We start from the raw sequence: 48,936 nt of genomic DNA on the forward strand, positions 1-48,936 counted from the left end.
AATTCTAAAGCCATCTCTTTCTGTAAAACCGAAGCTTTTTGAGCAGCAGCCTGTGCAAAATCATGGTCATGAGAAGCGTAGATAATACCACGAGACGAGTTGACCAATAATCCTACATTATTATTCATTCCATACTTGCAGACATCTTTCAGATTACCACCTTGAGCACCAATTCCTGGAACCAATAAGAAAGCATTGGGAATTATTTTTCTAATTTCAGTAAAATATTCTGCCTTAGTGGCACCAACCACATACATTAGATTTTCGGCATTTTTCCAAGTTTTAGAAATTTCTAAAACCTGCCTATACAAGTCTTTCCCTTCAACTGTTTTGGTTTGAAAATCGAAAGCACCTTTATTAGATGTAAGTGCAAGTAAAATAGTGTGTTTATTTTTGAATTCTAAAAATGGTTCAATCGAATCACTTCCCATGTATGGTGCAACGGTTATACTATCAAATTCTAGGTCTTCAAAAAATGCTTTGGCATACATACGACTTGTATTTCCTATATCGCCTCGTTTAGCATCGGCAATGGTAAAAATTTCTGGATGATTTTCATTAAGATATGAAATGGTCTTTTCAAGTGCTTTCCATCCTTTTAAACCATAAGCTTCGTAAAATGCCGTGTTTGGTTTATAGGCAACACATAAGTGATGTGTTGCATCAATGATGGCTTTGTTGAAAGCAAAAATAGGATCATCTTCTTCTAACAAATGTTTTGGAATTTTATTGAGATCTACATCTAGTCCAATACAAAGAAAAGATTGTTTTTTATGTATTTGTTCTGTAAGTTGCTGTGTTGTCATGTCATAAAAAAGCCTCAGAATTGAGGCCAAAATTTTATATATGTTCGTCGCTTGCTTTTAGTTTTTCTGTATTTTCAGCAAGTTGTAATTCGTCAATGATTTTTTGAATATCTCCATTTACGATGTTTGATAGGTCATATAGTGTTAATCCAATTCTATGATCTGTAACACGACCTTGCGGATAATTATATGTTCTAATTTTTGCACTTCTATCTCCAGAGCTCACCATGCTTCCACGCTTTGCCGCATCTTCTTCTTGTTTTTTAGCCAATTCTAGATCGTAAAGTCTAGAGCGTAATACTTTGAAGGCTTTCTCTTTATTTTTATGCTGTGATTTTTGATCTTGACATTGCGCTACCAATCCTGTTGGTTCATGTGTTAATCGCACTGCAGAATATGTGGTGTTTACCGATTGACCACCTGGACCTGAAGAACAGAAAAAATCAATTCGTACATCTTTAGGATCGATCTCAATATCAAACTCTTCAGCTTCTGGAAATACCATACAAGTAGCTGCACTTGTATGTACACGTCCTTGAGTTTCGGTTTGTGGTACACGCTGTACACGATGCACACCTGCTTCAAATTTTAGTGTTCCATATACATCTTCACCTGAAACTTCAAATTGAATTTCTTTAAATCCACCATTTGTGCCTTCACTGTAATCTACCACGTCAACTCTCCAGCCTTTACTTTCGCAGTATTTTGAATACATTCTGAACAAATCACCAGCAAAGATACTAGCCTCATCTCCTCCAGTTCCAGCTCGCAATTCGACCACTGCATTTTTAGAGTCTTCAGGGTCTTTTGGAATTAGCAAAAATTTAATCTCATCTTCAAGTTTAGGAATACCTGCCTTGGCTTCATCATACTGCATTTTTGCCATTTCAACCATTTCAGCATCACTACCATCAGCAATAATTTCTTCGGCTTCTTTAAGATTATTCGATAATTCAATATACGCTTCGCGCTTATCCATCAACAATCTTAAGTCTTTATATTCTTTATTAAGTTGTACGTAACGTTTTTGATCTGAAATAATGTCTGGCTGAATAATTAAATCACTCACTTCATCAAAACGTTGTTTTATAATCTGTAACTTTTCTAACATGTATGCTTGTAAAATTGAGTTTCAAAAGTACAATATTTTATGGATTTTTAATCGTTGAAAACTTGTTAAGAATTTTGAAAAATAAATTTTTAAGTTTTAGCGTTATCTATCATATGCGTAAGCAATTCACATCCATACTAAACTACTACAAATCTATGTCGCTATGGTCCTTTTTAGTAACATTGACCATAACGGTAATTAATCCTGAATTAATTTTAGCCTTGAGCACTAAACTTTTTTTGGTATTTGTACTTTGGTTTATATTAAGCGACAGAAAAGTAAGACAACGTCTGCGATTTTATAGAATACGTGGTGTTTCAAATCTGAAGTTTTTTAGTGTGATTTTTTTATTTGATAGTTTAATCACATGTGCGTTTCTATTACTTATCAAAGGATTCATTTAAAGTAATTAAAATCATATTTTAACGTATTACTATGAGCTTTTCTCAGAATATTGTATTTATTTACATGCATGAATATTCTTAAGCTGATTTTTATCTTCTACAAACCATTTTGGGTTTGGTCTCAAATTATAAGTATTTTAATTATGCTTTTTAATCCTAATGTATATGCTCTAATCATTACAAAATTATTTTTAATACTTTTTCTATGGTATATTATAAACGGAACGGAAGCCAAGAAGCGGTTGATCTTTTATAAAAATTTAGGAATTTCTACATTAAAATTATACAGTTATGTTTTCTTAATTGACTGCGCGTTCAGTATTCTGATTTATCAATTTCTTATAGATATTATATGACCTTAGAAGTTGACAACATAGAACTTTATTTTTCTAACAAACGTATTTTAAATGGTATTTATTTAAAAGCTGAAACTAAGAAAATAACTACTATTCTTGGTAGTAATGGCTGTGGTAAAAGTAGTTTGCTTAGAATTATATTTGGAGATTTAATGCCAAAATACAAACTCATCAGAATAAACAAAGAACCCATTAAAAAACCTCTGTATAGGACTGGTCGTATTAGCATATTACCACAACATAATTTTATTCCTAGCAGTGTTAAAATAAATTACGCTTTTAATATCTTAGGTGTAAACTGGAGCACTTTTATAGATACTTTTGAAGGGTTTTCAAAGTACAAATACAATTCTATGAATCAACTTTCTGGTGGCGAACGACGCGTTGTAGAAACTTACTTGATATTAAAAAGTGAAAGTGAAATTGTATTATTAGACGAGCCGTTTTCACACATAGCGCCATTATATATTGAAAAAATCAAACAATTAATTACTGACGTAAAAAAAGATAAAGTAATTATTCTAACTGATCATATTTACAAACATGTTATTAATATAGCAGACAAAATATACTTACTCAATGATGGTCATTCAAAACTCATTAGCGATCTTAAGGAGTTAGAATTCTATAACTACATCAATATTGGAAGCTTAGACTCCTAATATTCGAACACTCCAAACTCACTCTTTATTGTAAGTTTCTTTACATCTGAAGTTTCTACGCGTCCAATAATTTGAGCATTGACATTAAAAGATTTTGATAATTCAACAATAGCGTTAGCTATACTTGGCGTAACGTATAATTCCATACGATGGCCGCAATTAAAAACTTGATACATTTCTTTCCAATCGGTTTTTGATTGTTCTTGAATTAATTTAAACAAAGGCGGAATAGGGAACATATTATCCTTTACAATGTGTAAATCATCAACAAAGTGAAGAATCTTAGTTTGAGCGCCACCTGAACAATGTACCATACCATGTATATTGTTACTGTTATATTTTGAAAGTATCGCTTTTATAATCGGCGCATAGGTTCTTGTAGGTGACAACACCAATTTACCTGCATCAATAGGAGCGTTTTCAACAGCATCTGTTAATTTAGTTTGTCCAGAATAAACCAGATCATCTGGTACTGAAGCATCAAAACTTTCAGGATATTTTTCAGCCAAATATTTATGAAACACATCATGACGTGCAGAGGTTAAACCATTACTTCCCATTCCTCCATTGTACTGAGTTTCGTAAGTGGCTTGCCCAAAACTTTCTAAACCAACAATAACATCTCCAGCTTTAATATTAGCATTATCTATAACATCACTACGTTTCATTCTAGCTGTAACTGTAGAATCAACAATGATGGTTCTTACTAAGTCACCAACATCAGCAGTTTCTCCTCCAGTAGAATGAATTGTGACTCCAAATGTTTTCAAGTCTTGAATTAATGCTTCTGTCCCATTGATGATTGCTGAAATGACTTCGCCTGGAATAAGATTCTTATTACGACCTATGGTTGAAGATAACATGATATGATTAGTAGCACCAACACATAATAGATCATCTATATTCATGATAAGGGCATCTTGAGCTATACCTTTCCAAACTGAAAGGTCGCCAGTTTCTTTCCAATACATGTAGGCCAATGATGATTTTGTTCCTGCTCCATCTGCATGCATGATCAAACAATAATCATCATCATTAGTTAAATAATCTGGAACAATTTTACAAAAGGCCTTCGGGAATAGCCCTTTATCTATATGCTTTATTGCATTATGAACGTCTTCCTTTGATGCTGAAACACCACGCTGTGCATAGCGTTTACTTATGTCTTCACCCATAACCTAAAATTAGACTGTAAAAATAAGAATTGTAATCTATTTTTTAGTGTAATTTTCGTCATTTAAAAGGTTAGATTCAATTACGGTAGCTTGACCTTTGAGTCTCTTAGCTTTTGCCTTGGCACCACCAAAATAGAAATTGAGCCCAAGCGCAAGCCTAAAATAAGTGTCATCTGAAGCTCCAGCTTCAAGTCCGTCTAACTCATCACTTAGAACATAGTTATAATCTGTATATATTTTAATTCCAAACTTATCTGAAACGATACACTCTACCCCTCCTCCACCTTGAAACTTATTAGCAGTCGCTTTAAAATGGTTTGAGGCATTAAGTCCAGCACCTGCAAAAACAAAAGGCGAAAACATACTATGAGGCAAGACTGTTAACTCTAAATTTAAATCAAAAGACATAAAGCCTTCATTATATACATCTATGTAGGCAAGGTTAAATTTATGGTATCCAAAATCGATTGCAACATGTGGTGTAATATGGCGCTTGTACCCTACATGGCTATAGATTTCAAACATTGGGTCTACAAAATCACCATTTATGACCGAAGTACCAATTGCTACATCGAAAGCATTGGTTCCTCTTAATTCATAAAAATCTGTTTTAGTTACTTTCTTTATTTCAGAAGGTTCTTCAGTTTTTTCTTGTGCAGTTACTGTAAATGAAAAAAACAAACACCATACAGCCAATGTCTTAATATAAAATGGTTGTGCTATCATCAATTTTAATATTAATTAAACATGTTTAATCAATAACAAAAAGAGAGCTTAGTTCACAATTTGAGGCATAATTGGCTCACAATATAAAAAATTAATTATCAATGGGTTATATTTTCATAAAAAACACTTCATGACATAAAAAAAGACAAACGAAAATATTGATAATTCGTTTGTCTTTTTAGTCAATAAAACATGATCTTATTGACTGACCTTTTGTAACTGTTAATAAAGCGTTTACGATTCTGCCTCAAAAACAGACTCTGTCTTAATTACATCATCTTGTGTTAGATTCTCATTGACCTCTGTTGAGTCATCTTGAGAAAACAGCAGTGTAGCAAACATTAAAGCAGCTACACTTAGTAGTAACTTCTTCATTTTTACAAAAATTGATTAATAGCATTACAAACTTAACAAATTAAGGTTCTGCTATTAGTACAATAGACCGTTTTTCGACTAGTTGTAAAAATTAAGCGTTGAAATACCACTTTTTTCCTACAAAATACGTAGAATTACGTACATAAACTCTTTGTTTTTATAAGAATATTTGTGGTAAACTCACATAAAAAAAGAGCTTAGAGCCCATAGAGTATTCTATTTAGTAAATAGTAATTCTCTGTATTTTGTTAATGGCCAAAGCTCATCATCTACTAATAATTCTAATTTATCGCAATGGTATCTAATCGCTTCAAAAAATGGTTTTACTTCATTACAATAAGCTTCTGCTTTTCTTTCAGAATCCTCAATGGTATTAGAAATTCTTCTTGCCTCTGTCATTTTAGTAACGGTAGAATTGATACTTTCAATATGGCTTGATATTTGCTCGATCAAATTTAGTTGCTCTTTAGCATACTTTTTAAAATCTGAACCATAGATATCTTTCAACCCTTTAACATTAGTAATCAATATATTTTGGTACTTAACAGCCGTAGGTACAATATGATTACGTGCAATGTCCCCTAAAACTCGCCCTTCAATTTGAATACGAAGCACATACTCTTCGATTTCAATTTCGTAGCGCGCTTCAGATTCTATTTTATTCATTACACCTAAATCTTCAAAAAGCTGCAAGGTTTTTTTAGATATTTTGGCTTTAAGCGCTTGTGGTGTTGCTTTATTATTACTCAACCCTCTTTTCTTGGCCTCTTTCTCCCAAGCTTCACTATAACCATTACCTTCAAAAAGAATAGGCTTAGACATTTTAATATATTCGCGCAATACATTAAAAATAGCATCATCTTTTTTCATGTCTTTTTTCTCAATAAGCAAATCAACTTCAGTTTTGAAATCAATCAACTGTTTTGCTACTATGGCATTTAATACCGTCATTGGGTTTGCACAGTTCGCTTTAGAGCCCACTGCTCTAAATTCAAACTTATTACCAGTAAATGCAAAAGGAGAAGTACGATTCCTATCTGTATTATCTAATAATACATCTGGGATTTTACCAACAACATTTAGTTTTAAATCTGTTTTTTCTTGCGGTGACAATTTACCATCTGTAACGTTTTCTAATCCATTTAATGTATGCGTCAGTTGTGCACCAATAAATACCGAAATTATGGCTGGTGGTGCTTCATTGGCTCCTAAACGATGATCATTACTAGCTGAAGCAATTGCTGCTCTTAAGAGTTCTTCATTGTCGTAAACTGCTTTGATAGTATTAATAAAGAACGTTAAGAATTGTAGATTACTCATTGGTGTTTTACCTGGTGATAATAGATTAATACCTGTATCTGTGCTCAAACTCCAATTATTATGTTTACCTGAGCCATTAACTCCAGCAAATGGTTTCTCATGAAATAAAACTTTAAAATTATGACGTTCAGCTACTTTATCCATTACGTCCATTAATAAAGAATTATGGTCTACTGCTAAGTTAGCTTCGTCATAAATTGGTGCTAATTCAAATTGATTTGGAGCTACCTCATTATGCCTTGTTTTTACTGGGATACCAAGTAACATACATTCTGTTTCTAGGTCACGCATGTAAGCCATTGCTCTATTTGGAATTGTCCCGAAGTAATGATCATCTAGCTGCTGTCCCTTTGCAGGTGAATGCCCTAGAAGGGTTCTTCCAGTTAGCATGATATCTGGTCTAGACATAGCCAAACCGCTATCAATCAAAAAATATTCTTGTTCCCAGCCCAATGAAGCATTTACTTTTTTAACATTCTTATCAAAATATTTACAAACAGCAACTGCGGCACTATCAACAGCTTGTAATGCTCTTAGTAAAGGCGTTTTATAATCTAGAGCTTCTCCAGTATAAGCTACAAAAACCGTAGGTATACATAGTGTAGTTCCAAATACGAATGCTGGTGATGTAGGATCCCAAGCTGTGTAACCTCTTGCTTCGAACGTATTTCTAATTCCGCCGTTTGGAAAACTCGATGCATCTGGCTCTTGCTGTACCAATTGACCTCCACCAAACTTTTCAATAGCTCTTCCACTATCAATAGGCTCAAAGAAAGCATCATGTTTTTCAGCTGTAGCTCCAGTTAATGGCTGAAACCAATGCGTGTAATGCGTTGCGCCTTTAGAAATTGCCCACTCTTTCATCCCTGTCGACACATGGTCTGCGACTGTTCTATCTATTTTAGAGCCATTTTTTATGGCATCCATAACACTTTCAAATGCTTCTTTGGTCAAATACTGCCGCATTGTACTTTCATTGAAAACATTTGCACCAAATATTTCCGATCGCCTTTGGTTTTCTTCTACTGTAATAGGCTTATGGTTATATGCTTCTTTTAAAGCATGAAATCTAAGAGTTGACATGATATAAATTTTAGAGCAAAAATAGTAAATTATACACTTTAACGCATATATACCCTATTTTTTTTGGGGTATTAACAATTGTTAACAATATTTTAGTCAAATTAACCCCATTTTTTTTGCTTAAATAAAAAAATAATCAATATTTGTACCTTCATTTTAATAAACCTATTATAGCATGAGCAAATCAAAATTAGAATACATTTGGTTAGATGGTTATAAGCCAACTCAAAACATGAGAAGTAAAACTAAAGTTGAAGATAACTTTAGCGGAAAGTTAGAAGATTGTCCAATCTGGTCTTTCGATGGAAGCTCAACACGCCAAGCAGAAGGCGGTTCTTCAGATTGCTTGTTAAAACCAGTTGCTATTTATCCTGATCCGTCAAGAAAAAATGGATACTTGGTGATGACAGAAGTATTAAATGCAGACGGAACACCTCACGAGTCTAATGGAAGAGCTACCATTGAAGATGAAGACAACGATTTCTGGTTCGGTTTCGAACAAGAATATTTTATTATGGATAGAAGCACTCAATTACCTCTAGGCTTTCCTGTTGGTGGTTATCCAGCACCTCAAGGACTTTATTACTGTTCTGTTGGAGGAAGAAACACACATGGCAGAGCGTTGGTTGAAGAACATGCTGACCTGTGTATTGAAGCCGGCTTAAACTTTGAAGGAATCAACCAAGAAGTAGCTTCAGGACAATGGGAATTTCAATTATTTGCAAAAGGCGCTAAAAAAGCAGGTGATGAAATATGGGTTGCACGCTACTTATTGGACCGTTTAACTGAAAAATATGGCTACTACATTGAATACCATCCTAAACCATTAGGAAAAGATATGGATTGGAATGGCTCTGGTATGCATGCAAATTTCTCAAATACAACTTTAAGAACTTGTGGAAGCCAAGAGGTTTATGAAAAAATATGCGAAGCGTTCAGACCAGTAGTCAAAGAACACATTGCTGTTTATGGTGAGTTTAATGACCAACGTTTAACAGGAGATCACGAAACTGCTTCAATTGATGATTTTAGCTATGGTATATCAGATAGAGGTGCATCAATCCGTATTCCAATAATTACTGTTGAAAAAGGCTGGAAAGGCTGGCTAGAAGACCGTAGACCAGCATCAAATGGAGATCCATATAAAATTGCTGGACGAATTATTAAAACTGTAAAATCTGCTGATATCAGCTAATAAACACACTGTTTTGTTCTAAAAGCGTCTTCTCTAATAAAGAGAAGGCGTTTTTTTTGATCAAGATTTGAAAGCAAGAAAAATAAAAGCACCATAACCCACAACCAGTAAAAGACCTTTATATCTAGATATTTGAAATCTTTTGGGAATCATAATCAATGGGATCAATACCAAAGCAAACGCTAACATCCAATAGATATCCCTTGACAAAATTGACGCCTCAGTCACTTCTATTGTTTTAATTATTGACGTCAATCCCAATACCGAACCAATATTAAATATATTTGAGCCTATAAGATTTCCGAGAGACAAGGCTTTTTCCTTCTTTACAGCAGCTATTACTGATGCTGCTAATTCTGGCACACTGGTTCCAATTGCAATAACAGTAGCTGCAATAACTGCATCGCTCACACCTAGTGCAGTAGCTAGTTCTTTAGCACCTTCTACTAACCATTCTGATCCAAAATATAGAGCTATGGCACCAATAAATAACCATATTAAAATCTTGAAATTTGAGACTATTGCTAAACTTTCATCTACTGCTTCTACTACAACATCTTTTTTAGCAACCCTTATTAATATGAATAAAAAAGCGATTAAAGCTACAAACAAAATTAAACCTTCAATAGATGAAAGTTGATTGTCATTGCTTAAGAAAAAATATAACGCTATAGAAAATAACATCATGGCTGGCCAGTTAAGTTTATAAAAACTTTTATCGACAGCTATTGAGCTCACCAAAGCTGTGATACCAAGCACCAAGCCTATATTAGCTATATTAGAACCAATAACATTATTTATTGCAATTGCTGGAGAACCTGTTAAGGCTGCATTTAAACTTACCAGTAGTTCAGGAGCAGATGTAGCAAAACTCACAACAGTCATACCTATGACCATTCTTGAGATGTTCAATTTAAATGATAGTGCCACAGAAGACCTTACCAAAAACTCACCTCCTATTACTAATAATAATAATCCTAATATGATCCAGACTAAGCTCATACATTATTTTTGTGCGAAGATAATACTTCATCTCATTATTTATTAAATAACCTATTAAAACTTAAAATTTAGTTAAATAACTAAAATAATAGTTGTATAACTATAAAAATAGTTATAGATTTGTTTATCTATTTTAAACTCAACAATCGTGCAGAAATTAACGAATAAAGAAGAAGAAATCATGCACATCTTATGGAAGCTCAAAAAAGCTTTTGTTAAAGATGTCTTGGCAGAAATAAAAGAAGACAAACCTCATTACAATACGCTCTCTACAATTATAAGACATCTTGAAGAAAAAGGTTATGTAAGTTATAATGCCTATGGGAAAACACACCAATATTATCCTGTAGTTAGTAAAGAAGCCTATAAAGAACGTTTCATGAATACAGCAATTGAGAATTATTTTAATAGCTCTTATAAAAATGTCGTTTCTTTTTTTGCTAAGGAAGAAAAGATAAGTGTAGATGAGCTTAAAGAAATTATTGCATTAATCGAAAAAAATAAATAACCATGGATCATCTATTAAAAGCATCAGCCATCATTTTTATTTTCTATGTGTGTTACAAACTCTTTCTGCAACGTGATACTTTTTTCCAATCTAATCGTTGGTTCTTACTCTCTGGATTAATTTTAGCATCCTGTATTCAATTGATTGTTATTCCAATATATATTGAATATACTCCAGTAGAAACAACAAGTTTTGCAGCGGTAACCAACGTTATTGTTCCATTAGCAGAGCAGAGAGAAACTTTTGATATTCAACAATTACTTTTCTGGATCTATATGAGTGGTGTGATTTTTCTTCTTGGTAAATTTTGTATAGATTTTCTATCACTTAGAAAAATTTTAAAAACTGGAACTCTTACATATCACGGGAGCTATAAATTAATAGAGACCAATGTGCAAGTTACACCATTTTCTTTCTTTAATAATATTGTTTACAATCCGAAACAATTCGATGAAAAAGAATTACAACATATTATAAATCATGAAAAAGTCCACTCAAAACAGCTGCATTCTCTAGATACGATTATATCTCAATTTGCTTGTGTTTTCTTATGGTTTAATCCAATAATATGGCTTTATAAAAATGCACTTCAACAAAATTTAGAATTTATAGCCGACCAAAAAGCTCAGTATGTTTCTAACTGTGAAAAAACATATCAGACAGTACTCCTCAAAACAAGTTTACAAAATTATCAATTAGCAATCACAAATAATTTCTATACATCATTAATCAAAAAACGAATCGTTATGTTACACAAATCAAAATCAAACAAAGCTAATCTTTTTAAATACTTGTTAGTATTACCTTTACTCGCTTTATTTTTAATGAGTTTTAACACTAAAAATATTTACGTTGAAAAAGAAGTCCCTTTTGAAAGTACCAACAACATCATTAATCCGATTTCAGCAGAAGATCATAACCTTTACCATGAAGCACTCGAAATTGAAGTAAAAGAACCTGAAGTTGCTTTACTGAACACAAATAGAAATCAGATTAAAAGTGCTAAGCAAAATATTTCAACTGCAAAAGCGACGCTTAAAAGTCAAACAAAAAACAACGTAATAGGTCATACTACAACTATCAAACCTCTTAGCTTTGAGCACAATACAGATTTTGTAATTACGAAAGATTTTACTGATGCTGACTTAGACAACTTGAAAGACGAATTAAAGAAGCATGGTGTCACAGCAAAATTCAAAGGCATTAAGCGTAATAATAAAGGGGAGATTACAGCAATCAAAGTAGATATCAAGTCTGGTGGTTCAAGTAGTAATTACCAAACAAATTCAGACGCAGGTATTAAACCTATTAACATATCTTTTAGTGAGGATGGCAAGAACATTTCAATTGGTAATACACATTCTAATTACCATACTTCTACTGCTTATGTCTACAAAACAAAAAACGGGAAACACAAATTACATAAAACTGGCAAAAGCTCTAATGTGTATGTTATTGGAGAACGTAATGGTACTAAATCAAAAGTTATTGTAAATGGCAAAAAAATAAAGACACTTGGAAAGACTAGAGCGTTTGAAATTATCTCAGATGACGACGGCGAAAATGAAGAAGAAGTTGAACTTATTATACAAACTATTGATGATCGTGAAAATGATGAAGAAATTGAAATTATCATAGAAGAAGAGGAAGAAATAGAAGAAAATTATGATGTTGAAGTTATAAAAGGAAAAGTATTGGTAAGCAGAGGAAATAAGAGAGGTAAAGTGCATACCATTGGCAGAGATAAATCAATTGTAATCTCAGGAAGTACTGGTAAAAACCCACTGTTTATTTTAGACGGTAAAGAAATTTCTCCAGACAAAGCACACGATCTAGATCCAGACGATATTGAGAAAATTGAAGTTTTAAAAGGTGAAAGTGCCACAAAAAAATATGGAGAAAAAGCTAAAGATGGTGTTATTATAATTGTAACTAAATAGAACTAAATCAACCAAGATAGGATGATAAAGCCTGAACTAATGATCTAACAGTTCAGGCTTTTTTTATTTGACGATTATCTTTTTAGTTACAGTTTGTTCTTCAGAAATAAGCTTAAGCATATAGATTCCACTTGAAAGTTTCAAATCAATACTAGTTTCAGTATTAACTGTAGTAAATGACTTCAATTTTCTACCTTCTATTGAGAACACCAATAATTCGGCCTCACTTTTTAAACCTTTAATACTAATAACACCTTTTGTAGGGTTAAGATATACCTCTATTTTACTAGTTTCAAATTCAGTAATACCTAAAGGCTGATCCCAAATATTACCAACATTATTACCCCAAATGTATTCTACTAAATCAGGGTGATCAATGAATGGATTCCTGTTAAATTGCCATGTGTAAATAACATTGTTTCTATTCATTTCAAAATCGTCTGGTGGATCATTTCTATGCCAATCCAATAAAGTGGCTAAATCACCTAACTCTCCTGTAGAACCTTCAGGAAAACCATTTACAACCTCTAATCCGTTAAATCTCACTGCCATGTACAACACGCTTCTAGCAACATCTCCATAAAAACTACCCGCTGTAGCTACAGGACCAGTATACTGACCATAATGCTGATTACCACGAGTACTATTTTCTGGACCATCTGCAGCACGAAGCGCGTGCGCATCTGAATTTCCATGACGTAAAGAATCTGCTGTTGTATTCCAGAAGACTTCCCTCCCATCTGCTATTTCATCTTCTTCAATATCAAAAAAACCACCTCGAGATCTTGGGTAAGTATGCTCTCTATTCCATTTGCCATTGTTATTAGACGTTGTTTGAAAATCTAACTTAGGTCTACCTTGTTCGGTATACAACAACCATACTTGATTACTATTTAAAGGATTTTGATCAGCTTCCTTCAAAATATCTATGATATCTGCATAGGTTTGAGTTCTAACAACTCCTTCCTCAGCTATGATATTCTGTAATGCTTGTCTCAATACAGTATCAGATAATCCATCAAGTGTATTGTAATAATCTGCTGGTTGAGTGCTTGAAACAATTCCAGAAGTTGGGCTTAAAGGTGTACCATAAGCTGCAACTGTAAAATCGTTATCTACGATTCTTATATCAAGATTGTCATTCAATGCAATAAACTCTGCTGGCAAACTCTCAAATCTAACTCGTGCAACTTCATCGCCTTCATCGTCTGCATCATCAATAAGTGTAATTGTAGTTGATGCATTGGTTAGACCAATAGGAATAGTTATGGCAGTATTCCCTGAAAAATCTGAAGTATTGAACCCAGAATTATCTAATAAAATATTAAAATTCAATACATCAGTAGCAGGGTTTTGTAATGCAAAAGAAATATCAAAACTATCAGTTTCGTCGTATTGAGATTGATCAATAGTGAAACTAATTCCGTTCAAGACCACACCACTTCCATCATTAAGTTGTCTTGGTGTAGGCGTAGTAGAAGTATAAGTGACATTACCATCCATATCCTCAAACCTTTGAATAGAATTAGTATTATTACTAGAACCTTCATTGATTTGTTCAATAGTTGCGAAGTTTGGATCATCATTGAAAATGTCTATCATATCGATATCGTCAGCATCAGAGGTGTCATAGATTAGTACGTCTATTAAATTATCAATTGTAGCAACTGTCTCTTCGGGAAAATCAAAATCGTTAGCTTGATAAATAGCAACGGCATCAGCTCCATTTTGAATCACATTTTCAGAAATAAGCAATTGAGGCACTGGTGAAACCGAATTACTTCCTATTAATAATAAGCCATTAATATCTGTTGTAAAACCATCGAGATCTATTGTAAAATAGCTTGAGTTACCTCCAGAAGTTGATCCGTTAAAAAAAACGAGAACAAAGCCATCAAGGTTAAAATTTGGCACTTCAGAAAGCAGCTCAACAAACTCCATATTATCAGTACCTGGTGTATCACAGTCTAGTTCATTGATCACCACCTGAGAAAATACTGATTGACAGATAAAAAATAAAATAACAACGTTTAATAATGATTTCATCATTCTTAATTTTGCACAAATGTAATCATCAATTTGGGTATAATTAATTTACGGCTATATTAAATGACTAATTTTAACATAACTGGCCTAAACTACAACTCTATTAAGTTAAAATTAAAATCAAATTTTTATTTGATAAAAAGACCGAACTACCAAAAAGTAGCATTTTAAAGACAAAACTCTCCTTGGTTAAAAAAAAACATAAGAAAACCCCCCTTCAATTATTATAATTTATAATAATAATTAACATTTATAATTACAAATTATAACATTTATTAAGAAAGTCACATTATTTATGAAATGCATTTCATCTTTTTAGTTATAATTTTATATTCAATTTCATAGATTTCATATAAATCTTTTGGATAATGGTTTTTCATGGTGATATATTGAAAACTCAATCGAAAAAAATTAGCCAAGTATTAACCTTTAAAACCAAAAAATTATGATCACACTAGCAAAATTATTAATTGATGTTCTTTTCTCAATTGTATAAAAAACACCAGATTTAATATCTAACCAGAAATGTAAAACTTAGTCTAGAATAAGTTTTACATTTACTTTTAAAATCCAACTTCAAAAAACAGTTTTATTTTTAACTTAAATATTTAAGTATAACATCTCGATTATTTTTAAGGTTTAGAAAAATACCCTAAAGTTCTGTTAAAAAACGTAACGCTTGTGTTAAAACAGTTACTACACTAGTATGACCTTTAATAGAACTATTTTTAATGAGTTAAACTCTAAAGACAATGCTATAATTAAATCAAATGTTAAACAGTTTGAAGGTCAATTAGAAGCATCAGGTCTATCCATAAAAGTACCCATCAATGGTGTTGAAAATTACACTATCAATCACATCAATTATAAAGTAAAACCTGGTGAGTTCTTATTAGTAAACAAAGGCGAACAGATCTCTTGCCACTTAGATTCAAAAACTTCAGTTGAATCCATGTGCATCTATTTAAACTATGATGTTTATCAATCTATAATCGATACGCTGAGCAATTCTTATACATTAGACCATCAAGACAACGGTAATTCTAAACATTTGCTTTCAGACAAGTATTATCTTGAAAATTGCGATCTAAGTAATATGATAAAGCAACTAGCACAATGTAAGAATTTATATGATCTAACTGAAGAAGATTATATTACAATCTCCGAAAGACTTGCCAAACATCAAATGCAGCAATTTCAAATGGTTAATAGTTTAGGCGCGTTACATACTAATACCAAAATAGAATTACTTAAGCGACTGCGAACTGCCAAAGCTTTTATTAATGATAATTATTACAAAAACATAATGCTATCTGATATCTCAGAAGCCTCTTACCTATCAAAATACCATCTACTCAGATCATTTAAAGACGTTTACAAGACAACACCATATAAAGCTCTACAAAATAGAAGAATAGAAAAAGCCAAAATGCTTTTAGCTTTAGGGGAATCAATTCAAGATACAGCTTTGAAATGTGGCTTCAATGATAGGCGCTCATTTAGTAGAGTATTTAAAAAATCTGAAGGGATAACACCTCTAAAATTTCAATATCATAGCTCTTAAAATAAATAATTGATACACATTATTATTGCATTAGCAATAATTGTAACCTTTAATTACGTATTAAAATCTTTATTTGATACTCATAAAATAAAACTTCATGTACAATCAAAAATTTATCATTACTGCTTTAATATTTATTCTTACCATATCAGTCTGTGGCCTTTCCGAAAACATAAATATTGAAAATAATGAAACTACTATTGAAAATGGTCTTAATGAAATTATTGAAGAGCGAGGCATTCCTGGAATTACTTTGTCTATAACAGTTTCTGGAAAAACCACAACGTATTCCTCTGGCTTTGCAGATATTGAAACACAAACACCTATGAATAAAACACATAGAATGCTTTTAGGTAGTACTGGAAAATCAATATTTGCCGCACTAGCTTTAAAACTTGAAAGTGAAGGTGTTATAAATTTAAATGATAAGGCAGAAAACTATTTAGGTCATGAAACTTGGTTTACAAAAATTGCAAATCATGAGAATATTACCATAAGAAGCTTATTAAATCATACTTCAGGTGTCCCAGAATATGTGTATACTCGAGAATTATGGCAAACAATAAAAGACCAACCAAATAAAAAATGGACTGCTAAAGACCGAATGAGTCTTATTTCTGATATGCCTTCGAGATTTAATGTTGGAGAAGGCTGGTCATATGCAGATGCTAACTACATTATACTTGGTGCTTTGATAGAACAAGTTACTAAAAAAGACATCTACATTTTAGCCAAGGAAGAGTTACTACAACCTCATCATATGGTAAGCACCGATCCGTCAACACAACAACGTTTAGAAAACTTATCATCAGGCTATTCTGGAAACTTCTTCGGAACGTTATTTGGTGAAAAAATAGCCACACTAGGATTGTATAACCTTAACCCTCAATTTGAATGGACAGGTGGAGGTTTTATTACAACATCAGAAGATTTATCTAAATGGATCTATCAACTCTACAATAATAAAATACTTACCAAAAGTAATACTAAAGCAATGTTTCACTCAGCTATAAATAGAGTAACCGCAAAAGAGGATCGCTTTGGATATAGTTTAGGTACAGAAGTGTTTGAAACACGTTACGGCACAGCATATGGTCATACAGGTTTTATGCCAGGATATTCAACTTTTATGGCTCATTTTCCAGATTACGACACTTCAATCGCTTTTCAAATAAATATAGACCCTTACAGTAAACAACTAAAGAAAAGTGCATCAGTTTTTGAATTGATCGATGAAATTCTACCGCTAATACTTAAAACAAATAAAGTACATAAAAAAACCACTACGCTATATTTTGTTCGCCATGCGGAAAAAGCTAATGATGGCACAAGAAACCCTGGACTAACCAATGAAGGGAAATCCAGATCAGAATTGATTTCTAAAATTATGGGATCTAAAAACATAAACGCAGTTTACAGTACAGCCTACAAACGAACTACAGAGACTGCACAACCTTTAGCAAAATTAATTGGTAAGAATGTTAACTTTTATGATCCAACAAACACGACCTCCATATTAGACATCATTGCAAAAAATGAAGGTCAAAACATTGTTATTGTTGGTCATTCAAACACCATACCTGCAATGCTCAACTTTTTAGAGAAAAGCAGTAATTATCAAGTAATACCAGAAGCTGAATATGACAATCTTTTCAAAGTAATGTATTCAAGCAACAAAACTATTGTATCAGAAAACAAATATTAAACTTATGAAAAACGGAATGTATAAAAGTGATCCAGTTTTAGCATCATTAGAAATAGAAAAGACAGTTACCTTTTATGAAAAGAAATTGGGTTTCAAAAGGTCTTGGTGTGATGCCAATTATGGAATTGTTAATAGGGATAAGATCTCTATTCATTTTTGGCATTGTAACGACAAGATATTCCCTGAAAACACGAGTTGCTATATCTATGTAGATAATGTAGAGAAGTTATTTGATGAGTATGAGAAAAAAGGAGTGGTACATCCCAATGGAACCTTAGAGAATAAGCCTTGGGGCATGAAAGAATTTGCAATTTTAGACCATGATGGTAATATGATTAAATTTGGAGAACTCAATGAAAACTAAAATAAAGACATGTTTGACAGCACTATCCATATTTTTTTTATGTATAGCTACTCATTCACAAACAAGTGAGGTAAATAATAGAGAGGTATCTAATGATACCAATCCTACTATTATAACAGATTGGTATAACAGAGTTGATATTTCCAAATTAAATAACACATCAGATGCTTATAGCATTGTTTGGAAAGGCGAAGTAGCCGGCTCAATGAAATATCATAAAACTATAGAAAATGGCAAACTCATTATACAAGACACTTCAGAACTAAAAGGGATTGTATGGGAAAAACTAGATGTGTCAATTAATCTGGAAGATATGTCTATGAATACAGGAGATGTCACAGTAAATTATCCTCAAAATAAAACTAAAATGTCTGGTAATGTAGAATGGGTCGGACAAAATATACAAGGAACTTACACTATAAATCAAGAAAACGATATAAAAACCATCCCAATCGATTTTAATCCAAAGAATAGAGTTTTAGGAAGAGCAGCCATTTTTGCACTAATACCAGCTTTGCCAATAAAAGAAAGTATAGAATACAAGATCGACATGTTTGCATTTTCTAATGCAGAAATATGGCATATGAACTTGAATGTGATTGGCAAAAAAAATATCACATGGCATAATAAAGAGGTTGAGGTCTATCAAATAAATCTAACTGGCGGCAAGGTAAATAACATAGTCTATATGACCACAGATGGATCTGGAAAGCTACTTCAAATTGACGTTGTTGGACAAGACATGCAAGTTATTTTAAATTGATCAATTAATATTTATCCCATTAATTTAATTATAAGCAATATTTGAACCCAAGGTTTAATTCGTAGAAACTAATTTTATATTAATTAATCAATCAATACAAATTCAATCAAAAAAATGACAGTTCAATTCAAAACAAAAAGCACTTTGTGGATTGCCTTTTTACTCATAACTATTGGCGCTATAGACGCTCAAAATAAAACTGTAGTTGAAGTACAAGAAGCGCCAGCTACCAAAGAAAAAACTAAAAAAAAGCTACATAAATATCTTGGTGACAAAAAAAAGAATGATCAAAAAACTATTGAAGTTATCGAGATCGATGTAAATAGCAACAAAAAAACCAGCACAGATTCTGAGGTGATTTATACAAAACCTAACAGCAACAGTAATACAACATCATCTTCATCTTTTTCATATTCTTCTGCTAATGGGAAACCAAACATTGGAAAATATTCCGTTGCAGAATATTTTGATAAAAAAAAGAATAAACAACGTGAAATATTAGAAACTAGGCTAATTCAAATGGCAATTGAGGCTGGTTATATTACTGACCAGGACTCAATTGCCGACTTTAAGATCACTCAAGATTCAGTTTTGATCAATGGTAAGATAATTGTAGGAGAATTTGCAGAGTCTATTCAAACTGAGATAAAGGAAACCATTGACCATGGTGAACAATATAATTTCAATTTTTCGAGGACGATCTTTTTCAAAAACTGATGTTTAGTGTTGTTTATGAATGTAGAGCCTTAATTATTAGTTTTATTAAGGCTCTTTTTTATTATATAAACTTTAAGATTAGATATAAGTCAATAATCGTTTGACTTGACCATATAAAATCTGTATTTTTAAATCACTTTAAGACATCATGCAACAGTTTTTTAAAATACTAGCTAAAATCAATAGACTCATCTTACCGAGTTATTCAAAGCGCAAGCTAGACCTTAGCAAAGCATCAAAACTACAAATGGCAATTATTGGTTGGCGCGTATATGTAACCAAACGTGCTTTAGGCTAATAAATTAATATATTAAAGGAAAAGAGCTTTATTTAATTAATATCTATTTTATGTAGTATGGCTTTATTCTTAACCATAAAACATTTCCTTGAAAAATTTCCGTTTAACTGTGTTATTATAAGTGTACAAAATAAGTCTTGTTCACTTTATATTACTTAAACTAATTTTGTTCACCAACGATTACGGTGAGTCTTGCTGTTGCAGTTACTGCTTCACAATTGCTTATCGCGTCTGGCAAATATATCAATGAGCCACTACCAGTACTTGTATTAGCATGGTAAACTCCTGGAGTGTATTCTGTAAGATGGCTGGCACCAGAACCAACATTGTTACCAGTTGGTAGTACAGTCTCTGGCGTCCATGTATATGTTCTACCTACGTTAGATGGAATAGGATCTGGAGCATAGTCTAAAATTTCTAAGTGATAACTTATGGCATCTTCTACAGCGGTAACTTCAAAATAATTTACAATACCATAACCACCTGCACCTTCCCACCATCTACATTCTATATCCACCTCTATAATGATCACTTCAGGTTCTGTGGCAAAAAAATATGGCGCTTGTGAAGTTCCACCATTACCATCTCTAGCCTCAACATAGCCTTCGTAATTTGTTTCTGGTTCAAGACCAGAAAAGCTATAACTCTGCGTCGTTCCTCCTGATGCAATCTCTTGTCCGTCAAGGATAATAGCATAAGTAACCTCATCGTCATCTGGATCAATCGCTTCTGTCCATTCTATAGTTGCCCCATCAAACCTTGTTTCTATCGTATTTGAAGAAAAAATACCTGGTGGATTGTTATCAGGATCATTTTCACTATCAGAACAAGCCATAAATAAAAATATAGTAAAAATGACCAAGTAGCTGTATGCTTTCATAATAATTGAGTTTAAGGTTAACACTTTTTATACTTAATCGCATAATTTTAAAAATGTCATCACCCATACTTTTTTTTAAAAGCATATTTTTTTCTAATAGAATAGTATTTAACAAGAAATAAAGGCAGAGTTCAAACAAAATGTCTGAAATAAAAAACGGAGAACTTATAATCTAATAAGTTCTCCGTTGTAGTGACCATGGCAGGATTCAAACCTGCAACCTCTTGAGCCGTAATCAAGTGCGCTATTCAGTTGCGCCACATGGCCTTTTTTGTGGGTGCAAATATAGAACTTTTCTCAAAAAGAATCCAAACTATTTATTTCAAAGTTACGAAATTAGTATTTTTGAGTTTCATTTCAACCATTTATTATGGAAGCTATCTTACAACCATGGCCTTGGTATGTTTCTGGGCCGCTCATTGCAATGATCATGTTTATCCTTATTTATTTTGGAAAAACATTTGGCATGTCTTCAAACCTTCGTACACTTTGCGCTATTGGAGGTGCAGGAAAAAAGGTAGCGTTTTTCAATTTTGACTGGAAATCGCAACGCTGGAATCTTACAGTTGTTCTTGGTGCCGTTATTGGAGGATTTATTGCGCATCATTACTTATCTGTTACAACAAATATCGATTTAAATCCTAAAACTGTTGAAGCTTTATCGCAATTGGGCTTTGAAAATACAGGTCAGTCATTACTACCTGATGAGTTATACAGTTGGGATGCGATCCTAAGTATAAAAGGGCTTTCAATACTCATAATTGGAGGTTTTTTAGTAGGCTTTGGAACACGCTATGCTGGTGGTTGCACCTCTGGTCATGCCATAACTGGTTTGAGTAGTTTGCAATTACCTTCTTTAGTGGCAGTTATCGGTTTTTTCCTTGGTGGTCTAATTATGATTCATTTATTGTTTCCTTTAATTTTTAGTTAATATGAAGTATTTGAAATTTTTAATAGTTGGAATAATCTTTGGAATTGTACTGGTAAAATCGGAAGCTGTATCGTGGTATCGTATTTATGAGATGTTTAAATTTGAATCGTTTCATATGTATGGCATCATAGGAACAGCCATAGGTACTGGAATAATCCTACTTCAAATTTCGAAGCAGCTAAAGATCAATAATATTGAAGGGGAACTTGTACATGTTCCAAAAAAACAAAAAGGTTTATTTCGCTATATCATAGGTGGTACACTTTTTGGTTTGGGTTGGGCATTATCAGGCGCATGTCCTGGACCAATGTATATATTAGTTGGGACAGGTATCTTAACAGTTTTAATCGTTATTGCGGCTGCAATTTTAGGAACTTATGTGTATGGTATCATTAAAAATAAACTACCACACTAGTCAAACCTGATTTTTGTCAGTTAATAGAACAGAATACTTATTATCTTTGCAACAAATATGTTTCCAATGAAAATAGAACAAATTTATACAGGATGTTTAGCCCAAGGAGCTTACTATATAGAATCGAATGGTGAAGTTGCAATTGTAGATCCATTGCGAGAAACTCAAGCTTATGTTGATAAAGCTAATGAGAATAAAGCAAAAATTAAATATGTTTTCGAAACGCATTTTCATGCCGATTTTGTTTCGGGACATGTTGATTTAGCAAAAAAAACAGGTGCGACCATTGTTTATGGTCCTGGTGCAGAAACAACTTATGACATACATTCGGCAAAAGACAATGAAACATTCAAGCTTGGAAATATCATTATTAAAGCACTTCATACGCCTGGGCATACTTTAGAGTCTACAACCTATCTTTTAATTGATGAAAACGGAAAAGATCATGCTATTTTTTCTGGTGACACACTTTTTCTAGGTGATGTAGGGCGACCAGATTTAGCCATAAAATCTGATCTTACAAAAGAAGACCTAGCTGGTATGCTTTACGATTCACTTCGCAATAAAATCATGCCACTTGCAGATGATGTAATTGTATATCCAGCTCATGGAGCAGGTTCAGCATGTGGGAAAAATTTAAGTAAAGAAACGGTAGGCACTATCGGTGATCAAAAAAATACTAATTATGCTTTGCGTCAAGACATGAACAAAACAGAATTCATAGAAGAAGTGCTTGACGGTATGCCTCCTCCACCTCAATATTTCGCAAAAAATGCCATGATGAACAAAACTGGTTACGATAGTTTTGAAGCCGTTTTGAAATCTGGAAATTCACCTCTAAACCCCGAAGACTTTGAAGCAATGGCCAATCATGAAGAAGCCTTAGTTTTAGATGTAAGAACAGAAAGTGAATTTATTAAAGGACACATCCCTAATTCAATATTTATTGGACTAAATGGACAATTTGCACCATGGGTTGGCGCATTAATCACAGACTTGAAACAACCCATCTTACTCGTAGTTCCTGAAGATAAAAGTGCTGAAGCAGTAACGCGGCTTTCTCGAGTTGGTTACGATAATACACTTGGTTATTTAGAAGGTGGTATAGAGGCTTGGAAATCTTCAGGAAAAGAAATTGATACACTATATTCTATAACTGCAGAAGAGTTCGCCAATCGAGTAAAGCATCAAGATATAAATATTCTTGATGTGAGAAAAGATGGAGAGTATAATAGCATGCATTTAGAAAACGCACAACACTTTGCATTAGACTTTATAAATAGTAAAATGAATGAGATATCAAAAGACAAAACATATCACATTCACTGTGCAGGAGGCTACAGAAGTGTTATAGCTGCATCCATTTTAAAAGCTAGAGGTTTTCACAACTTGGTAGATATAGCTGGTGGATTTGGAGCTATAAAAAAAACAGATTTACCTACAACAGATTTTATTTGCCCCTCAACACTTTAGCTAAAAAACTAAAAATCAAAACATTAAAATAAATTTCATGTGTTTATAAAAAATTTAACACTTAATAATTTCATTTACTAGACGAGTGGTCATATATTTGTTCTATAGAAATTTTAAATGCGTAAAACCTTAAAACACGATCTTAAAGCAGATGCCCTTCTAGAAAAGGGTATAGAATTATTGTGGTCTAAAGGATACAACGCAACTAGTGTTAACGATATTGTAAAAATAGCAGGAATCCCGAAAGGTTCGTTTTATTTCTATTTTGAAAGTAAAGAAGATTTTGCCGTTAAGGCTATAGAAAAATACTTTGAAGGTCACTTTACTCCAGCTCAAGAAATTTTAAAGGATAAAACTGTTTCTCCTAAGCAACGTCTAATCAATTTTCATGAATTTAGATATAATATTCTAAAACATGATATGGATTGTAAAATGGGATGTATGGCTTGTAACTTAGGAAGTGAAATGGCTGAGCATAGTGAATTGATAAGAACAAGTATCCTAAATAAAGAACAGCAGATAATTGCTTTAATTACTGAAACTATTCAAGAAGCACAAGATTATGGAGAAATAGACAACTCTATGGATGCAAAAGATATAGCCACGTTTATTGAAGATGCTGGTAAAGGAGCTATGACGACAATGAAAGAAATGAAGAGTTCCTATCCTATAGATAATTTTATGAACATGATTAGAAATGTTCTATTAAAATGATTTTTTTTATTTAATTAATAGATGACTGGTCAATTATAAATATTCCATTTTATTGTCCTCTATTATATAGTAGTAGTCGTCTTATAAATAAAATAATTAATAAACTGAATCAAAATACTAATTGACTGGTCAACTAAATTAATCAAATTATGAATGCACTAAAAAAAGTAAGTAACGTTTCAAACAAATTTGCAAAGCAATGGGCAGAATTTGTAATCAAAAGAAAATGGTATGTTTTTATAGCTACTATTCTTCTCGCTATGGGTTTAGGTTCTCAAGGAAATATGGAATTTGATGGGGATTATCATGTTTTCTTTAGTAAATCAAATCCTGAACTTGAAGCCTTTGACGCATTACAAGAAAAATATACTAAAGACGATAATGTGATTCTTGTATTATCACCTTCAAATAAAAATGTTTTCACCAAAGAAAACTTAACAGCAATTGAAGAGTTAACATCTGAAGCATGGAATACGCCATATTCATCACGTGTAGATGCTTTAACCAACTTTCAACATACAAGCGCAGTAGGTGATGATCTTTATGTTGATGATTTGTCATACGAATCTTCACTGAAAAGCGAATCAGACATCTTAGAAATTAAAGAAAAAGCCTTAAAAGAACCGTTGCTTGTCAACCGAATCCTTAATGAAAGTGGCAGTGTAACAGCCATCAATATTACAGTAAGACTTCCTGGTAAAGATAGTGCAAAAGAAATTCCAGAAGTAACTGCTTATGTTAGAAATATGGTTGAAGACTTTAAAGTGAGATACCCTAACTTTGAAGTGCATTCTTCAGGTTTAGTTCCGCTAAATACAGCTTTCTTTGAAGCCTCAATGCGTGATTTGATGCTTACCATGATAATGCTTATAATCGTTATCATAACAACATTTATTCTCACTCGAAATATTTACAGCACTATAGCTACATTCATTGTCGTGATGTTTTCAATTATGAGCGCTATAGGATTTGTTGGCTTAATGGGAATTAAACTAACACCACCATCTTCCGTTTTCCCTACCATGATACTCACATTAGCTGTAGCAGATAGTATACACATATTAATAACTATGCTACAAAAGATGAGAAAGGATGGTCTCAGTAAAACAGATGCATTGATAGAATCGATGCGTTTAAACTTCATGCCAGTTTTTATTACAAGCCTTACCACTGTAATAGGTTTCCTAACCATGAATTTTGGTGATGTTCCTCCTTTTTGGGACTTAGGAAATATTACTGCATTTGGTATGACTATGGCGTTTATATATTCTACCACTGCTCTACCAGCACTAATGGCTATTTTACCTGTTAAATCAAAAGTAAAGCGGAATAAAGCAGAAGTCATCAAAAATAATTGGTATTCTACTTTGGGAGAATTTGTTGTAAAACAGCCACGTCGATTAACTATAATTTCAATAGTGATCATTGGAGGACTTACATTCTTAGCAACAAAGAACACATTCAATGATGAGTTTATCAATTATTTTGATCAAAGTGTAGAATTTAGAACAGATACAGATTATATAAGTGATAATCTGACAGGGATATACAATATAGAATACTCAATTGGTAGTGGTGAAAGTGGTGGAATTAATAACCCAGAATACCTTAAAAACTTAAATGCTTTTGAAGATTGGCTAAATGAGCAACCCGAAGTGGTTCATGTAAATGCATTTAGTGAAGTTGCGAGACGTGTTAATCGTTCTATGCATGGTGATAACGAGCAATATTATCGTGTACCAGACAATCGTGAAGAAGCCGCTCAATATTTACTATTATATGAATTATCACTTCCTTTTGGTCTTGATCTTAATAATCAAATTAATGTTGATAAATCTGAAACTAGGGTCACCGTAACCATAGAGAATGTTTCAAGTGCAGAAATGATCACATTTGCAAAAAAAGGAGAAACATGGTTAAAAAGCAATACACCAGAACCAATGCATGCCATTGGGGTAAGTCCAACACTTATGTTTTCAAAGTTAGGCTTTAGGCAAGCAGATAGTATGTTCAAAGGCAACATTGTAGCTCTAATTTTAATTTCACTGGTGCTTATGCTAGCTCTCAGAAACTTTAAACTTGGTTTATTAAGTATTATCCCTAATGTAACACCTGTGCTTGTTGGCTTTGGTATTTGGGCACTTTATAAAGCTCAAATCAATACAGGAATGGTAATCGTTTTCGGAATGACTTTAGGTATCATTGTAGACGATACAGTACACTTTATGAGTAAATTCTTAAGAGCTAGGCGCGAACTAGGATATGACGCTAAGCAAGCCGTTATTTATGCATTTGAAACTGTTGGTAAAGCACTAGTCACAACCACGTTAGTACTTATTGCAGGTTTTGCAATATTATCTACTTCGTCTTTTGCGCTTAATAGTTATATGGCTAGAATAACAGTCATTATTATTATTTCAGCTTTACTAATCGATTTTATCTTATTACCATCATTACTCATATTGACAAGCAAAAAAGACAGTTTATTAAAAGCAAAAAATTAAAACATATAAAAATGAAAAAATTAATTATTACAACAATCGTATTATCATTCATTGGGCTTTTAAATGCTCAAACACCAGAAGAGCGTGGGTTAGAAATAGCTAAAGCTGCAGAGGAAGCAGATCTAGGGTTTAATAGTTCCACCGTAGAATTAAAAATGACGCTAAAAAATAAAAATGGACAAACTAGCGAACGCTCTTTGACTACAAAAACTTTAGAGCTTACTGAAGATGGTGATAAATCTTTAATCGTTTTTAATAGTCCTAAAGATGTTAAAGGCACCTCTACATTAACGTTTACTCATAAAATAGGCTCAGATGATCAATGGTTGTATTTACCTTCTATAAAGCGAGTAAAAAGAATATCTTCTAACAATAAATCTGGACCCTTTGTTGGTAGTGAGTTTGCTTACGAAGATCTTTCATCTCAAGAAGTAGAAAAATACACGTACAAATTTCTTGAAGAAAATGGTAGTATTTTAGTTGTAGAGCAAGATCCTATTGATCCAAAATCTGGATACACAAGACGAATAGTAAGTTACAATAAAGACAAAGGATACAGAATAGAAAAAGTTGAGTTTTATGACAGAAAAAATGCACTTCTAAAAACCTTGTCATATTCTGGTTATAAACTCTATAAAGGGAAATTTTGGAGAGCAGCTGTATTCAATATGGTCAATCATCAAAGCAATAAAGAAACTCGATTAGAATTTAGCAACTATAATTTTGACGTTAATTTAAGTGATGACGACTTCACTCAAGTGGCTTTAAAAAGATCTGGGAATTAATAGCAATAAAAAGTGACAATATCGTTAGCTATATACTTCATGGTTTTAGTTAGTGGTTGGTTAATAGCAGTAGCTTACGGTATTGCACTTTTACTTTAAAAGAATTTATGAAATTTCAAAACCCTTTATTGCAAATTTTAATTGCAATAATAGTTACGCTTCAAATAAACGTATCGGCTCAAACCGATAAAAAAAATAAAACTATCACTCAAGATTTTGAACTTGAGGTTGAAACAGAATACCGCTACTTTATTGATGAAGCGCAATTTGATGACCAACAAGATCATTTTCCAGCAATTGCATTTTTACCAGAATATAACTTACAATGGAATGATGGATATGAAAGCTTAAATTTTACCGGTTTTCTCAGAATAGATAAAGATGACAATAGAACCCATTGGGATATCAGAGAATTGTATTATCAGAAAGCAAATAGTAACTGGGAAGTTAGTTTAGGACTTAAAAAAGTATTTTGGGGCGTTACTGAAAGCAATCACCTCGTTGACATTATTAATCAAACTGATGCCGTAGAATCGTTTGATGGTGAACAAAAACTAGGCCAACCTATGGTTCAATTTACCCTCACTACTGATTACGGCAATTTTGACATTTTCTATTTACCATATCATAGAAAAAGGGCTTTCTCAGGTAAAAAAGGACGATTGCGTTTTCCAGTAATAATAGATAGAGACGATATTACCTATCAAAGTCGTGCTAAAGAATGGCGTCAAGATATTGCTTTTAGATGGTCACACTATTTTGGTGCGTTTGATGTAGGTTTATCTCATTTTTACGGCAATGGTCGTGAGCCTTTATTTACGATCAATTCTAATGGTGAACTCAACGCATTCTACCCTATAATACATCAAACTGGTTTAGATCTTCAAGCAACACACAATGCTTTTTTATGGAAACTAGAAGCCATATATCGTAGTGCAGATGCTCAAGATTTCTTTGCACTAACTGCTGGATTGGAATATACCTTTAGTAACATTGATGGAAATGGTTTAGATATAGGATTACTTGGCGAATACTTATTTGATGATAGAGATGAATTAGTGCTAAATGCTTTACAAAACGATGCTTTCTTTGGAAGTAGAATAGCTTTAAATGATACGCAAGACACCTCTCTTTTAATTGGAGGAATTAAAGACTTAAAAACCAATAGCAGTATTTTTAGTTTGGAAGCTTCAAGACGTATTGGAAGTAGTTGGAAAGCTGAAATTGAAGCACGCTTTTTTAGTAATATTGATGCAAACGAATTTATTTTGTCAAACTTTAGTCAAGATAGTTTCTTTAGACTTTCAGTCTCAAAATTCTTTTAAACCTATTACACTATTTCAGCACTCAAACCTGCTTGTAAAAGCATTGAACAGCGAGGTTTTAGTTCGTCATAAGAACCTGTTTTTACAGTACATTTTCCTTTATAGTGTACAATAATTGAACATTGTTCAGCTTGTTCGGGAGTATGATCACAAGCATAAATGAGTGTGTCAATAACATGATCAAATGTATTAACATCGTCATTGAATAATACAATTTCGTTGTTTTTCAAGACCTCTTCATCGAGAAGGGTCTCCTCCGATGTTTTTTCTCTAGTACTCATTAACATAAGTTTACTACTAATTTACAAATTTTAGGGCAACCCAATGATTTTTTTCTAAAGTTTCAACGTGAGAAAGTCCAAACTTATTACACACATTCTCAATTATTTCTATATCATCTTTATAAAAACCACTTAAAAATACCATTCCGTTTTTATTTAAACTGGATACATATATTTTTAGATCATTAAGTAGGATGTTTCGGTTAATGTTAGCTATAATGATGTCGTAATGCTTATTCACTAGCAAGCTAGCATCACCTTCTAAGACTGTGATATGCTTGCATTGGTTATGCTCAACGTTTTCTATACTATTAACGTAACACCAATTATCATAATCAATTGCGTCTATAGGTTGTGCCCCTTTTAATTCTGCCAAAATCGCTAGCACTCCAGTACCACAACCCATATCTAATACAGACTTATTAGTAAAGTTATTTTTCAAGATATGCTGAATCATCATATGAGTGGTTTCATGATGACCAGTACCAAAACTCATTTTTGGTTCAATGATTATATCATATTCAGTATCTAGAACCTCATGGAATGGCGCACGTACTGAGCAAACTTTATCTACAACGATTGGGTTAAAATTCTTTTCCCATTCTTCATTCCAATTGGTTTGTGCGATGTCTTCAAAAGTGAAAGAAATATCAAACTCTTCAGAATTAAGGATTTGTACTGAATCAAGAATATCTTTATTCCAATCTTCTTTTTGAATATATGCGGTAACACCTGTTTCGGTTTCAACAAAACTTTCAAAACCTGCATAACCTAACTCTGCAATTAAAATTTCAACTCCAGGTTGCAAGGGATTTACCTTGAAATAATAACCAATGTAAATGGTATTTGACATACTAATTTTCGCTGTGCCTTATTAAAATGCATTGACTATAGCGTAAAAATCTTCAGCCTTTAGAGAAGCGCCTCCAATTAAGCCACCGTCAACGTCAGGTTTAGAAAAGATTTCTTTTGCGTTATTAGGCTTAACGCTACCACCATACAGTATTGAAACCTCATCTGATGTAATTTCGCCGTACTTATTCATTAATGTTTTTCTAATAAATGCATGCATATCTTGTGCCTGTTCTGGACTAGCAGTTTCTCCAGTACCAATTGCCCAAACAGGTTCATAAGCTAAAATAATAGCTTTAAAAGCTGAAGCATCAAGATGAAAGAGTGCCTTTTTAATTTGATTTTCAACAACTATTTCTTCATTTCCAGCTTTACGATCTGAAAGTTCTTCACCAAAACAAAAAACAATTCGCATATTGTGTGCTAGAGCTGTACTTACTTTCTTGGCCAATGACTCATCTGTTTCTTTAAAATACGCGCGTCGCTCACTATGGCCTAAAATAACAGTTTGTATTCCAATACTTTTAAGCATCCCAGCACTAACTTCTCCTGTATAAGCACCATCTTCTGCAAAGTGCATATTTTGAGCTATGACTTCAATATCATCTTGTCTTGTTGATTGAAAAGCGTGCCACAAATTAGTAAATGTTGGTGCAATCATCACCTCAGCATCAGATGTCTTTTCTTGCTGTTTTAATTCTGAAATTAAAGTTTCGGTTTGAATTAAACCATTATTCATTTTCCAGTTTCCTGCTACAATATGTTTTCTCATACTCTATTTCTTAAGTGCTTCTTTTGAAAAGCAATGTTAATTTAATAGTTCTTTAATACGTTCGTCATTAGCTTCAATAGCTTCAAAAAGCTCTATTTCGCCTTTAGAATTTACAATCATATATCTAGGTATCCAGTCAATATCAACAAACTTACCTAAAATGCCTTTTGTTCCGTTAGGCATGAAGTAATGTTCACCTTTGATTTGATATTTTTCAATGGCTCTTTTCCAACTGTCTACATTTCTATCTGCTGATAAAAACAAATATATCGCTTCTGGTTTTTCAACTTGGAGTGCATTGAGTTTAGGAAGGCCAATAATACAATCTCTACACCAACTTGCCCAAACATCAATTACTATTTGTTTTCCTTCATATTGCGATAATATATTTCTAAGTGAAACATGTTCGCCTTCTAAATCAATATATTGCTCATCCATGACTGCCTGTGAGAACTTAGCTCTCACTTCTTTTGAACAACTCGTAAATAAAGTAAGAATTAAAAGAATACTCGCTATTGATCTCATATGCTTTATTCTAATTTGACTTTTGGATCCAGCCAACCGTAAATTATATCTACAAAGATATTGATAATGATAAACAAAAGTGCTATGATTAATACAGAACCCATAATTACAGGTAAATCTAAAGTATTTAAAGCATTAACGATCTCCTTTCCAAGGCCATTCCATCCAAAAATATACTCTACGAATACAGCTCCAGCCAGCATAGATGCAAACCAACCAGAAATTGCAGTAACTACAGGATTCAACGCATTTTTAACTGCGTGACGTTTTATAATTTGAAATTCGCTTAGTCCTTTTGCTCTAGCTGTTCTAATAAAATCTTGATTGAATACCTCAAGTAATGAATTTCTCATCAATTGAATGACAACTGCTAAAGGACGTATCCCCAAAACTATCGCGGGCAGAATTAAATTCTTCCACTTGATTTGCATTCGTTCTCCAAAATCATCTAACTCGTATAAACTGCCTGTCATTTCAAGGCTTGTATATTCATGTAGAACATATCCAAAAAACCAAGCGAATAAAATAGCGCTAAAAAAAGATGGAACGCTCATTCCTAAGGTACTTAAAATTTGAATGGTCTTATCTAACCAAAGATCTTTATAGAGTGCGGAGATAATACCTAAAAACACACCTAGAATAATCGCTATTGTAATTGCCGAAAGTGCAAGTATAGCAGTATTAGGAAGCGTTTCTCCTATCACCTCTGTTACTTTTTTTCCTTGTTTAGTAAACGATTCTCTTAAATATGGAAATTTAATTACTGTAACTGTGTTTCTGATTGTAAATAATTGTAAAGCACTGTATTTGTTAGCTGCTAAAAAGGTGTAATCCTCAGCTTTTTTTGAATGAAACGATATCGGTGATAAATCATTAAGGTAGTACAAATATTGAGTGCTTAAAGGTTTATCAAAGCCATATTTTGCTTTTACTGCTGCAATTTGTTCACTATCTTCATTTTGTCCTAGCATCATTTGCGCAGGGTCGCCTGGTAAAACATTAAATAAAAAGAATATAACTGTTATAACCCCAAACAATGTGAGGATAGCATAAAATGTTTTATTTAATATATAGCGTAGCAGATGTTTGTGGTTTAAAACTCTAAATCATCAATATCGTTCCAATGTACTTTTTGTGTTACTGTTCCCTTTTCAAGCACGACGATTCCTGGATTGGCTCTAACGATAGTTTTCAATACTTTCTCATCACACAAATAAAATTCAAAATCTAAATTGTATGTGTCTTTAATTTCTTTCTTCTTTGCTTTACCTGAGGCAGTTAATCCTATAACAGTATATCCGCTTTTTTGAGCTTGGTCAGCCATCGTTTTAAGTTTTTGCATGCCTTCAAATTCGCTCTTGTCTAAATTATATGATACGATCATGACTAATTTTTCAGTTTCTAAAAATTGCTGTGTTAGATCTTCTGTTTCAGATTCGATAGAAAAATCTTGAATCTTAGGCACATCACCTTCTTGTACAACTTCAGTCTCAACACCAATGATCTTATCGTAGGTTTTTGGACCTCGCCCTCTATCTGTAAATACGTTCTCTTCGCCATTTAATGTATAGGTCCAATGATAATCAATAATTGCATCTTTAGCATCTGGAGGTAACTTCATGTTCTCTTGAAGATTATCACCTATTTTATAGGCTCTAAAATCGAATGTAGGTAAGTGCATTAACACATGGTAACCAAACCACAAACAAGCTATAAAACTTATCAAAGCTGCAACAGTTAAACCAAATTTATTAATTATGGGTTTTATATGTCGTTGCCCGATAAATAAAATAACAATCATTAGTAATAGAATGACATCCTTCCAAAAGGATTCCCAAGGATCTAGCTTTAAGAAATCTCCAAAACAACCACAGTCTTTTACTTTTTCAAAATAAGCCGCATAAAATGTTAAGAATGTGAAGAAAATAATCATTCCTAATAAACTCCATACCGTGAATTTAGGCTTATAACCAATGAGTAAAAATGCGCCTAAAACTACTTCAAAAACAACTACAAAAACCGAAATCCCTAAAGCATAAGGCATAAAAACTGGTAGGTCTAATACATCGTAACTAAAGTATTCTTGCAGTTTATAAGAAAAACCAAGAGGATCGTTAAGCTTTATAAATCCTGAAAAAATAAAAAGAGCTCCGACTAGGATTCGGCAAATATTTACAATTAACTTCATAGTTTAGGAGTTGAAAATTATTCACTTAAATGAATTAATGCAAATACCGAATAGTTGATCATATCCTGATAATTAGCATCAATACCTTCACTTACTAATGTTTTACCTGCATTGTCTTCGATTTGCTTTACTCGTAATAGTTTCTGCAATATCAAATCGGTTAGACTACTTACTCGCATGTCACGCCAAGCTTCGCCATAATCGTGATTTTTATCCATCATTAGTTGTTTGGTTACACTTATCTTCTCATCATAAAGCTGAGTCGCAGCTTCTAATGTTAAATCTGGCTGTTCAACAACACCCTTATCTAACTGAATCAAAGCCATAGTACAATAATTGATGATTCCTATAAACTCACTTACTTCACCTTCGTCAACTTTACGTTCATTATTTTGTTGCAACCCTCTAATACGCTGCGCTTTGATAAAAATTTGATCGGTTAAAGATGGTAATCTTAGAATTCGCCATGCGCTTCCGTAATCTTTCATTTTATTAATGAATAGACTTCTGCATTGCATGATGACATCATCATATTGTTTTGAAGTATCTTGCATTTAAAACATTTAATTTTCCGTAAATTTCGCATAAATTAATCACAATTAAAAACTTTAAACCCACTATATAGCTTTGAGTAAAACCATTAATTGTAAAGGTCAGCTAATAGATCTTAATCAACCCAAAATAATGGGTATTTTGAATGTTACACCAGACTCATTCTATGATGGTGGTAACTATAAAAATTCTATGGCAATAGTAAGCCAGGTAAAAAACATGATCGAACAAGGCGCAACTTTTATTGATGTTGGTGGTTATAGCTCCAGACCTAATGCAGATGACATTTCTGTTGCTGAAGAATTAGATCGTGTGGTACCAATAATTGAATTGATTTTAAAAGAGTTTCCTGAAACACTTATTTCAGTTGATACCTTTAGGAGTGAAGTAGCAGAACAAGCCGTTAATGCTGGTGCCTGTCTGGTAAACGATATCTCTGCTGGTCATTTAGACGAAAATATGCTAAGCACGATTGCAAAACTGAACGTGCCATACATTATGATGCACATGAAGGGAACACCTCAAACAATGCAGCAATTCATTAATTATAGTAATCTATTAAAAGATATCCTGTTTTATTTTTCTGAACGAATGGCCAAAGCAAGAGCTTTAGGAATAGTAGATATGATTATAGACCCTGGCTTTGGATTCGCTAAAACGATAGCTCAAAATTATGAATTGCTCAATAAATTAGAGCTTTTGAAAATTACTGAATTACCTATTTTAGTTGGTCTTTCAAGAAAATCTATGATTTATAAAAGTCTAGACATTTCACCAGAAGAAGCGCTCAATGGCACAACAGTACTCAACACTATTGCTCTGCAAAAAGGAGCAACTATCTTGCGAGTTCATGATGTAAAGGAAGCGATGGAATGTATTACATTAACCCAACAACTACAAACGTAATGAAGTCTTTTTATTTTATACTTATTTCATTGGTTTTCATCTCTTGTAGCAATGAAAAAACAATTTTACTTCCAGAGATAGAAAACGCAAAGATCACTGAAGTGCATGATGTTTCTCACGCCTATTTGTTTTATGATGAAACAAAAGTAGATAAGGTAGAGCTCAACCGAAAAAACCTAATAAGTACAACCAATTGGTTAATTAATGTAGATAAGCGATTAACTTTAGAGAGAGCCATTCCAAAAATTAAGCTTTTACAAGACAAAAAACGCAATGCTAAAATGCACAAAAATGAAGCTGCTAAAAATTACTACACCTGTAATGATACAAGTATAAAAAACTTAGGGTTTTTAGAGTTTACAAATGTTCATTACAATTTTGACAAAACAAATAATATAAGCACTGATAGTATTAAACCATTTAATAAAAAGGAATTTATAAAAGCTATTAGTGAAGTAAAATCATCGCTAATGGTAACACAAGGACCAGATATTACTCAAGAAATAATACTTTATTTTGAAAAAAATGAATTGGTGCATAATACGCTTTACTCTTTTGACTTGGGTCAAATTGAAACATACCTTTCAACTATATCTAAAATCAGGTCTACGAGTATTTTTAAATTAATATTAAAATTTAATCGTGCTTTATCATTTGGAGATTATATTAAAATAAAATCCTATTTAAATTCAATTGAAAGCAATCGCATTTCAATAAATAACAATGAATTCATTTATTAAACTTAATTTGTTAAATTTACAGAAACACGCTAGCCTTGGATAAATTCAAATTTTGGGATTTTGGGATTATCGATTTCATCGACGTATTTCTAGTTGCTATTCTACTCTATTACATCTATAAGCTTGTTAAAGGCACTGTTGCTATCAATATTTTTATTGGAATTATCGTTATTTATCTTGTTTGGAAAGTTACAGACCTTCTTGAAATGTATATGTTGCATAACATTTTTGATGGCTTTATGAAGGTTGGTATTATTGCATTGATCGTCGTATTTCAACCTGAAATACGAAAGTTCTTACTTATGGTAGGTTCTACAAACTTAAGTGGTCGTGGTAAACTCTTCAGTAAAATGAAGTTTTTAAAGAGTGAAGTTGATACCGAGACTAACATTGATGCTATTATAGCAGCTTGCCGAAAGATGGGAAGTACTCAAACAGGTGCTTTGATTGTATTGGAACGTAATAACAACCTCGATTTCTTGACCAATACTGGAGATGAGATGAATATTAAAGTAACTCAACCTATTATAGAAAGTATCTTTTTTAAGAACAGCCCATTACACGATGGTGCAATTATCATCGAAGGGAATGTGGTAAAGGCCACTCGAGTAATTCTACCCGTTAATAATGAAAAAACCATTCCGAATAGATTTGGTCTTCGGCACAGAGCTGCAGTTGGTATTACTGAAAAAACAGATGCTATTGCGTTAGTTGTAAGTGAAGAGACAGGTCAGGTTTCTTACATCAAGAATGGTGAATTTGTGATGTTTGAAAACATACAGGAACTACTTGAACTCCTAAAGAAAGATCTAGTGTGATTTATGACGTGTAAAAACTGTAATACAACTTTAAATGAACAGATCAATTATTGTCCGCTTTGTGGTGCAAAAATTGTTAAGAAGCGATTGTCAATGAAGACGATTGCTGCCGACATTAATGAGCAGTTTTTTAATCTTGACAATAAGCTACTAAAGACATTTATTCATCTGTTTACAAAACCCGAAGTGGTTATTGAAGGATTTATCAATGGCATTCGCAAAAAATATATTAGTGTCATTCAATTTTTTGCAATATCACTTACTTTAGTTGGGATCCAAGTGTTTTTGATGAATACGTTCTTTAGGGAAGCTATGGAATTAGATCCAAATATGTTTGGTCCTATGATGGATTCTGAAGCTCAAAAAAACAACCCTTTTAGAAATTTCGAATATGCTGATTACAATAATTACCAAAGCGTATTCTACGTGTTAAGCATTCCTTTTTCTGCCATTTCAACTTATCTCACGTATTGGATTTCTGATCTTAGAAGATTTAATTTCACAGAACATCTCGTAATTAACCTATACTACTCGGCTCAAATTATAATTATAAATGCATTTGTTACCATAGTTCTCTTATGTTTTGGAGTTAATTTTATGTTGATCTCTTTTCTATCTACTCTATTTATACTTATTTATTTCTTTCATGTCTTAAAACGAGTTTTCAATACGTCGTTATTAATGACATTTGTTCATTTAATTTTAGTAATGATAATATTAGGTTTTATATTTATTGTATTAATAGTATTAGTATCAATCTTAGGTTACTTTTTAGGTCGATATGTATTATAAAACTGATATGATTTAAAGAATGAATTGTAAAAATTGTCATATTGAACTCTCTGCACAAAGTGATTTTTGTAATCACTGTGGTGGTAAAGTGATACGAAATCGCCTCACTTTTAAGAACTTATTTGAGCACATTAGTGAAACCTTTTTCAATTACGACAATAAACTATTAAGAACATTTATTGATCTTGTAAAAAAACCTGATGCTGTTATTGGTAGTTATATTGATGGTGTTAGGAAACGTTATGTCAACCCAATTAGCTTCTTTGGACTTACACTAACTCTGGTTGGTCTTGAATGGTTAATTTTAAGAAAGTACTTTCCTGAACAACTCAATTTATCTTCATTAGCAGTAGGTGGAAATGAATCAACTCTTAATGCTATATTCAGTTTTGTACAGGACTATTCTTCACTCATTATGATGTTATCTGTTCCAATCTATGCTCTTATTTCTAGAATCGTTTTTTTTGACAACAAAAAATACAACTATGTAGAGCATATTGTGACCTTTACTTATATGATGGCATTTCTATCTTTATTAGGTGCAGTTATTAATATTATTGGTGTTTCATTTGGTGGTGATCTAGGGCTTATAACTTACATCAACTTACCTATGCAAATTATATACATATCTTACTGTTTTAAAAAACTCTACAAGATAAGTTTTGCTGAAATATTTGGAAGAATGATACTATCGTTTTTTATTTACATCATACTATATGTATGTGTTGTGGCAATTATATTGCTAGGTGTTTATCTAATTGAAGGAAAAGAATCTCTGATGTCTATTCTTAATGATATGAGACCTCAATAATAAAACCTAGGCGACTTCAGCATTCAAGAACTGAACCTCGTATAAATTTCTATAATATCCATTTTCTTTTTGCAGCAATTCATCATGTGTGCCCTTTTCAACAATAAGGCCAGCATCCATGACAATGATCTTATCTGCCTTTTGAACAGTAGCTAAACGATGCGCAATAACTATAGATGTTCTATCGTTAGTAATCTTTTCTGTTGCTACTTGGATTAATTGTTCTGAATACGCATCAACAGATGATGTTGCTTCATCTAAAACCAGAATACTTGGATTAGTAACATAAGCGCGTAAAAATGATATTAATTGTCTCTGCCCAGAAGACAACATCACACCTCGCTCTTTAACATTGTATTGATATCCATTAGGCAAACTCATTATAAAATCATGGATACCAATTTCTTTTGCTGCTTTTTCAACTTGCTCGTAGGTGATACTAGGATTTTTAAGTGTAATATTATTAAAAATGGTATCTGCAAATAAAAATACATCTTGTAAAACCACAGCGATTTGTGCGCGCAATGATTTTAATGTTAGGCTTTTAATATTTGTACCATCAATACAAATGGTTCCTTTTTGAATATCGTAAAATCGATTTAGGAGATTAATAATAGTTGACTTTCCTGCTCCAGTTGCTCCAACTATAGCTATGGTTTCTCCAGCTTTTACATCAAGTGTTAAGCCTTTCAAGACTTCTTCGTCTTCTACATACGAAAAATGAACGTCTTTAAACGCTATATCACCTTTAAATTCTGAAGCAATCATTGTACCTGTATCATCTATTTGAGATGTAGTGTCTAACACTTTGAACACACGATCAGCAGCGACCATTCCCATTTGTAATGTATTGAACTTATTTGCTATTTGATTTAAAGGTCTAAATAACATTGGAACATACATGATAAATGCAAATAAGTTTCCTTCGGTAGCTGTTCCTTGAACAACAACCATCAATCCGCCAACCCAAATAATAGTTCCAAGTGTAATAGACGATAAAAAATCGGCAATTGGAAAGAAAATAGAATTATACCAAACTGTTTTTAACCAGCCTTTTTTGTGGCGTTCATTAATAGTTTTAAACTTCTTATACTCGGTATTTTCTCTTGTAAATAACTGAAGAATTTTCATGCCAGTAACACGTTCTTGAACAAACGAATTTAGGTTAGATACTTCTGTACGTACTTCTTCAAAAGCACGTTTCATATACTTCTGAAAAATCTTTGTGGCATATAAAATGATTGGCATTGTTACAAAAGCGATCAAACTCAGTTTCCAATTGATAAACACCATGAAACCTGCCACAACCAACATTTTCAGAATATCGCTGAAAATCATGAACAATCCTTGTCCAAATATATCAGCAATACGCTCCATATCTGTAACTGTGCGAGTAATTAAAACACCTACTGAAGACTTGTCGTAATACTTCATTCTAAAGCTAAGGACATGCTCATACAATTTCACTCTAATATCCTTTACCACCGACTGTCCTAGCCAACTTGCATAGTATATAAAAAGCAGCTGACTGATCACTTCTACAACTAACAAAGCAAGCATCACTAAGATGTAGAATAAAAAACCATTATAATCTTGAATCCTTACATGATTATCTATTGCTTCTTGTAATACATAAGGTCTTAAAGCTCCGAAGATAGCCAAGCCAACAACACAAATAAGCGATACTATAAATACTAACCTGTACGGTTTAATATACTGCAATAATCGCTTAAAAAGTGATACGTCAAAAACTTTATTCTTTTTGGTTGTCATTAATATTCTTAAGGTTTTATCGTTTTAGGGTATTCAATTTTTGTTAAGTATAATCCATGAGCTGGTACAGAAAACCCTGCTTTACTTCTATTTTTAGATTTAATCACATCGTGCAGATCTTCTACATTCATTTTTCCAAGGCCAATATTTACCATAGTACCAACAATAGCTCTAACCATGTTTCTTAAAAAACGATCTGCTTTAATGGTAAATATAAATTGATCGTCTTGTTTCACCCATTGTGCATACATGATATTACAATAATACGTTTTTACATCTGTATGTACTTTAGAAAAGCATTGAAAATTATTATACTCCGATAAGATTTGACTTGCGTAATTCATCACGTCAAGATCTAAAGGTTTATGAAGTGCATAGCAAAAATCATGATTGAATACATTTTTCTGTTGAGAAATCTTATAGATATATGTTCTGCTAGTAGCATCAAAACGCGCATGTGCATTATTATTTACTAAAAATATATCATGAATAGCAATATCGTTAGGCAAAAAAGAATTCAATTTAAATACCAGTGTTTTATCAATAATATTGTTAAAATCAAAATGCGCAAACATTTGTGAGGCATGTACTCCTGCATCTGTTCTTCCAGCCGCCATAATAGACACATCTAAACGTAATAGTTTTGAAAGCGCTTCTTCTAATACTTGCTGAACAGAAATAGCGTTTGGTTGGTTTTGCCAACCATGATATGCTTTTCCGTTATATGATAATTCAATAAAATATCTCAAGTAAACCTGTATTTTTGTAAAGACACAAAGATAAATAGTTTTAATAGTTATTGTCTTACATTAACATAATTAAAAGATTTCTGTATTTCAAAATCCTATGACAAAGATTTTACTACTTTCAGATACTCATGGCTATATTGACGATGCAATTTTAAAACATGTTAAACAAGCAGATGAAGTATGGCATGCTGGTGATATTGGTGATTTAAGAGTAACTGATTCTATAAAAAAACTGAAACCATTACGTGCAGTTTATGGAAATATTGATGATGCTAAAGCAAGAGTTGAGTTTCCAGAACACAATAGATTCTTTTGTGAAGGTGTTGATGTTTGGATCACACATATAGGAGGTTATCCACCTAAATATAATAGTAGAACAAGGAATTTAATTAAAGGAAATCCTCCTCGTATTTTTGTTTGTGGTCACTCGCATATTTTAAAAGTAATGCCAGATAAACGTTATAACTTGCTTCATATGAATCCTGGAGCTGTTGGAAAACATGGTTTTCATAAAACACGAACAATGCTTCGTTTTACAATTGATGGTAAGGTTATTGATAATTTAGAAATCATAGAATTCCCGAAACGTTACTAATGACTAAAAAAAGCCCAAGGTCTTCACCTTGGGCTTACGCACTAAAATAATTAAGATAATAGGCTTATCGCAATCGATCTACAGATTTTACAAGTTCTTCATCCTTTTTTATGGCCTTATTGGCTAAAACCAAAAACACGATAGATAAAATAGGTAGAAGAATCCCAATACCTTTCTCAGAAACGTTAGTTTCTCCAGATATATTTAGCGATTGATATACAAATAATCCTAATAAAATAAAGTTTAATATGATGTTAAGTCGACCCAATACAAATTGAGACTTCCTGTTTTTGTAACTAAAAATCGAAATCAAAGATAATAATGCCGAACCTAAAAACAAACCAAAATACAAATAATCATCTTGAGCAAAAACAGGTTCATCTGAAATATTGGTCCATAAATGAAACACAAAAATAAGACCAGCAGAACTGATTGTTGCAATTAACAAATATACCGTTTGAATACGCTGTAGCATTAATTTCTAATTATTAAGGGACAAAATTAATAGTTTCTTTTTAAAAGATATATCAAAATTTAAAATAAAATTGTATTATTGCATATATAAATTGTTACCTACAGAGTTACAGTTTATTAATCTTCAGATTTTTTTCAAGTTTTTCCCAGTAAACGCATTTTAGAAAAGTTAGGATAAAATCAATTTCAGTTTTTAAACTTAATTATAAAACATACATGTTCGAAATTTCCGAATTAAAAGCAAAGAAGCTCCCAGAGCTTCAGGAGATAGCTCAAAAATTAAATGTACCTAAATATCGTACTCTTAAAAAATTAGACTTAGTCTATCAAATCTTAGATTTTCAAGCAGCTAATCCAGACATAGTAAAAAAAGAAGCTGTTAAAGAAGCTCCTAAACAAGAGCAAAAGCAGCAATTAAAACAACAACCAAAACAGCGCACAGAAAGGGTTCAAAAAAACACGCCTCAAAAGCAAAGTAATGGTCAACAAAAAATGGAGTTAGATGCTAATGATGAAAAGTCAAAATCTAATAATCAAAAGCAAAATAATAAAGACCATAAAAAAGACCATAATCAAACCAAACAAAAGGAGAACGATAACAAATCACAACAGTCTCACGATAATAAACAAAATAATCGTCAGAAAAATAATGATAATAAATCGAACTCTCGTCAAAAGGATAGCCACCCTCACAAGAATAATGGAAATAAAGATAATCGTAACCGCTACAGAGAGCCAGATTTTGAGTTTGATGCGATTATAGAAAGTGAAGGAGTACTAGATATCATGCAAGATGGTTATGGGTTTTTAAGATCTTCAGATTACAATTACCTATCATCACCTGATGACATATATGTGTCGCAATCACAAATCCGTTTATTTGGCTTAAAAACGGGTGATACTGTTCTAGGTCATGTAAGACCTCCTAAAGAAGGCGAAAAATATTTTCCGTTGATAAAAGTAAGTAAGATCAATGGGCAAAAGCCTGAAGTTGTTAGAGATCGTGTTTCATTTGAACATTTAACACCATTATTTCCACAGGAAAAATTCAATATCGCTGAAAAGCAAAGTACTATTTCTACGCGTATCATGGATTTATTTTCTCCTATTGGAAAAGGGCAAAGAGGTATGATTGTTTCTCAACCTAAAACTGGAAAAACCATGCTTTTGAAAGATGTTGCAAACGCTATTGCTGCAAATCACCCAGAAGTCTATCAAATGATTTTATTAATTGATGAGCGTCCAGAAGAAGTTACAGATATGCAACGCAATGTTAGAGGTGAAGTTATTGCATCTACTTTTGATAAAGAAGCTCATGAACATGTTAAGATTGCTAATATTGTTTTAGAAAAAGCTAAACGATTAGTAGAATGTGGACATGACGTGGTTATTTTATTGGATTCAATTACGCGATTAGCAAGAGCATATAATACTGTGCAACCAGCTTCAGGAAAAATATTGAGTGGTGGTGTTGACGCTAATGCTTTACATAAGCCTAAACGATTTTTTGGTGCTGCGCGAAATATAGAAAATGGTGGTTCTCTAACTATTATAGCAACTGCATTAACAGAGACAGGCTCAAAAATGGATGAAGTTATCTTTGAAGAATTCAAGGGGACTGGTAACATGGAGCTACAATTAGATCGTAAAATATCAAACCGTAGAATTTTCCCTGCTATTGACCTCACATCATCTAGTACAAGACGTGATGACTTATTGCTTGAGGATAATACGATACAAAGAATGTGGGTAATGCGTAAATATTTAGCAGACATGAACCCTGTAGAAGCTATGGAATTTATCAATGATCGTTTCAAACAAACAAGAAACAACGAAGAATTCCTTATATCAATGAATGGATAAAAACACTTAATTGAAATAGAAAAATTAGCCTTGAGTTACTTGATTCAAGGCTTTTTTTAATATATATACTGTTTTATAAAATAAATGCTATAAAAAAAGCCTCTCGATTAGAGAAGCTTTAATATGCTTTTACTAGCTTGTAATTACTTTAAAGTAGCAACATGTTTCGTTAAGCTAGACTTTAAATTAGCTGCTTTATTATTATGTATAATGTTATTCTTAGCTAACTTATCAATCATAGAAATAACTGAAGGTAAAAATGCTTTAGCATCTTTAGTTTTATCCATCTCACGCAATTTCTTTATAGCATTACGAGTAGTTTTATGCTGATATCTATTAATAAGACGTTTTTTTTCGTTACTTCTTATTCTTTTTAAAGCTGACTTATGATTTGCCATTGTATTTTTTTCTTATTAAAAATTGTAGCCCGTAGGGGAATCGAACCCCTCTTACCAGGATGAAAACCTGGCGTCCTAGCCGATAGACGAACGGGCCATTTGAGTCTTATTTAACTGTAATATCGTAATTCAACATTACATTTCAAATGAGCGTGCAATTATTCATTGCGGATGCAAAAATACAACTATTTTTAAATGTTGCAATACCTAATCAAATTTTTTTAAAAAAAAATTAATATGCCTTTGCAAAAAGCACTCTACCTTTAGATGGCTTCCCACTGTAGACACACTTTCCGCCTTCCTTAGTCATATTTAAAGGAATACATCTTATGGTAGCTTTAGTTAATTCTTTTACTTTTAATTCGGTTTCAGCAGTACCATCCCAGTGCGCTGAAATGAATCCTGTTTTTGTTTCTAAAACTTTTTTAAAGGTCTCAAAGTCGTCTACCTCAGTAGTATGAGAGTTTCTAAATTTTAAAGCTTTTGCAAACAAATCCGTTTGCATCGCTTCAAGTAAATTCTGAATAGTGGCAGTTAAATTCGTCATATCAATGACTTCCTTAGATAACGTATCACGTCTCGCCAATTCAATAGTTCCATTTTCTAAATCTTTAGGTCCTATTGCTATTCTTAATGGTACGCCTTGCAATTCATGCTGTGCAAATTTAGCTCCTGGTCTGTGCGTAGTCCTATTATCAAACTTACAACTAATCCCTTTAGATTTTAGCGCTTTAATTATAGTATTAGCTTTTTCAGTAATTGCATTTAATTGCTCTTCATTTTTATAAATAGGCACAATGACAACTTGAAAAGGCGCTAAATTTGGCGGCAAAACTAGTCCCTTATCATCACTATGCGTCATGATTAGTGCTCCCATTAATCGTGTAGAAACTCCCCAAGATGTTGCCCATACATAATCTAATTTACCCTCATTATTAGAAAACTTAACATCAAATGCTTTGGCAAAATTCTGCCCTAAAAAATGCGATGTTCCTGCCTGCAGAGCCTTACCATCTTGCATTAATGCTTCAATACAAAATGTTTCAACTGCACCAGCAAAGCGTTCACTTTCAGTTTTTACGCCTTTAATAACAGGTATAGCCATGAAATTTTCCGCAAAATCTGCATAAACATTATTCATTAATTCAGCTTCTTCTATGGCTTCTTTCTTAGTTGCATGTGCTGTATGACCTTCTTGCCATAAAAATTCTGCTGTACGCAAAAACAAACGTGTTCTCATTTCCCATCTCACAACATTTGCCCATTGATTTATTAATATAGGTAAATCTCTATAGCTTTGAATCCAACCCTTGTAAGTACTCCATATTATAGCTTCACTAGTTGGTCTTACCACAAGCTCTTCTTCTAACTTAGCATTTGGATCAACACGAAGCTTTCCCTTGTTTTCAGGATCGTTTTGCAATCTATAATGTGTTACTACAGCACATTCTTTTGCAAATCCTTCAGCATTTTTTTCTTCAGCTTCAAATAAGCTTTTTGGTACAAAAAGAGGGAAATAAGCATTTTGGTGACCTGTTTCTTTAAACATTCTATCTAATTCGGCCTGCATTTTTTCCCATATTGCATAACCATACGGTTTAATAACCATACAACCTCTTACAGCAGAGTTCTCTGCTAAATCAGCCTTTACGACTAGCTCATTATACCATTTTGAATAGTCTTCTTCTCTGCTTGTAAGATTTTTACTCATGATCTGTATTTTGGCACAAAATTTGTAATTATGTTAAATAAAAAAATAGTTCGACAAAACTAACTATTTTTGTAATGTTCAACAATAAAAATAAAGAGATATGCAATTTAATAACTACATAAAAACAAAATTGCCATTTTTTGTTGCACTAAGCTTTACATTTGTTCTAGCTTCTTGTGGATCATACCAATATGTTGGTTATGATAGTGATGGTATCTATAATGATGAAAATGAAGTTGTGGAAGAAGTTGAAGCTCCTACAGAAACTACAAGCAACAGTAGTTATTATAAAAATTATTTTGCAGAAAAATCAAATCAGTACAGTGACATCCCAACTGATGAAGAGGTCATATTTACAGATATTGACTCTTACTCTAGTGATTATATTGAAGACGAGCAACTAAATGGTGCTCAAACAGGGTATGCAGGTTGGGGCCAAGCTAACGAAAATGTAACCATAAACATTATAGACAACGGCTGGAATAACTGGGGCTGGAATAATCCTTGGTTATGGAATAATTGGGGCTGGGGCTGGAATAATTGGGGTTGGAATGCTGGCTGGGGCTGGGGCTGGAATAATTGGGGTTGGAATGCTGGCTGGGGCTGGGGAGGCTGGAATGCTGGCTTTGGCTGGGGAGGCTTTGGTTGGAATAATGGTTTTTGGTGCCCTCCAGGTTATTATAATAGAGGATATAGAGGTGTCGCTTTTAATGCAGGAAGAAGAGGTTATGGAAACGTATATGCAAGCAGAAATGCAATAAATAGAAGGTCTTATACATCAAATGGTATAAGAAGAAATTCAACTTCTTTTAACAATGGTCGATCTAGAGCAACTAGAAATACCACAACTAGAAGAATTAATAACAGAGGCACTACCACTAGAAGAAATACATCAGTAAGAACTACAAGACCTAATAGTACTACTCGTAGGATGAATACAACGACTACTAGAAGAAATAACACGAGAGCTAGAACTAACTCTAGTAGTTCTTCAGTTAGACGAAGTTCTCCATCTGTTAGACGATCAAGTGGTACTTCTCGGAGTTCATCTATGAGAGGTAGTCGTGGCTCATCTTCTAGATCTTCTGGAATGAGAAGTTCTTCTGGAAGAAGACGATAAATTGGTCATACATTTATTTAGCACTAAATTTCAAAAAAAAAAAATATAAATGAAAAAATTAAGTTTAATTGTCTTAAGTGTCCTTGCTATGTCTAATGCTATAGCACAAGATATATCTGATGCATTACGATATTCTCAAGACGAAATACAAGGAAGTGCTCGATTTAGAGCCCTAAGTGGTGCTTTTGGAGCTTTAGGCGGAGATATGTCTGCCGTTAGTGTTAATCCAGCTGGATCTGCAATATTTAATCGAAGCCACGCTTCAATATCACTATCTAGCTTAACTGTTGATAATGACATTTCGTTTTTTAATGGAAGAAGTTCATCATCAGATTCAAAAATCGACTTACATCAGGCAGGAGCTGCTTTCGTATTTGCAAACACCAATGAAAATGCATCATGGAACAAATTTGTTATTAGTATAGCCTATGATAAAACAGGTAATTATGATGACCAATGGTTTGCTTCGGGACAGAATACTAATTCAATTGACAATTATTTCTTAGCTTATGCCCAAGGTCAGCGTTTAGATCAAATATCAGCGTTTCCTGGCGAAACTATTTCTCAAGCATATTTAGAGATCGGCTCTACTTTTGGATTTGGGAATCAACAAGCCTTTTTAGGATTTGAATCCTTTATATTAGAACCAGATAGTGATACTGATGCAAATATAAATTATTCTTCAAACATTGCTCCAGGCACATTTAATCAACAATATGATTATGTAGCTAGAGGTTACAACGGAAAAATTAGTTTTAATGCTTCAGCAGAATATGAGAATAAATTATATTTAGGGTTAAATCTAAATGCACATTTTATAGATTATGAAAGGTTTACTTATTTTAGAGAATCTAATTCTAATGAAAATTCTGTAGTCACTAACGTAGCTTTTAACAATAGCCTGCTAACCAGAGGTAATGGTTTTTCTTTCCAATTAGGAGCAATTTACAAATTAACAAAAGAGTTTAGGGCTGGATTTACATACAATTCACCTACTTGGTTCACGATAACTGAGGAAACCACACAGGGCCTTTCTACTATTGTTAACGATATTGATGGAAGTTTCACTGCAAATGTGAATCCTAATGTGGTTAACGTTTTCCCTGATTATCGTTTACGTTCTCCAGGAAAAATCACAGGTAGTCTTGCTTATGTTTTCGGTGATAAAGGGTTATTAAGTTTTGATTATTCAAGAAAGGATTATACAAATATTGAATTCAGACCTGATTCTGACCCCTTTTTCATATCACAAAATCAAGTTATGAGTACTCTTTTTAAAGTAGCCAATACCTATAGATTTGGAGGCGAATACAAGCATAAACAATTTAGCTTCAGAGGTGGTTATCGCTTTGAAGAAAGTCCATATGAGGATGATTCTTTCTACGGAAACTTAACAGGTTATTCATTTGGTTTAGGTTATAATATTGGTAATACTCGAATAGATCTAACTTATGATAATGCACAAAGAACTATTGATAATCAATTGTTTTCAGTTGGCTTAACAGATGCCGCAACTTTAGACACAAGCAATTCAAATGTTACTTTAACTTTAGGTTTCAATCTGTAATAAGCTTCTAGCTACAATAGAAATAATCAAGGCTGAATTTTACAATTCAGCCTTGATTATTTATTTGCATTCATATCTTCTATTATATTAAATGGAAAGCACATTTTATCTAAATATACTTATAATGTATTTTTAAATCTTCTTCAGCATATACTATCATTAATAAAACATAAAAAAGCTGAATGGATTTTAATTCATTCAGCTTTTAAACTATCAAGTATCCATTTTATCTTTTCAGGGTAAAATGGGCTTTAAATTCTTTACGTTGACCATTATTAGGTTCGTTGTACTCTACCACAAAC

The 48,936-nt window shown here is 32.7% G+C and carries 47 protein-coding genes and 2 tRNA genes (1 of these 49 only partly in view); 26 read left to right on the forward strand and 23 right to left on the reverse strand.

Annotation, left to right across the window (positions count from 1 at the left end):
• A protein-coding gene (gene pyrF / locus Q0876_RS09125) for an orotidine-5'-phosphate decarboxylase (RefSeq protein ID WP_299226590.1) crosses the window boundary here: on the reverse strand, positions 1 to 806 show its 5' portion. It extends 7 nt beyond the left edge of the window; 806 of the gene's 813 nt are visible here — the first part of the coding sequence; it begins with the start codon at positions 804 to 806; the stop codon falls past the left edge of the window.
• Between the two features lie 34 nt (positions 807 to 840).
• Positions 841 to 1,917 carry a peptide chain release factor 1 gene (prfA, locus tag Q0876_RS09130; RefSeq protein WP_299226593.1) on the reverse strand — a complete coding sequence of 359 codons (1,077 nt, stop codon included), beginning with the start codon at positions 1,915 to 1,917 and terminating at the stop codon, positions 841 to 843.
• Between the two features lie 756 nt (positions 1,918 to 2,673).
• Between prfA and Q0876_RS09135 the strand changes: the two genes are divergently transcribed.
• A complete protein-coding gene (locus tag Q0876_RS09135) occupies positions 2,674 to 3,339 on the forward strand; it encodes an ABC transporter ATP-binding protein (protein ID WP_299226596.1) in 666 nt (221 codons plus the stop codon).
• On the opposite strand, the gene Q0876_RS09140 is transcribed toward Q0876_RS09135, so the two are convergent.
• The 4 genes from Q0876_RS09140 to Q0876_RS09155 form a co-directional block, all read right to left on the reverse strand.
• Positions 3,336 to 4,514 (reverse strand): AIR synthase related protein, encoded by a 1,179-nt coding sequence (locus Q0876_RS09140; protein ID WP_299226599.1) that lies wholly within the window; start codon positions 4,512 to 4,514, stop codon positions 3,336 to 3,338. The two genes, Q0876_RS09135 and Q0876_RS09140, sit on opposite strands and share 4 nt — an antisense overlap.
• A 36-nt stretch (positions 4,515 to 4,550) precedes the next feature.
• Positions 4,551 to 5,240 (reverse strand): outer membrane beta-barrel protein, encoded by a 690-nt coding sequence (locus Q0876_RS09145; RefSeq protein WP_299226602.1) that lies wholly within the window; start codon positions 5,238 to 5,240, stop codon positions 4,551 to 4,553.
• A gap of 234 nt (positions 5,241 to 5,474) precedes the next feature.
• Positions 5,475 to 5,615 (reverse strand): hypothetical protein, encoded by a 141-nt coding sequence (locus Q0876_RS09150; protein ID WP_299226605.1) that lies wholly within the window; start codon positions 5,613 to 5,615, stop codon positions 5,475 to 5,477.
• A 216-nt stretch (positions 5,616 to 5,831) separates the two neighbouring features.
• Positions 5,832 to 8,018 carry a glutamine synthetase III gene (locus tag Q0876_RS09155; protein ID WP_299226607.1) on the reverse strand — a complete coding sequence of 729 codons (2,187 nt, stop codon included), beginning with the start codon at positions 8,016 to 8,018 and terminating at the stop codon, positions 5,832 to 5,834.
• A gap of 175 nt (positions 8,019 to 8,193) precedes the next feature.
• On the opposite strand from Q0876_RS09155, the gene Q0876_RS09160 reads away from it, so the two are divergent.
• The gene (locus Q0876_RS09160; RefSeq protein ID WP_299226609.1) at positions 8,194 to 9,213 is read left to right on the forward strand and encodes a glutamine synthetase beta-grasp domain-containing protein; all 1,020 of its coding nucleotides are present in this window, start codon (positions 8,194 to 8,196) and stop codon (positions 9,211 to 9,213) included.
• Between the two features lie 60 nt (positions 9,214 to 9,273).
• On the opposite strand, the gene Q0876_RS09165 is transcribed toward Q0876_RS09160, so the two are convergent.
• Complete coding sequence (locus Q0876_RS09165) at positions 9,274 to 10,215, reverse strand: calcium/sodium antiporter (protein ID WP_299226611.1); 942 nt, start codon at positions 10,213 to 10,215, stop codon at positions 9,274 to 9,276.
• A gap of 148 nt (positions 10,216 to 10,363) precedes the next feature.
• On the opposite strand from Q0876_RS09165, the gene Q0876_RS09170 reads away from it, so the two are divergent.
• Both Q0876_RS09170 and Q0876_RS09175 read left to right on the forward strand, forming a co-directional pair.
• Complete coding sequence (locus Q0876_RS09170) at positions 10,364 to 10,723, forward strand: BlaI/MecI/CopY family transcriptional regulator (protein ID WP_299226613.1); 360 nt, start codon at positions 10,364 to 10,366, stop codon at positions 10,721 to 10,723.
• 2 nt (positions 10,724 to 10,725) lie between these two features.
• Positions 10,726 to 12,663, forward strand: a complete 1,938-nt coding sequence (locus Q0876_RS09175) for a M56 family metallopeptidase (RefSeq protein ID WP_299226614.1) — start codon at positions 10,726 to 10,728, stop codon at positions 12,661 to 12,663.
• Between the two features lie 63 nt (positions 12,664 to 12,726).
• Here Q0876_RS09175 and Q0876_RS09180 read toward each other — a convergent pair whose 3' ends face one another.
• Positions 12,727 to 14,709 carry an endonuclease gene (locus Q0876_RS09180; RefSeq protein ID WP_299226616.1) on the reverse strand — a complete coding sequence of 661 codons (1,983 nt, stop codon included), beginning with the start codon at positions 14,707 to 14,709 and terminating at the stop codon, positions 12,727 to 12,729.
• Positions 14,710 to 15,415: 706 nt separating this feature from the next.
• On the opposite strand from Q0876_RS09180, the gene Q0876_RS09185 reads away from it, so the two are divergent.
• The 6 genes from Q0876_RS09185 (at position 15,416) to Q0876_RS09210 (ending at position 20,120) form a co-directional block, all read left to right on the forward strand.
• On the forward strand, positions 15,416 to 16,273 hold the full coding sequence (locus Q0876_RS09185) for a helix-turn-helix transcriptional regulator (RefSeq protein ID WP_299226618.1): 858 nt from the start codon (positions 15,416 to 15,418) through the stop codon (positions 16,271 to 16,273).
• A 97-nt stretch (positions 16,274 to 16,370) separates the two neighbouring features.
• The gene (locus Q0876_RS09190) at positions 16,371 to 17,978 is read left to right on the forward strand and encodes a serine hydrolase (protein WP_299226620.1); all 1,608 of its coding nucleotides are present in this window, start codon (positions 16,371 to 16,373) and stop codon (positions 17,976 to 17,978) included.
• A gap of 4 nt (positions 17,979 to 17,982) precedes the next feature.
• On the forward strand, positions 17,983 to 18,342 hold the full coding sequence (locus Q0876_RS09195; RefSeq protein WP_299226622.1) for a VOC family protein: 360 nt from the start codon (positions 17,983 to 17,985) through the stop codon (positions 18,340 to 18,342).
• Positions 18,332 to 19,105, forward strand: a complete 774-nt coding sequence (locus tag Q0876_RS09200; protein ID WP_299226624.1) for a hypothetical protein — start codon at positions 18,332 to 18,334, stop codon at positions 19,103 to 19,105. Before Q0876_RS09195 ends, Q0876_RS09200 begins: the two co-directional genes overlap by 11 nt.
• A 114-nt stretch (positions 19,106 to 19,219) precedes the next feature.
• Complete coding sequence (locus tag Q0876_RS09205) at positions 19,220 to 19,822, forward strand: hypothetical protein (RefSeq protein WP_299226627.1); 603 nt, start codon at positions 19,220 to 19,222, stop codon at positions 19,820 to 19,822.
• A gap of 145 nt (positions 19,823 to 19,967) precedes the next feature.
• Positions 19,968 to 20,120 carry an SsrA-binding protein gene (locus Q0876_RS09210; RefSeq protein ID WP_299226744.1) on the forward strand — a complete coding sequence of 51 codons (153 nt, stop codon included), beginning with the start codon at positions 19,968 to 19,970 and terminating at the stop codon, positions 20,118 to 20,120.
• A gap of 160 nt (positions 20,121 to 20,280) precedes the next feature.
• Here Q0876_RS09210 and Q0876_RS09215 read toward each other — a convergent pair whose 3' ends face one another.
• Together Q0876_RS09215 and Q0876_RS09220 are read right to left on the reverse strand one after the other, a co-directional pair.
• Positions 20,281 to 21,000 (reverse strand): hypothetical protein, encoded by a 720-nt coding sequence (locus Q0876_RS09215; RefSeq protein WP_299226629.1) that lies wholly within the window; start codon positions 20,998 to 21,000, stop codon positions 20,281 to 20,283.
• 193 nt (positions 21,001 to 21,193) lie between these two features.
• Positions 21,194 to 21,267 (reverse strand) — tRNA-Arg (locus Q0876_RS09220).
• 103 nt (positions 21,268 to 21,370) lie between these two features.
• On the opposite strand from Q0876_RS09220, the gene Q0876_RS09225 reads away from it, so the two are divergent.
• The 7 genes from Q0876_RS09225 to Q0876_RS09255 all read left to right on the forward strand — a co-directional run bounded on the left by Q0876_RS09225 (position 21,371) and on the right by Q0876_RS09255 (position 29,147).
• Complete coding sequence (locus tag Q0876_RS09225) at positions 21,371 to 21,931, forward strand: YeeE/YedE thiosulfate transporter family protein (RefSeq protein WP_299226632.1); 561 nt, start codon at positions 21,371 to 21,373, stop codon at positions 21,929 to 21,931.
• 1 nt (position 21,932) lies between these two features.
• Positions 21,933 to 22,346 carry a DUF6691 family protein gene (locus Q0876_RS09230; RefSeq protein WP_299226635.1) on the forward strand — a complete coding sequence of 138 codons (414 nt, stop codon included), beginning with the start codon at positions 21,933 to 21,935 and terminating at the stop codon, positions 22,344 to 22,346.
• A gap of 66 nt (positions 22,347 to 22,412) precedes the next feature.
• Positions 22,413 to 23,819: a rhodanese-like domain-containing protein gene (locus tag Q0876_RS09235; protein ID WP_299226638.1), complete on the forward strand. Its 1,407-nt coding sequence runs from the start codon at positions 22,413 to 22,415 to the stop codon at positions 23,817 to 23,819.
• A 117-nt stretch (positions 23,820 to 23,936) separates the two neighbouring features.
• Positions 23,937 to 24,533: a TetR/AcrR family transcriptional regulator gene (locus tag Q0876_RS09240; protein ID WP_299226641.1), complete on the forward strand. Its 597-nt coding sequence runs from the start codon at positions 23,937 to 23,939 to the stop codon at positions 24,531 to 24,533.
• A gap of 149 nt (positions 24,534 to 24,682) precedes the next feature.
• A complete protein-coding gene (locus Q0876_RS09245) occupies positions 24,683 to 27,037 on the forward strand; it encodes an efflux RND transporter permease subunit (RefSeq protein WP_299226644.1) in 2,355 nt (784 codons plus the stop codon).
• Positions 27,038 to 27,048: 11 nt separating this feature from the next.
• Complete coding sequence (locus Q0876_RS09250) at positions 27,049 to 27,822, forward strand: outer membrane lipoprotein-sorting protein (RefSeq protein WP_299226649.1); 774 nt, start codon at positions 27,049 to 27,051, stop codon at positions 27,820 to 27,822.
• 107 nt (positions 27,823 to 27,929) lie between these two features.
• A complete protein-coding gene (locus tag Q0876_RS09255) occupies positions 27,930 to 29,147 on the forward strand; it encodes a hypothetical protein (RefSeq protein ID WP_299226651.1) in 1,218 nt (405 codons plus the stop codon).
• 5 nt (positions 29,148 to 29,152) lie between these two features.
• On the opposite strand, the gene Q0876_RS09260 is transcribed toward Q0876_RS09255, so the two are convergent.
• Genes Q0876_RS09260 through Q0876_RS09290 form a run of 7 tightly spaced genes read right to left on the reverse strand, consistent with a single transcriptional unit; the run spans position 29,153 to position 34,319 of the window.
• Positions 29,153 to 29,428, reverse strand: coding sequence for an ATP-dependent Clp protease adaptor ClpS (locus Q0876_RS09260; RefSeq protein WP_299226654.1), 276 nt, complete (start codon positions 29,426 to 29,428; stop codon positions 29,153 to 29,155).
• A 16-nt stretch (positions 29,429 to 29,444) separates the two neighbouring features.
• The gene (gene prmA, locus Q0876_RS09265; RefSeq protein ID WP_299226657.1) at positions 29,445 to 30,281 is read right to left on the reverse strand and encodes a 50S ribosomal protein L11 methyltransferase; all 837 of its coding nucleotides are present in this window, start codon (positions 30,279 to 30,281) and stop codon (positions 29,445 to 29,447) included.
• A gap of 21 nt (positions 30,282 to 30,302) precedes the next feature.
• Positions 30,303 to 31,052: a triose-phosphate isomerase gene (tpiA, locus tag Q0876_RS09270; RefSeq protein ID WP_299226660.1), complete on the reverse strand. Its 750-nt coding sequence runs from the start codon at positions 31,050 to 31,052 to the stop codon at positions 30,303 to 30,305.
• Positions 31,053 to 31,088: 36 nt separating this feature from the next.
• Positions 31,089 to 31,577 (reverse strand): TlpA disulfide reductase family protein, encoded by a 489-nt coding sequence (locus Q0876_RS09275; RefSeq protein WP_299226663.1) that lies wholly within the window; start codon positions 31,575 to 31,577, stop codon positions 31,089 to 31,091.
• 5 nt (positions 31,578 to 31,582) lie between these two features.
• Positions 31,583 to 32,659, reverse strand: coding sequence for an ABC transporter permease (locus Q0876_RS09280; RefSeq protein WP_299226747.1), 1,077 nt, complete (start codon positions 32,657 to 32,659; stop codon positions 31,583 to 31,585).
• 11 nt (positions 32,660 to 32,670) lie between these two features.
• The gene (locus tag Q0876_RS09285; protein ID WP_299226666.1) at positions 32,671 to 33,765 is read right to left on the reverse strand and encodes a BT_3928 family protein; all 1,095 of its coding nucleotides are present in this window, start codon (positions 33,763 to 33,765) and stop codon (positions 32,671 to 32,673) included.
• Between the two features lie 17 nt (positions 33,766 to 33,782).
• The gene (locus Q0876_RS09290; RefSeq protein WP_299226669.1) at positions 33,783 to 34,319 is read right to left on the reverse strand and encodes a DUF1599 domain-containing protein; all 537 of its coding nucleotides are present in this window, start codon (positions 34,317 to 34,319) and stop codon (positions 33,783 to 33,785) included.
• A 130-nt stretch (positions 34,320 to 34,449) separates the two neighbouring features.
• Between Q0876_RS09290 and folP the strand changes: the two genes are divergently transcribed.
• The 5 genes from folP to Q0876_RS09315 are packed head-to-tail and all read left to right on the forward strand — an operon-like array spanning position 34,450 to position 38,384.
• Positions 34,450 to 35,223 carry a dihydropteroate synthase gene (folP, locus tag Q0876_RS09295; protein ID WP_299226749.1) on the forward strand — a complete coding sequence of 258 codons (774 nt, stop codon included), beginning with the start codon at positions 34,450 to 34,452 and terminating at the stop codon, positions 35,221 to 35,223.
• On the forward strand, positions 35,223 to 35,963 hold the full coding sequence (locus Q0876_RS09300; protein WP_299226671.1) for a hypothetical protein: 741 nt from the start codon (positions 35,223 to 35,225) through the stop codon (positions 35,961 to 35,963). The genes folP and Q0876_RS09300 overlap by 1 nt, the downstream gene beginning before the upstream one ends.
• A gap of 35 nt (positions 35,964 to 35,998) precedes the next feature.
• On the forward strand, positions 35,999 to 36,781 hold the full coding sequence (cdaA, locus tag Q0876_RS09305; RefSeq protein ID WP_299226674.1) for a diadenylate cyclase CdaA: 783 nt from the start codon (positions 35,999 to 36,001) through the stop codon (positions 36,779 to 36,781).
• Positions 36,782 to 36,784: 3 nt separating this feature from the next.
• Complete coding sequence (locus Q0876_RS09310; protein ID WP_299226677.1) at positions 36,785 to 37,573, forward strand: DUF3667 domain-containing protein; 789 nt, start codon at positions 36,785 to 36,787, stop codon at positions 37,571 to 37,573.
• 19 nt (positions 37,574 to 37,592) lie between these two features.
• On the forward strand, positions 37,593 to 38,384 hold the full coding sequence (locus Q0876_RS09315; RefSeq protein ID WP_299226679.1) for a DUF3667 domain-containing protein: 792 nt from the start codon (positions 37,593 to 37,595) through the stop codon (positions 38,382 to 38,384).
• Positions 38,385 to 38,390: 6 nt separating this feature from the next.
• Here Q0876_RS09315 and Q0876_RS09320 read toward each other — a convergent pair whose 3' ends face one another.
• Both Q0876_RS09320 and truA read right to left on the reverse strand, forming a co-directional pair.
• Complete coding sequence (locus tag Q0876_RS09320; RefSeq protein WP_299226682.1) at positions 38,391 to 40,157, reverse strand: ABC transporter ATP-binding protein; 1,767 nt, start codon at positions 40,155 to 40,157, stop codon at positions 38,391 to 38,393.
• Positions 40,158 to 40,165: 8 nt separating this feature from the next.
• Entirely contained in the window at positions 40,166 to 40,906 is a 741-nt protein-coding gene (truA, locus tag Q0876_RS09325) for a tRNA pseudouridine(38-40) synthase TruA (RefSeq protein ID WP_299226685.1), read from the reverse strand.
• Between the two features lie 97 nt (positions 40,907 to 41,003).
• Between truA and Q0876_RS09330 the strand changes: the two genes are divergently transcribed.
• Positions 41,004 to 41,501, forward strand: coding sequence for a metallophosphoesterase family protein (locus Q0876_RS09330; RefSeq protein WP_299226688.1), 498 nt, complete (start codon positions 41,004 to 41,006; stop codon positions 41,499 to 41,501).
• Between the two features lie 64 nt (positions 41,502 to 41,565).
• On the opposite strand, the gene Q0876_RS09335 is transcribed toward Q0876_RS09330, so the two are convergent.
• Entirely contained in the window at positions 41,566 to 41,976 is a 411-nt protein-coding gene (locus tag Q0876_RS09335; RefSeq protein WP_299226691.1) for a DUF4293 domain-containing protein, read from the reverse strand.
• 215 nt (positions 41,977 to 42,191) lie between these two features.
• On the opposite strand from Q0876_RS09335, the gene rho reads away from it, so the two are divergent.
• The gene (gene rho, locus Q0876_RS09340) at positions 42,192 to 43,838 is read left to right on the forward strand and encodes a transcription termination factor Rho (RefSeq protein WP_299226694.1); all 1,647 of its coding nucleotides are present in this window, start codon (positions 42,192 to 42,194) and stop codon (positions 43,836 to 43,838) included.
• 143 nt (positions 43,839 to 43,981) lie between these two features.
• On the opposite strand, the gene rpsT is transcribed toward rho, so the two are convergent.
• From rpsT to proS, 3 genes are all read right to left on the reverse strand, one after another.
• On the reverse strand, positions 43,982 to 44,236 hold the full coding sequence (gene rpsT / locus Q0876_RS09345) for a 30S ribosomal protein S20 (protein WP_299226696.1): 255 nt from the start codon (positions 44,234 to 44,236) through the stop codon (positions 43,982 to 43,984).
• 25 nt (positions 44,237 to 44,261) lie between these two features.
• A tRNA-Glu gene (locus Q0876_RS09350) sits at positions 44,262 to 44,333 on the reverse strand.
• A 135-nt stretch (positions 44,334 to 44,468) separates the two neighbouring features.
• Positions 44,469 to 45,947 carry a proline--tRNA ligase gene (gene proS, locus Q0876_RS09355; protein WP_299226699.1) on the reverse strand — a complete coding sequence of 493 codons (1,479 nt, stop codon included), beginning with the start codon at positions 45,945 to 45,947 and terminating at the stop codon, positions 44,469 to 44,471.
• A gap of 100 nt (positions 45,948 to 46,047) precedes the next feature.
• Here proS and Q0876_RS09360 point away from each other — a divergent pair, with 100 nt between their 5' ends.
• Positions 46,048 to 47,067, forward strand: a complete 1,020-nt coding sequence (locus tag Q0876_RS09360; protein WP_299226702.1) for a hypothetical protein — start codon at positions 46,048 to 46,050, stop codon at positions 47,065 to 47,067.
• Between the two features lie 49 nt (positions 47,068 to 47,116).
• Positions 47,117 to 48,634 carry an OmpP1/FadL family transporter gene (locus Q0876_RS09365; RefSeq protein WP_299226704.1) on the forward strand — a complete coding sequence of 506 codons (1,518 nt, stop codon included), beginning with the start codon at positions 47,117 to 47,119 and terminating at the stop codon, positions 48,632 to 48,634.
• Positions 48,635 to 48,936: the final 302 nt, after the last annotated feature.

The sequence above is a fragment of the uncultured Psychroserpens sp. genome, assembly GCF_947503375.1.
Classification (GTDB): Bacteria; Bacteroidota; Bacteroidia; order Flavobacteriales; family Flavobacteriaceae; genus Psychroserpens.

What these genes read in the sequence shown, in the direction of transcription:
- prfA (WP_299226593.1), bottom strand. Translation starts at nt 1,917, where the DNA reads ATGTTAGAAAAGTTACAGATTATAAAACAACGTTTTGATGAAGTGAGT.
- Q0876_RS09135 (WP_299226596.1), top strand. Translation starts at nt 2,674, where the DNA reads ATGACCTTAGAAGTTGACAACATAGAACTTTATTTTTCTAACAAACGT.
- Q0876_RS09140 (WP_299226599.1), bottom strand. Translation starts at nt 4,514, where the DNA reads ATGGGTGAAGACATAAGTAAACGCTATGCACAGCGTGGTGTTTCAGCA.
- Q0876_RS09145 (WP_299226602.1), bottom strand. Translation starts at nt 5,240, where the DNA reads ATGATAGCACAACCATTTTATATTAAGACATTGGCTGTATGGTGTTTG.
- Q0876_RS09150 (WP_299226605.1), bottom strand. Translation starts at nt 5,615, where the DNA reads ATGAAGAAGTTACTACTAAGTGTAGCTGCTTTAATGTTTGCTACACTG.
- Q0876_RS09155 (WP_299226607.1), bottom strand. Translation starts at nt 8,018, where the DNA reads ATGTCAACTCTTAGATTTCATGCTTTAAAAGAAGCATATAACCATAAG.
- Q0876_RS09160 (WP_299226609.1), top strand. Translation starts at nt 8,194, where the DNA reads ATGAGCAAATCAAAATTAGAATACATTTGGTTAGATGGTTATAAGCCA.
- Q0876_RS09165 (WP_299226611.1), bottom strand. Translation starts at nt 10,215, where the DNA reads ATGAGCTTAGTCTGGATCATATTAGGATTATTATTATTAGTAATAGGA.
- Q0876_RS09175 (WP_299226614.1), top strand. Translation starts at nt 10,726, where the DNA reads ATGGATCATCTATTAAAAGCATCAGCCATCATTTTTATTTTCTATGTG.
- Q0876_RS09180 (WP_299226616.1), bottom strand. Translation starts at nt 14,709, where the DNA reads ATGAAATCATTATTAAACGTTGTTATTTTATTTTTTATCTGTCAATCA.
- Q0876_RS09185 (WP_299226618.1), top strand. Translation starts at nt 15,416, where the DNA reads ATGACCTTTAATAGAACTATTTTTAATGAGTTAAACTCTAAAGACAAT.
- Q0876_RS09190 (WP_299226620.1), top strand. Translation starts at nt 16,371, where the DNA reads ATGTACAATCAAAAATTTATCATTACTGCTTTAATATTTATTCTTACC.
- Q0876_RS09195 (WP_299226622.1), top strand. Translation starts at nt 17,983, where the DNA reads ATGAAAAACGGAATGTATAAAAGTGATCCAGTTTTAGCATCATTAGAA.
- Q0876_RS09200 (WP_299226624.1), top strand. Translation starts at nt 18,332, where the DNA reads ATGAAAACTAAAATAAAGACATGTTTGACAGCACTATCCATATTTTTT.
- Q0876_RS09205 (WP_299226627.1), top strand. Translation starts at nt 19,220, where the DNA reads ATGACAGTTCAATTCAAAACAAAAAGCACTTTGTGGATTGCCTTTTTA.
- Q0876_RS09215 (WP_299226629.1), bottom strand. Translation starts at nt 21,000, where the DNA reads ATGAAAGCATACAGCTACTTGGTCATTTTTACTATATTTTTATTTATG.
- Q0876_RS09225 (WP_299226632.1), top strand. Translation starts at nt 21,371, where the DNA reads ATGGAAGCTATCTTACAACCATGGCCTTGGTATGTTTCTGGGCCGCTC.
- Q0876_RS09230 (WP_299226635.1), top strand. Translation starts at nt 21,933, where the DNA reads ATGAAGTATTTGAAATTTTTAATAGTTGGAATAATCTTTGGAATTGTA.
- Q0876_RS09235 (WP_299226638.1), top strand. Translation starts at nt 22,413, where the DNA reads ATGAAAATAGAACAAATTTATACAGGATGTTTAGCCCAAGGAGCTTAC.
- Q0876_RS09240 (WP_299226641.1), top strand. Translation starts at nt 23,937, where the DNA reads ATGCGTAAAACCTTAAAACACGATCTTAAAGCAGATGCCCTTCTAGAA.
- Q0876_RS09245 (WP_299226644.1), top strand. Translation starts at nt 24,683, where the DNA reads ATGAATGCACTAAAAAAAGTAAGTAACGTTTCAAACAAATTTGCAAAG.
- Q0876_RS09250 (WP_299226649.1), top strand. Translation starts at nt 27,049, where the DNA reads ATGAAAAAATTAATTATTACAACAATCGTATTATCATTCATTGGGCTT.
- Q0876_RS09255 (WP_299226651.1), top strand. Translation starts at nt 27,930, where the DNA reads ATGAAATTTCAAAACCCTTTATTGCAAATTTTAATTGCAATAATAGTT.
- Q0876_RS09260 (WP_299226654.1), bottom strand. Translation starts at nt 29,428, where the DNA reads ATGAGTACTAGAGAAAAAACATCGGAGGAGACCCTTCTCGATGAAGAG.
- prmA (WP_299226657.1), bottom strand. Translation starts at nt 30,281, where the DNA reads ATGTCAAATACCATTTACATTGGTTATTATTTCAAGGTAAATCCCTTG.
- tpiA (WP_299226660.1), bottom strand. Translation starts at nt 31,052, where the DNA reads ATGAGAAAACATATTGTAGCAGGAAACTGGAAAATGAATAATGGTTTA.
- Q0876_RS09275 (WP_299226663.1), bottom strand. Translation starts at nt 31,577, where the DNA reads ATGAGATCAATAGCGAGTATTCTTTTAATTCTTACTTTATTTACGAGT.
- Q0876_RS09285 (WP_299226666.1), bottom strand. Translation starts at nt 33,765, where the DNA reads ATGAAGTTAATTGTAAATATTTGCCGAATCCTAGTCGGAGCTCTTTTT.
- Q0876_RS09290 (WP_299226669.1), bottom strand. Translation starts at nt 34,319, where the DNA reads ATGCAAGATACTTCAAAACAATATGATGATGTCATCATGCAATGCAGA.
- folP (WP_299226749.1), top strand. Translation starts at nt 34,450, where the DNA reads ATGGGTATTTTGAATGTTACACCAGACTCATTCTATGATGGTGGTAAC.
- Q0876_RS09300 (WP_299226671.1), top strand. Translation starts at nt 35,223, where the DNA reads ATGAAGTCTTTTTATTTTATACTTATTTCATTGGTTTTCATCTCTTGT.
- Q0876_RS09310 (WP_299226677.1), top strand. Translation starts at nt 36,785, where the DNA reads ATGACGTGTAAAAACTGTAATACAACTTTAAATGAACAGATCAATTAT.
- Q0876_RS09315 (WP_299226679.1), top strand. Translation starts at nt 37,593, where the DNA reads ATGAATTGTAAAAATTGTCATATTGAACTCTCTGCACAAAGTGATTTT.
- Q0876_RS09320 (WP_299226682.1), bottom strand. Translation starts at nt 40,157, where the DNA reads ATGACAACCAAAAAGAATAAAGTTTTTGACGTATCACTTTTTAAGCGA.
- Q0876_RS09330 (WP_299226688.1), top strand. Translation starts at nt 41,004, where the DNA reads ATGACAAAGATTTTACTACTTTCAGATACTCATGGCTATATTGACGAT.
- Q0876_RS09335 (WP_299226691.1), bottom strand. Translation starts at nt 41,976, where the DNA reads ATGCTACAGCGTATTCAAACGGTATATTTGTTAATTGCAACAATCAGT.
- rho (WP_299226694.1), top strand. Translation starts at nt 42,192, where the DNA reads ATGTTCGAAATTTCCGAATTAAAAGCAAAGAAGCTCCCAGAGCTTCAG.
- rpsT (WP_299226696.1), bottom strand. Translation starts at nt 44,236, where the DNA reads ATGGCAAATCATAAGTCAGCTTTAAAAAGAATAAGAAGTAACGAAAAA.
- proS (WP_299226699.1), bottom strand. Translation starts at nt 45,947, where the DNA reads ATGAGTAAAAATCTTACAAGCAGAGAAGAAGACTATTCAAAATGGTAT.
- Q0876_RS09360 (WP_299226702.1), top strand. Translation starts at nt 46,048, where the DNA reads ATGCAATTTAATAACTACATAAAAACAAAATTGCCATTTTTTGTTGCA.
- Q0876_RS09365 (WP_299226704.1), top strand. Translation starts at nt 47,117, where the DNA reads ATGAAAAAATTAAGTTTAATTGTCTTAAGTGTCCTTGCTATGTCTAAT.